Source organism: Actinomadura luteofluorescens (assembly GCF_013409365.1).
GTDB classification, from domain to species: domain Bacteria; phylum Actinomycetota; class Actinomycetes; order Streptosporangiales; family Streptosporangiaceae; genus Spirillospora; species Spirillospora luteofluorescens.
Window position 1 is genome coordinate 7,702,126 of the sequence record NZ_JACCBA010000001.1, and the last position, 56,284, is coordinate 7,758,409.

At 75.2% G+C, this 56,284-nt stretch carries 49 protein-coding genes (2 of these 49 running past the window's edge); 17 read left to right on the top strand and 32 right to left on the bottom strand.

What is annotated here, in order from left to right; translation table 11 throughout:
* On the bottom strand, positions 1-450 hold the beginning of the coding sequence (locus BJY14_RS35710; RefSeq protein WP_179847635.1) for a FecR/PupR family sigma factor regulator. It extends 624 nt beyond the left edge of the window; only the first 450 of its 1,074 coding nucleotides appear in the window; it begins with the start codon at positions 448-450; the stop codon falls past the left edge of the window.
* 101 nt (positions 451-551) lie between these two features.
* Here BJY14_RS35710 and BJY14_RS46880 point away from each other — a divergent pair, with 101 nt between their 5' ends.
* Positions 552-2,072: a serine/threonine-protein kinase gene (locus BJY14_RS46880; RefSeq protein ID WP_281382162.1), complete on the top strand. Its 1,521-nt coding sequence runs from the start codon at positions 552-554 to the stop codon at positions 2,070-2,072.
* 5 nt (positions 2,073-2,077) lie between these two features.
* Here the strand turns inward: BJY14_RS46880 and BJY14_RS35720 are convergent, their stop codons facing one another.
* Genes BJY14_RS35720 through BJY14_RS35745 form a run of 7 tightly spaced genes read right to left on the bottom strand, consistent with a single transcriptional unit; the run spans position 2,078 to position 10,250 of the window.
* Positions 2,078-3,271 carry a VWA domain-containing protein gene (locus BJY14_RS35720; RefSeq protein WP_179847636.1) on the bottom strand — a complete coding sequence of 398 codons (1,194 nt, stop codon included), beginning with the start codon at positions 3,269-3,271 and terminating at the stop codon, positions 2,078-2,080.
* Positions 3,268-5,466, bottom strand: a complete 2,199-nt coding sequence (locus BJY14_RS35725) for a DUF5682 family protein (RefSeq protein ID WP_246396230.1) — start codon at positions 5,464-5,466, stop codon at positions 3,268-3,270. The genes BJY14_RS35720 and BJY14_RS35725 overlap by 4 nt, the downstream gene beginning before the upstream one ends.
* Positions 5,463-6,596, bottom strand: a complete 1,134-nt coding sequence (locus BJY14_RS35730; RefSeq protein ID WP_446678449.1) for an ATP-binding protein — start codon at positions 6,594-6,596, stop codon at positions 5,463-5,465. Before BJY14_RS35730 ends, BJY14_RS35725 begins: the two co-directional genes overlap by 4 nt.
* On the bottom strand, positions 6,593-8,113 hold the full coding sequence (locus BJY14_RS35735) for a DUF5691 domain-containing protein (RefSeq protein WP_179847637.1): 1,521 nt from the start codon (positions 8,111-8,113) through the stop codon (positions 6,593-6,595). The genes BJY14_RS35730 and BJY14_RS35735 overlap by 4 nt, the downstream gene beginning before the upstream one ends.
* Positions 8,110-9,135 carry an SWIM zinc finger family protein gene (locus tag BJY14_RS35740; protein ID WP_312879567.1) on the bottom strand — a complete coding sequence of 342 codons (1,026 nt, stop codon included), beginning with the start codon at positions 9,133-9,135 and terminating at the stop codon, positions 8,110-8,112. The genes BJY14_RS35735 and BJY14_RS35740 overlap by 4 nt, the downstream gene beginning before the upstream one ends.
* The gene (locus tag BJY14_RS47490) at positions 9,038-9,430 is read right to left on the bottom strand and encodes an SWIM zinc finger family protein (RefSeq protein ID WP_312879568.1); all 393 of its coding nucleotides are present in this window, start codon (positions 9,428-9,430) and stop codon (positions 9,038-9,040) included. Before BJY14_RS47490 ends, BJY14_RS35740 begins: the two co-directional genes overlap by 98 nt.
* 58 nt (positions 9,431-9,488) lie before the next feature.
* Positions 9,489-10,250, bottom strand: coding sequence for a M50 family metallopeptidase (locus BJY14_RS35745; RefSeq protein WP_179847638.1), 762 nt, complete (start codon positions 10,248-10,250; stop codon positions 9,489-9,491).
* A 273-nt stretch (positions 10,251-10,523) separates the two neighbouring features.
* On the opposite strand from BJY14_RS35745, the gene BJY14_RS35750 reads away from it, so the two are divergent.
* The 4 genes from BJY14_RS35750 to BJY14_RS35765 are packed head-to-tail and all read left to right on the top strand — an operon-like array spanning position 10,524 to position 16,984.
* Complete coding sequence (locus BJY14_RS35750) at positions 10,524-12,674, top strand: fibronectin type III domain-containing protein (RefSeq protein WP_179847639.1); 2,151 nt, start codon at positions 10,524-10,526, stop codon at positions 12,672-12,674.
* Positions 12,674-13,669 carry an AAA family ATPase gene (locus BJY14_RS35755; RefSeq protein WP_179847640.1) on the top strand — a complete coding sequence of 332 codons (996 nt, stop codon included), beginning with the start codon at positions 12,674-12,676 and terminating at the stop codon, positions 13,667-13,669. Before BJY14_RS35750 ends, BJY14_RS35755 begins: the two co-directional genes overlap by 1 nt.
* A 1-nt stretch (position 13,670) precedes the next feature.
* The gene (locus BJY14_RS35760) at positions 13,671-14,801 is read left to right on the top strand and encodes a DUF58 domain-containing protein (protein ID WP_179847641.1); all 1,131 of its coding nucleotides are present in this window, start codon (positions 13,671-13,673) and stop codon (positions 14,799-14,801) included.
* The gene (locus BJY14_RS35765) at positions 14,774-16,984 is read left to right on the top strand and encodes a transglutaminase TgpA family protein (protein ID WP_218905736.1); all 2,211 of its coding nucleotides are present in this window, start codon (positions 14,774-14,776) and stop codon (positions 16,982-16,984) included. The genes BJY14_RS35760 and BJY14_RS35765 overlap by 28 nt, the downstream gene beginning before the upstream one ends.
* Here BJY14_RS35765 and BJY14_RS35770 read toward each other — a convergent pair.
* Positions 16,965-17,603, bottom strand: a complete 639-nt coding sequence (locus BJY14_RS35770; RefSeq protein ID WP_179847643.1) for a hypothetical protein — start codon at positions 17,601-17,603, stop codon at positions 16,965-16,967. The two genes, BJY14_RS35765 and BJY14_RS35770, sit on opposite strands and share 20 nt — an antisense overlap.
* An 18-nt stretch (positions 17,604-17,621) precedes the next feature.
* On the opposite strand from BJY14_RS35770, the gene BJY14_RS35775 reads away from it, so the two are divergent.
* From BJY14_RS35775 to BJY14_RS35785, 3 genes are all read left to right on the top strand, one after another.
* Entirely contained in the window at positions 17,622-17,819 is a 198-nt protein-coding gene (locus tag BJY14_RS35775; protein ID WP_179847644.1) for a hypothetical protein, read from the top strand.
* Positions 17,816-18,763, top strand: a complete 948-nt coding sequence (locus BJY14_RS35780) for a threonine ammonia-lyase (RefSeq protein WP_179847645.1) — start codon at positions 17,816-17,818, stop codon at positions 18,761-18,763. Before BJY14_RS35775 ends, BJY14_RS35780 begins: the two co-directional genes overlap by 4 nt.
* A gap of 134 nt (positions 18,764-18,897) precedes the next feature.
* Positions 18,898-20,934 carry a fibronectin type III domain-containing protein gene (locus tag BJY14_RS35785; protein ID WP_179847646.1) on the top strand — a complete coding sequence of 679 codons (2,037 nt, stop codon included), beginning with the start codon at positions 18,898-18,900 and terminating at the stop codon, positions 20,932-20,934.
* Between the two features lie 21 nt (positions 20,935-20,955).
* Here BJY14_RS35785 and BJY14_RS46885 read toward each other — a convergent pair whose 3' ends face one another.
* A complete protein-coding gene (locus BJY14_RS46885; protein WP_179847647.1) occupies positions 20,956-22,683 on the bottom strand; it encodes a serine/threonine-protein kinase in 1,728 nt (575 codons plus the stop codon).
* Between the two features lie 375 nt (positions 22,684-23,058).
* On the opposite strand from BJY14_RS46885, the gene BJY14_RS35795 reads away from it, so the two are divergent.
* Positions 23,059-24,546 (top strand): hypothetical protein, encoded by a 1,488-nt coding sequence (locus BJY14_RS35795; protein WP_218905737.1) that lies wholly within the window; start codon positions 23,059-23,061, stop codon positions 24,544-24,546.
* 74 nt (positions 24,547-24,620) lie between these two features.
* Positions 24,621-25,766: a CaiB/BaiF CoA transferase family protein gene (locus BJY14_RS35800; protein ID WP_179847649.1), complete on the top strand. Its 1,146-nt coding sequence runs from the start codon at positions 24,621-24,623 to the stop codon at positions 25,764-25,766.
* Between the two features lie 106 nt (positions 25,767-25,872).
* Here BJY14_RS35800 and BJY14_RS35805 read toward each other — a convergent pair whose 3' ends face one another.
* The 4 genes from BJY14_RS35805 to BJY14_RS35820 all read right to left on the bottom strand — a co-directional run bounded on the left by BJY14_RS35805 (position 25,873) and on the right by BJY14_RS35820 (position 28,417).
* Positions 25,873-26,013: a hypothetical protein gene (locus BJY14_RS35805; RefSeq protein ID WP_179847650.1), complete on the bottom strand. Its 141-nt coding sequence runs from the start codon at positions 26,011-26,013 to the stop codon at positions 25,873-25,875.
* Between the two features lie 305 nt (positions 26,014-26,318).
* Positions 26,319-26,480: a hypothetical protein gene (locus BJY14_RS35810; RefSeq protein ID WP_179847651.1), complete on the bottom strand. Its 162-nt coding sequence runs from the start codon at positions 26,478-26,480 to the stop codon at positions 26,319-26,321.
* 191 nt (positions 26,481-26,671) lie between these two features.
* Positions 26,672-27,505 (bottom strand): alpha/beta fold hydrolase, encoded by an 834-nt coding sequence (locus tag BJY14_RS35815; protein WP_179847652.1) that lies wholly within the window; start codon positions 27,503-27,505, stop codon positions 26,672-26,674.
* Positions 27,506-27,724: 219 nt separating this feature from the next.
* The gene (locus tag BJY14_RS35820) at positions 27,725-28,417 is read right to left on the bottom strand and encodes a hypothetical protein (protein WP_179847653.1); all 693 of its coding nucleotides are present in this window, start codon (positions 28,415-28,417) and stop codon (positions 27,725-27,727) included.
* A gap of 349 nt (positions 28,418-28,766) precedes the next feature.
* On the opposite strand from BJY14_RS35820, the gene BJY14_RS35825 reads away from it, so the two are divergent.
* Positions 28,767-29,624: an esterase/lipase family protein gene (locus BJY14_RS35825; RefSeq protein ID WP_179847654.1), complete on the top strand. Its 858-nt coding sequence runs from the start codon at positions 28,767-28,769 to the stop codon at positions 29,622-29,624.
* A 48-nt stretch (positions 29,625-29,672) separates the two neighbouring features.
* Here BJY14_RS35825 and BJY14_RS35830 read toward each other — a convergent pair whose 3' ends face one another.
* Both BJY14_RS35830 and BJY14_RS47495 read right to left on the bottom strand, forming a co-directional pair.
* Positions 29,673-30,812, bottom strand: a complete 1,140-nt coding sequence (locus tag BJY14_RS35830; RefSeq protein WP_179847655.1) for an acyl-CoA dehydrogenase family protein — start codon at positions 30,810-30,812, stop codon at positions 29,673-29,675.
* A gap of 47 nt (positions 30,813-30,859) precedes the next feature.
* Positions 30,860-31,528 (bottom strand): TetR/AcrR family transcriptional regulator, encoded by a 669-nt coding sequence (locus BJY14_RS47495; protein WP_179847656.1) that lies wholly within the window; start codon positions 31,526-31,528, stop codon positions 30,860-30,862.
* Between the two features lie 81 nt (positions 31,529-31,609).
* Here BJY14_RS47495 and BJY14_RS35840 point away from each other — a divergent pair, with 81 nt between their 5' ends.
* Positions 31,610-31,903 carry a hypothetical protein gene (locus BJY14_RS35840; RefSeq protein WP_179847657.1) on the top strand — a complete coding sequence of 98 codons (294 nt, stop codon included), beginning with the start codon at positions 31,610-31,612 and terminating at the stop codon, positions 31,901-31,903.
* Positions 31,900-32,049, top strand: coding sequence for a hypothetical protein (locus BJY14_RS35845; protein WP_179847658.1), 150 nt, complete (start codon positions 31,900-31,902; stop codon positions 32,047-32,049). Before BJY14_RS35840 ends, BJY14_RS35845 begins: the two co-directional genes overlap by 4 nt.
* 45 nt (positions 32,050-32,094) lie before the next feature.
* Here the strand turns inward: BJY14_RS35845 and BJY14_RS35850 are convergent, their stop codons facing one another.
* The 5 genes from BJY14_RS35850 to BJY14_RS35870 all read right to left on the bottom strand — a co-directional run bounded on the left by BJY14_RS35850 (position 32,095) and on the right by BJY14_RS35870 (position 36,192).
* The gene (locus BJY14_RS35850) at positions 32,095-33,348 is read right to left on the bottom strand and encodes an aspartate aminotransferase family protein (RefSeq protein WP_179847659.1); all 1,254 of its coding nucleotides are present in this window, start codon (positions 33,346-33,348) and stop codon (positions 32,095-32,097) included.
* A gap of 93 nt (positions 33,349-33,441) precedes the next feature.
* On the bottom strand, positions 33,442-34,101 hold the full coding sequence (locus tag BJY14_RS35855) for a GntR family transcriptional regulator (RefSeq protein WP_179847660.1): 660 nt from the start codon (positions 34,099-34,101) through the stop codon (positions 33,442-33,444).
* A 21-nt stretch (positions 34,102-34,122) separates the two neighbouring features.
* A complete protein-coding gene (locus tag BJY14_RS35860) occupies positions 34,123-34,896 on the bottom strand; it encodes a maleate cis-trans isomerase family protein (RefSeq protein WP_179847661.1) in 774 nt (257 codons plus the stop codon).
* Between the two features lie 35 nt (positions 34,897-34,931).
* Complete coding sequence (locus BJY14_RS35865) at positions 34,932-35,693, bottom strand: maleate cis-trans isomerase family protein (RefSeq protein WP_179847662.1); 762 nt, start codon at positions 35,691-35,693, stop codon at positions 34,932-34,934.
* A gap of 16 nt (positions 35,694-35,709) precedes the next feature.
* The gene (locus tag BJY14_RS35870; protein WP_218907397.1) at positions 35,710-36,192 is read right to left on the bottom strand and encodes a DUF3830 family protein; all 483 of its coding nucleotides are present in this window, start codon (positions 36,190-36,192) and stop codon (positions 35,710-35,712) included.
* 306 nt (positions 36,193-36,498) lie between these two features.
* Here BJY14_RS35870 and BJY14_RS35875 point away from each other — a divergent pair, with 306 nt between their 5' ends.
* Both BJY14_RS35875 and BJY14_RS35880 read left to right on the top strand, forming a co-directional pair.
* Positions 36,499-37,512 carry a D-2-hydroxyacid dehydrogenase gene (locus BJY14_RS35875; protein WP_179847664.1) on the top strand — a complete coding sequence of 338 codons (1,014 nt, stop codon included), beginning with the start codon at positions 36,499-36,501 and terminating at the stop codon, positions 37,510-37,512.
* Between the two features lie 2 nt (positions 37,513-37,514).
* On the top strand, positions 37,515-38,924 hold the full coding sequence (locus tag BJY14_RS35880) for an amidase (protein ID WP_179847665.1): 1,410 nt from the start codon (positions 37,515-37,517) through the stop codon (positions 38,922-38,924).
* Here BJY14_RS35880 and BJY14_RS35885 read toward each other — a convergent pair.
* Positions 38,911-39,924 (bottom strand): alcohol dehydrogenase catalytic domain-containing protein, encoded by a 1,014-nt coding sequence (locus BJY14_RS35885; protein ID WP_179847666.1) that lies wholly within the window; start codon positions 39,922-39,924, stop codon positions 38,911-38,913. The genes BJY14_RS35880 and BJY14_RS35885 overlap by 14 nt on opposite strands.
* A 125-nt stretch (positions 39,925-40,049) precedes the next feature.
* Between BJY14_RS35885 and BJY14_RS35890 the strand changes: the two genes are divergently transcribed.
* Positions 40,050-40,742 (top strand): TetR/AcrR family transcriptional regulator, encoded by a 693-nt coding sequence (locus tag BJY14_RS35890; protein ID WP_179847667.1) that lies wholly within the window; start codon positions 40,050-40,052, stop codon positions 40,740-40,742.
* Here BJY14_RS35890 and BJY14_RS35895 read toward each other — a convergent pair.
* The 4 genes from BJY14_RS35895 to BJY14_RS35910 form a co-directional block, all read right to left on the bottom strand.
* Positions 40,739-41,368, bottom strand: coding sequence for a DUF1707 SHOCT-like domain-containing protein (locus tag BJY14_RS35895; RefSeq protein ID WP_246396232.1), 630 nt, complete (start codon positions 41,366-41,368; stop codon positions 40,739-40,741). The genes BJY14_RS35890 and BJY14_RS35895 overlap by 4 nt on opposite strands.
* 53 nt (positions 41,369-41,421) lie before the next feature.
* Positions 41,422-43,704 carry an FdhF/YdeP family oxidoreductase gene (locus BJY14_RS35900; protein WP_179847668.1) on the bottom strand — a complete coding sequence of 761 codons (2,283 nt, stop codon included), beginning with the start codon at positions 43,702-43,704 and terminating at the stop codon, positions 41,422-41,424.
* A gap of 62 nt (positions 43,705-43,766) precedes the next feature.
* Positions 43,767-44,849: a S1C family serine protease gene (locus BJY14_RS35905; RefSeq protein WP_312879570.1), complete on the bottom strand. Its 1,083-nt coding sequence runs from the start codon at positions 44,847-44,849 to the stop codon at positions 43,767-43,769.
* A gap of 111 nt (positions 44,850-44,960) precedes the next feature.
* Entirely contained in the window at positions 44,961-45,941 is a 981-nt protein-coding gene (locus BJY14_RS35910) for a phosphotriesterase family protein (RefSeq protein ID WP_179847669.1), read from the bottom strand.
* 123 nt (positions 45,942-46,064) lie between these two features.
* Here BJY14_RS35910 and BJY14_RS35915 point away from each other — a divergent pair, with 123 nt between their 5' ends.
* On the top strand, positions 46,065-46,700 hold the full coding sequence (locus BJY14_RS35915; RefSeq protein WP_312879571.1) for a TetR/AcrR family transcriptional regulator: 636 nt from the start codon (positions 46,065-46,067) through the stop codon (positions 46,698-46,700).
* Positions 46,701-46,723: 23 nt separating this feature from the next.
* Here the strand turns inward: BJY14_RS35915 and BJY14_RS35920 are convergent, their stop codons facing one another.
* The 6 genes from BJY14_RS35920 to BJY14_RS35945 all read right to left on the bottom strand — a co-directional run.
* A complete protein-coding gene (locus BJY14_RS35920) occupies positions 46,724-47,968 on the bottom strand; it encodes a multidrug effflux MFS transporter (RefSeq protein ID WP_179847671.1) in 1,245 nt (414 codons plus the stop codon).
* 29 nt (positions 47,969-47,997) lie between these two features.
* Positions 47,998-48,609: a malonic semialdehyde reductase gene (locus BJY14_RS35925; protein WP_179847672.1), complete on the bottom strand. Its 612-nt coding sequence runs from the start codon at positions 48,607-48,609 to the stop codon at positions 47,998-48,000.
* A gap of 114 nt (positions 48,610-48,723) precedes the next feature.
* Complete coding sequence (locus BJY14_RS35930) at positions 48,724-50,445, bottom strand: TRAFAC clade GTPase domain-containing protein (RefSeq protein WP_179847673.1); 1,722 nt, start codon at positions 50,443-50,445, stop codon at positions 48,724-48,726.
* Entirely contained in the window at positions 50,442-52,664 is a 2,223-nt protein-coding gene (locus BJY14_RS35935; protein ID WP_179847674.1) for a GAP1-N2 domain-containing protein, read from the bottom strand. Before BJY14_RS35935 ends, BJY14_RS35930 begins: the two co-directional genes overlap by 4 nt.
* 2 nt (positions 52,665-52,666) lie before the next feature.
* Positions 52,667-53,938 (bottom strand): TRAFAC clade GTPase domain-containing protein, encoded by a 1,272-nt coding sequence (locus BJY14_RS35940; protein ID WP_179847675.1) that lies wholly within the window; start codon positions 53,936-53,938, stop codon positions 52,667-52,669.
* A protein-coding gene (locus BJY14_RS35945; protein WP_179847676.1) for a SaeA-related protein crosses the window boundary here: on the bottom strand, positions 53,938-56,284 show its 3' portion. The gene runs 335 nt beyond the window's last position; 2,347 of the gene's 2,682 nt are visible here — the last part of the coding sequence; its start codon lies beyond the right edge, outside the window; the stop codon is at positions 53,938-53,940. The genes BJY14_RS35940 and BJY14_RS35945 overlap by 1 nt, the downstream gene beginning before the upstream one ends.

The following is a 56,284-nucleotide window of genomic DNA, read 5'->3' on the forward strand; positions in this document are numbered from 1 at the left end:
CGGCCTCCCGTCCCGGTACCCGTGGTTGGTGACCAGCGTGTCGGTGCGCAGCAGGACCGGCGTCTGCCGCGACACGTACCGCGGGATGTCGTCCACCGGGATCCCCTGCACCCGCGCCCACGCCCGCGCCTTCTCGGGATGGGTCCGCAGGAAGGCGGCGAGCTTCTCCCTGTCGCAGGTCGAGGCCTGGCGCGTCCCGCCGTAGAGTCCCGGCGAATCCCCCTCCTTCGTGCCGCCCGCCTGCGGCCTCGCCTTCACGCCGGCCTTGTCGGTGCCGGACGCCAGCGTGTACGGGTCGGGCCCCGGCGATCCCACCGTCAGCCGCGTGATGGTCGCGCCGGCGTCCCCGCAGCCGGTCAGCGCTCCCGCCGCCACGATGGCCGCGACGGCCCCCGCCAGCGGCACGGCGCCGATCCCGGACCGCGCAATCGTCGAACGAATCTGCAGCATCTTCTTCTCCCGCTTCGGGCTCGCCGAACCTATACTCTTCGATGCCGGGCGGAGCGGTTTTGTGCCCGCGGGAATGCTCAATTTTTTTCGAGGGGGTACGAATGGCGGGTCCGGTTCCCCTCACCGCGGCCGATCCCACCAGCCTCGGCCGCTGGGAGCTTCTCGGCCGGCTCGGCGCCGGCGGCCAGGGCACGGTGTACCTCGGCCGGCCCACCGAGACGGGCCGGGGGCCGTCCCGCGTCGCCGTCAAGCTGCTGCACGCCCAGCTCGTCGGGGACGCCGACGCGCGGGAGCGGTTCGTGCGCGAGATGGCCGTCCTGGAGCGGGTCGCCGGGTTCTGCACCGCGCAGATGCTCGCCGCCGACGTCGCGGGCGACCGCCCCTACATCGTCAGCGAGTACGTGCCGGGGCCGTCGCTGCGCGCCCTGGTCCGCGAGGAGGGCCCGCGCACCGGCGCGGCGCTCGACCGGCTCGCGATCAGCTCGGTGACGGCGCTGTCGGCGATCCACCGCGCGAACATCGTGCACCGCGACCTCAAGCCGCAGAACGTGCTGATGGGCCCGGACGGGCCGCGCGTGATCGACTTCGGGATCGCCCGCGCGTTCGACGCGAGCGCGACGATGACGAGCCAGGTCGTCGGGACGCCCGCCTACATGGCCCCCGAGCAGTTCACCGGGCGGGTCGGGCCGTCGGCCGACCTGTTCGCCTGGGCGAGCACCCTGCTGTTCGCCGCCACCGGCCAGGACCCCTTCGCGGGCGGCCCGCTGCCCGCGGTGATGTACCGGATCCTGCACGAGACGCCCGCCCTCGGCGCCCTGCCCGCCCCGCTCGCCGAGGTCGCCGCCGCCTGCCTCGCCAAGGAACCGCAGGCCCGCCCCACCTCCGAGGACGTCCTGCTGTGGCTGCTCGGCGAGAGCGAGCGGCACGCCCGGCTGGAGATCCCCGCCGAGTACCTCACGGAGGACTTCGCCGGCTCGACGTCGCCGGTCCCGGGCCCCGCGCCCGAGGCCGCGCCGCAGCCGGCCGCCGACACGTTCGCCCAGACGTCCTGGGAGCAGACGCCGACCTGGCCCGGTCCGTCCACGTCGGCGCCCCCCGCACCCGCACCGCCATCGCCCGCACCGCCATCGCCCGGCCCCGCGCCCGCCCCCGGGCCTGCGGCCGGAGCCGCGGCCGCGCTCGGAACCGCGGCCGGCCCCGCGCCCGTGCCCGGCCCCGCGCCCGCTCGGCGGTTGCGGTCGCCCCGGACCCTGCGGCGCGGCCCGGCGGTCGTGGCGGGGCTGCTCCTCGCCGGGCTGCTCGCCGCCCTCGACGTCGCCGCCCTCGCGATCCTGATCGCCCGGCCGCCGCTCAGCGAGGGCCACCGGGGCGGCCTGCTGCCCGTGGTCGCCTCGTCCTTCGCCGTCGTCGCCGTCGTCACCCTGGTCGGGGTTATCCTGGCGTGGCGCGGCAGCCGGCCCGCCGCGGGGACGGTGATGGCCGCCCGCGTCGCCCGCGTCGCGATGTGGGCGGCCTGGGGCGCGCTCGTGGAGATCCAGCCGTCCGCCCTCGCCGGCCACGCCGTGCTGACCGCCCTGGTGGTGGTCCTCCTGGTCCGCGGCCTGTCCCGGTCACCCGTCTGAGGCGCTCACCGGTCTCCCGCGGCGCGCTCGGACCACTCCTTGAGGTCGCGGCGCTCGATGGCCGCGGCCATCAGGCCGGGGAAGGCGTCGGGGGTGCACGCGAAGGCCGGGACGCCCATCGCGGCCAGGGCGGCCGCGTTGTCGTGGTCGTAGGCGGGCGCCCCCTCGTCCGACAGGGCGAGCAGCACGACGACCTGCACGCCCGCCGCCGTGAGCGCCGCGACCCGCTGCAGCATCTCGTCGCGGATCCCGCCCTCGTACAGGTCGCTGATCAGCACGAGGGTCGTCTCGGCCGGGCGCGCGACCAGGCCCTGGCAGTACGCGACGGCGCGGTTGATGTCGGTGCCGCCGCCGAGCTGCGTGCCGAACAGCACCTCCACCGGGTCGTGGAGCTGGTCGGTGAGGTCCACGACGCTGGTGTCGAACACCACCAGCGACGTGCGCAGCGACCGCATCGACGCCAGCACCGCCCCGAAGACGCTCGCGTACACCACCGACGCCGCCATCGAGCCGCTCTGGTCGATCGCGAGCACCACGTCCCGCTTGACGGCCTGCCGCCGCCTGCCGTACCCGATCAGCCGCTCCGGCACGAGGGTGCCCTGGTCGGGCAGGTAGTGGCGCAGGTTCGCGCGGATCGTGCGGTCCCAGTCGACGTCGGCGAGCCGCCGCGGGCGCAGCACCCGCGCCGACCGGTCCAGGGCCCCGCCGACGGTCGAGCGCGTCCGCTGCGCGAGCCGCCGCTCCAGGTCGCGCACGACGGTGCGGACCACCGCGCGCGCCGACTCCCTGGCCTTGTCGGGCAGCACCCGGTTCAGTGACAGGAGCGTCCCGACGAGGTGGACGTCGGGCTCGACCGCGTCGAGCATCTCCGGCTCCAGCAGCAGCCGGGTGAGGTCGAGGCGGTCGATCGCGTCCTTCTGCATCACCCGCACGACGCTCGACGGGAAGTAGGCGCGGATGTCGCCGAGCCAGCGGGCCACGGAGGGCGCCGAGTCGCCGAGCCCGGCGCTGCGCCGCCCCGGCCGGGGCCGCCCCTCGCCGCCGCCGGCCCCGTAGAGCCGCTCCAGGGCGCCGTCCATGCGGACGTCGTCGCCGTCCAGCGCCACGCCCGTCCCGTCGGCCTGGTCACCGCCCAGTACCAGGCGCCAGCGCCGCAGCCGGTCGTCCGCGCCCTCGCCGGTCGGGCTCTCGTTCGTCATGCAGGCCTCTCCCATCCGAGGATCCGCAGGGCCGTGGCGGTGGCCGGCGCCGCCCGGGCCTCGTCGACGTCGTCCTCCAGGGGCCGGGCCCGCCCGGCGGGGGCGCGGTCGCGGCGGCGGAGCCGCTCGCCGATGGCGCGGCGCTCGGCGGCGGGGTAGGCGCCGAACGTCCGGCGCAGCAGGGGCAGGACGTCGGTGAACGAGTCGGCGGGCAGTCCGGCGATCCACCCGTCGACGAGCCGCAGGAGCGCCTCGTCGTGCATGAGCAGCAGGCCGCCGCCCGCGAGGAAGCCCTCGACCCAGGCGGCGGCGCGGTCGGGCGCCTCCCCGACGGACACGGCGCGCGCCATCCGGTCGGGGACGTCGTGCAGCCGCCCGGCGTCGAGCAGAAGGCGGGTGAGGCGGCCCTCGATGAGGCCGTGCAGGGAGCCGGGGCGGCCGAGCAGGCCCTCCAGGGTGCGGCGCCAGCGCTCGATGTGGCCCTCGTCGTCGAGCAGGGCCAGGGCGCCGTGGACGGCGTCGACGTGCCCGAGGAACTCGCGGGCGGCGTCGTCGTCCAGCCCGGTGATCGCGGGCGGGAGCCCGACGCAGACGCGGACGACGAGGCCGTCGACCACCGCGGCGAGCGGGCCGGTGGAGGTGCCGCGGACGTCGCCGTAGCGCAGCGCGCGGACCAGCGCAGGCATGGCCGCCATCAGGTGCGCGACGTCGGCGTCGACCGCGGCGCGGTCGGCGAGCGCGCGCATGACCGCGGGGAGCGCCTCGCCGAGGTCGGCGAGCAGGCAGCGCTCGGCCACGGCGGTGAGGTCGGCGAGGGCCGTGGCGCTCTCGGCCGCCTCCCGCGCGCGGGCGGTGCTCGCGCCGCGCACGGTGGTGCCCCACGCGCTCGCCTCGATCAGCTCCACGTCGAACTCGGGCCGCCAGAGCAGCGTCCACGTCTCGCGGAACGTGCCCTTGGAGCGGCTCTCCGATGGGACGCCCCAGTGCACGTCCAGCATGCGGAGCCGGTGCAGCAGGCGGCTGCGCTCCAGGTCGGTGGGCTTGCGCAGGTCGAGGTCCTGCTCCTTCTCGAGCGCGGACGGCCTGAGCCTGAGCCGCCGCTGCTCGGCCTGCAGGTCGCGCTGCAGCGGCACCATCGGGGTCCGCTCCGGGACGGCGCCGAGCCGCTCGCCGACGACCATCCGGTCCTGGATGAGCCGGACGGGCAGGTCGGCGCCCTCGCACAGCACGGCCCGCGTCGCCTCGGTGACCTCGTCCAGCCCGGCGAGGGGGCGCCCGCGCAGCGCGGCCAGGGCTTCGGCGAGCCGGACGGCCTCGATCACATGCGCGGAGGAGACGTGCAGGTCCTCCTCGCGCAGGACGCGGGCGGCGGCGGTCAGCCACCGCTCGATCGGGCGGTCGCGGGCCGCGAACAGGTGGTGGTACCAGCCGGGGGAGCGCACGCCGGCGCCGTACCCGGACCGCCCGGCGAGCCGCCCGTGCGTCCACGGCACCCACGTCATCGCGACCTTGGTCTTCGGCAGGCCGCGCAGCGTCTGGTCGTCGCGGCTCGCCGGGACCTTGGCGCGCAGCGCCGGGACGTGCCACGCCCCGCAGACCACGGCGACCCGCTCGTGGCCCTCCTTGAGCGCGCGGCGGACCGTCCGGCGCATGTGGGCCTCGCGCCGCTCCTCCCTCGGGGCCGGTTCGAGCTCGCCGCGCAGCTCCGCCATGGCCTCGGCGATGGCGGGGAACGGGGACGGGCCGCCGTGGCGGTGCTCGACCACGTCGTCCCACCACCGCTCGGCGTCGTCGTACCCGGCGGCCTTCGCCAGCCAGCCGAGCGGGTCGAGCCTGATCCCCTCCTCGGGCGGCTCCTCCTCGGCGGGCGCGAGCTGGTTCGCGGCGGGAAGGTCGCAGAACCGGACGGGCACGCCCGCCGACAGCGCGTACCTGACCGCCTGCCATTCCGGACTGAACTCGGCGAACGGCCAGAACGCGGCCCTGCGGTCGCCGTCGGCGGGCGCGGCGGAGTAGGCGAGCAGCGCGACCGGCGGCACCATCGCCGGATCGCCGGCCAGCTCCACGATCGCGTCGGCCTCGGGCGGCCCCTCGACCAGCACCGCGTCCGGCTTGAAGTCCTCCAGCGCACCCCGCAGCGCGCGGGCCGACCCCGGCCCGTGGTGCCGGATGCCGAAGACTTCGACCTGGCTCAAGAGACCTCCCGGCAGGCGCGGTAGAAGTCCCGCCACTCGGTGCGGTCGCGGACGACCGCCTCCAGGTACTCCTGCCACACGACGCGGTCCGACACCGGGTCCTGGACGACGGCGCCGACGATCCCGCCCGCCACGTCGGCGGCGCGCAGCACCCCGTCGCCGAAGTGCGCGGCCAGGGCCAGCCCGCTGGTGATCACCGAGATGGCCTCGGCGGTGCTGAGGGTCCCGCTGGGCGACTTCAGCTTGGTGCGCCCGTCGGCGGTGGCCCCGGACCGCAGCTCCCGGAACACCGTGACGACGCGCCGGATCTCCTCCAGGCCGGCCGGGCTCTCGGGCAGCTCCAGCCCGGCGCCGATCTGGTCGACGCGGCGCGCGACGATCGCGACCTCGTCCTCGGCGGACTCCGGCAGCGGCAGCACGACCGTGTTGAACCGGCGGCGCAGCGCGCTGGACAGCTCGTTCACGCCCCGGTCGCGGTCGTTGGCGGTCGCGATGACCGTGAAGCCCTTGCGCGCCTGCACCTCGGTGTTCAGCTCGGGCACGGGCAGCGTCTTCTCCGACAGGACGGTGATGAGGGCGTCCTGGACGTCGGAGGGCATCCGGGTCAGCTCCTCGATGCGGGCGACGGCGCCGCGCCGCATCGCGCGCATCAGCGGGCTCTCCACCAGCGCCCGCTCCGAGGGGCCCTCGGCGAGCAGCCGCGCGTAGTTCCAGCCGTAGCGGATCGCCTCCTCCGCCGTGCCCGCCGTGCCCTGCACGAGCAGCGTGGAGTCGCCGCTGATCGCGGCGGCGAGGTGCTCCGACACCCAGGTCTTCGCCGTGCCGGGGACGCCGAGGAGCAGCAGCGCCCGGTCGGTCGCGAGCGTCGCCACCGCGACCTCCATCAGCCGGCGCGGCCCCACGTACTTCGGGCTGATCGCCGTGCCGTCCGGCAGTTCCCCGCCGAGCAGGTACGTGGTGACCGCCCAGGGCGACAGGCGCCAGCCGGGCGGGCGGGGCCGGTCGTCGTGCTCGGCCAGCCGCGCCAGCTCGCCGGCGTGCTCCTGCTCGGCGTGCGGCCGCAGCACGGCGCCCGCGGTCGGCGCGGGGGAGCCGTTGTCGAGGCCCCCCGGGCGTGCCTGTTCGGTCACTGGTCAAGCTCCTTCAGCATCTCGTCGCGGAAGCGCAGGGTCGCGATCAGATCGGTGACGGCCCGCGGGGCGGCCGGCCCGAGGGCCGCCAGGCGGGCCGCGGCGCCAGGGTCGAGCCGCTGGTCGGCGAGGCGGCACAGCTGCGTGATCAGGTGCTCGTCGCGGCGGGTGGGGCTTTCGGCGGACGCGCTGAGCGTCCCGACCACCGCCTCCGCGAGCGGCCCGGCCCACGGGCCGGGCACCCGTTCCAGGACCCGCAGCAGATCGGGCCGCCCCTCCACCCAGCGGATCAGGTCGGCCGCCGCCGGGTCGCGCTCCGGGCCGGGCAGGACCGACAGCAGGTCGGCGAGGGCCTCCGGCTCGTCCACCATGACGCCGCCCCGGAGCAGCGCCCGCGCCCATGCGGTGTCGCGCTGGCCGAGGGCCGCGCGGGCCCAGCCGATGTGGACGTCGCGGCCCTCGGAGTCGGAGACGGGCAGGCACACGATCTCGACGGGCGGCAGCCCGAACAGCTCCGTCCAGGTGGACAGCGGGGTGCGGGCCAGGATCTCGCGCAGCCACGCGGCCCGCGTCCCCACCGGCGCGCCCCCGCCGCGCGGCGCGAACGACCCGGTCGGATGGAACGGGACGCCGTCGCGCGCCATGTCCTCGTCGTGGGCGCGGGGCGGCTCCACCCGGATCCACGTCTGCCTGCGGCCCCGGACCGTGCGCTCCTCCGTCGACAGGCAGGCCCGGGCACGCGCCGCCATGCGCTCCCCGTACGCCGAGCCCGGCATGCGGGCCAGCAGGTCGGACGCGAGCTGCCGGACGTCCTTCCCCCGGTCGCCCAAGGCCGCTTCGAGGAATTCCTCGTCGTCCAGGGAGAGCCCGTGCGCGAACGTGGCGACGAACGCCGCACGGTCGGGCGCCGGCTCCTTGGCCCAGGTCTCCTGGAGGAGTTCGCGCGCGCGCCGCGGCTCGGTCTCGCGCAGCATGGTCAGGTAGGCCACGCGCCGGTTGCGGGTGCCGGTCTCCCACACTTCGGGGCCGCCGCCGGGGTCGTCGCCCGAACCCACCAGGTAGGCCCAGTCGGTGTTCTGCAGGGCCAGCCACACGCCGCGCCGCCCGCACGCCCGAGCGATCGACGGCCGCAGCATCCGGTCGCTCCGCCCCCGCTCCAGCAGGTCGGGCAGCGACTGGGCGGGCACCCGCAGGCCACGGGCGGCCGCCGCGTCCAGCCATTCGGGCAGCACCCGGATCTGCTCGCCGCCGAGGATCCTTCGCAGCCGGGCCGCCGCCGCCCTCGCGACCGCCGGGACGTCCTCCACCGGGGCCAGCGCCACCGGCTCGGCGGGCGTGCCCGGCGGGACCTGCCCCGCCCGCCGCCGGACGGCCAGCAGCGCCGCCTGGTCGAGCAGCCGCCCCGCCTTGTCGCCGTCACCGTCCCCGTCGCCGCCGGGCGCCTCCGCCAGGACGGGCGGGTCGCGGCGCTCGGTGCCGAGCAGCGCGGCGGTGACGTGCTCGTCCCACGTCGTCACAGGATCACCGTCCCCTCGTCGTCGTGCCACGCGGCCAGCGGGCGCAGGCCGCGCGGGCGCCACTCACCGGCCAGGGTGACCGGCCCGCCGCCCGACAGCGCGAGCAGCCGCCACGGATCGCCCATCCGGAGCGGCAGCGAGTCACCGGCGCCGTCGACGACGTGCAGGTCTCCTCCTTCGGTGCGCGCGACGCGGACGTCCTCCAGCGTCGCGGGCCAGCGGTCCAGCCACGGGTCGAGCGCGAGGGCCGCCGCGTGCTCGTCCAGGAAGCCCCGGACGGACGTCCCCGCGGGCGCGCCCCGCATGGGCGACCCGTACCGGTCGGCGACCAGGGCCCGCAGCGGCTGCCCTCCCGGGTAGAAGGCCAGCTCCGCATCGACCTGCGTACCCACGACGAGCGAGCCGTCCAGGGACGTGCCCGGCGCGGCGAAGGACAGCACGAGCGCGGGGCGCCCCGTCCGGTTCCCGCGGAGCCACACCCGCCGCGTGGTGAGAAGGTCTTGCGCGGTGTCGCGCGACCCCGTCACCGACCACAGGTCCCGGACGCGCTCCCCGCCGGACAGCACCTCCTCCTGCGGGACGGTGAACCCGACCCGGGAGCGGACGGTCTCGCGCAGCCCTTCGGGCAACTCCTCCTGCCGCTGGTAGGCCCGGACGAGCAGCCGCAGCAACGCGTACTCCTCCAGCAGCCGGCCCGGCCAGCCGGGCCGGCGCGGGATCGCGGCCAGGCCCCTGACCAGCCCCGCGAGCGCCCCCGCCTGCGCGTCGACGAGCCGCCGCGCCGCGTCGTCCCACAGCCGGTAGGGGGCCTTCTCCGCCTGCGCGAGCCCGTGCGCGACCTGGTCGCGGAGCCACTGGTCCAGCTCGGCGAGCCCGTCGTCGACCCGCCTGGCCCGCCGCTCCGCCGTCTTCGGATCACGGGTTCTAGCCGCCGATGAGGCCCGCCGCTCGGCCGCCCGGTCGGCCCGGCCCCCGCCGGTCCGCGACCCACTCGGCGACCCACCCCGGACGATTCCCCGCACCCCCCGGAGCGCCTTCGGCTTGTACGAGGCCGTCCGACCAGAGGAACAAGAGCGCCAGAGCGTGCTTGCACGGGAACTTGCGGCTCGGGCACGTGCACCGGAACGCCGGGCCCGTCAGGTCGGCGCACGTCCGGTAGGCGGACTTGCCGCTGCCCCGGCACTCGCCCCACACGGCCTCGTCGTCGCACCCCGTCGCCGCCCACTTGGCGGGCTTGGCGACGCCGCCCGCCGCCCTGGCGGACGACGCGTCGGGCGCGAGCCCGAGCACCTGCTCACGAGACCACCGATCCGTCACACCCCCGAAACTATCGGCGACCTCGGACAGTCGGCGGCATCGCGGCCCCGGTCCGGCGTCAGCCCACCCCGCCGAAGCCCGGCGGGGTCGGGAAGTCGGGCAGCGAGACGTCCGGGATGAGGAGCGCGCCGCCCGCCAGCAGGGCCACCAGGGCGGTGAGCGCGAACAGGCCCACCCAGGCGAGCCCGGGGACGCCGGTGAGGTGGTGGAGCTGGTCGGCGTCGGAGCTCGGCGCCATGTGCCGGGCCCGCATCCGCTGCAGCTCGATCACCGGGCGGGTGCCGGCCAGCAGCAGGAACCACGCGGCCAGGTAGGCGAACCCGGCCTGCACCGTGGCGCTGCCCAGCCACGACACCGCGAAGACGATCGCGCCCGTGACGATCACCGACAGCGCCCCGTAGGCGTTGCGGATCATGATGAGCATCGCGGCGAGCAGGGCCAGCGTGAACCACAGCATCAGCGTGATGCGGCCGTCCTCCAGCAGCAGCGCGAACAGCAGCCCGAGCAGCGGCGGCGTGACGTACCCCGCCAGCGCCGTGAAGATCATGCCGGGGCCGTGCGGCTTGCCGCGCGACACGGTCACGCCCGAGGTGTCGGAGTGCAGCTTGATGCCGTCCAGCTTGCGGCCGAAGATCAGCGCGACCAGCGCGTGCCCGCCCTCGTGCGCGATCGTGACGGTGTTGCGCGCCATCCGCCAGGTCGGGCCGTGGACCACCGAGGCGAGCGCCACGAGGCCGACGAGGGCCACCAGCCACCATGGCGGATCCGGCTGCGTTCCGGTCACCCGGTGCCACAGGTCGGCGATGCTCACGTTTTCCACGTCCACCTCGGAGTCGTCGTCGCGATGCCCAACACTAGGACGTCCCGGATAACGTTCGCGTTCGGTTCTCTGGCAGACGGACGGGGCATGCCGCCTTCTGTCGCATATGTGATCAATGTCATAGCGAGTCACCCGTAACCCGCCGGACCGGCATCGATCCACCAGGCCGATCTCCGCAATCTCATTCCGGAGCGCCCCGTATAGCAGTTAAGGTGCCTTCGCGCCCCGGGCCAGCGGCCCCCGCTCCCGGCGCGCCGAGAGGGTGAGCGGGGATTGAACGGGGACCGATCCTCCGCGCGGGCCAGCAGCCAGCGCGGTCTTTTCCGATTCTTCCGGCGTGACAGGCTGACCGGCCAGATCGCCGCCGGGCTGGTCGGCGTGCTCGCCGTGGGCGCGCTCGTCTACGGCGTGGGCACCGCCAGCGCGCGGTACCGGCTCTCGGACGTGGGGGCCTGGCTGAGCGCGAGCGGGAAGGGCCTGGTCGTGCACGCCAACGGGCTGGCGGGCAAGGTCGACGGCAAGGCCCCGGTGGTGCCGCAGATGCGCGGCCACCGCATCAAGGTCGTCCAGGACGGCGCGACGGTGCTGCTGGTCGACGAGGACTCCGGCGTCGTCAGCCGGATCGACCCCTCCCAGCTCAAGATCACCAAGAGCCGGCAGGTCGGCGGGCCGGGCATGCAGGTGGTCTCCGGCGGCGGCGCCGCCTACACGGTCGACCTCGTCAAGGGCACGGTCCAGCAGATCGACCCGCTGACCCTGGCCCCGGTCGGCGCCCCCGCCACCCTCACCGCACCGCTCGGGCAGGCCGGGATCGACGCCGGCGGTGCGCTGTGGGTGCCCGTCCCGCAGACCGGCCAGGTGGTCCCGTTCACGTCCGGCCGCCAGGGCGAGCCCGTGGCGGCCGGGAAGGCCGGCGACCGCCTCGCGCTGACGATGGCCGCCGGAACGCCCGTGGTCATCGACAGCACGTCCGCGACGGCGCTGATCGTCCGCCCCGAGGGCACCCGGCGGATCAACCTGCCCGCGCCCGTCGCGCGGGCCGCGAACGGCGTCAAGGTCCCGGCGGTCGCCGACGGGCAGATCGTCCCGATGCTCGGCGAGGGCGGCGCCCTCTACCTGCTGGACACCGGCGTCGGACGGGTCGACTCGGTGGCCCTGCGCGTGCCCGGCCACGCCTTCGAGCCCCCGAACGTCCTCGGGCAGCGCGTCTACCTGCCCGACCGGACGTCCGGCCGGCTGCTGGTCTTCAACACCGAACGCAACGCCTGGGAGCGGCCCGTCGCGGCCACCCGCCCCGGCGGCGCGATCGAGGTCCTCGTCCGCGACCACATGCTGTGGGTGAACGACCCCGACGGCCCCACCGCCCTCGCCTTCGGCCCGGACGGCGGCGTCAAGCGCATCAAGAAGTACGAGGACAAGGTCCCCGGCGGAGCGCGGCGCCCGCTGCCCGTCCAGGCCAACCCGGGCGGCCAGGGCAACCGCAACGGCGGCGGCCGGGGCAACGGCGGCACCACCCCCGTCACGCCGCCGCCGTCCTCCAGGCCGCCGGTGAAGAAGGACCCCACCGCGCCCGATCCGCCCATGCCCGCCGCGTCCGGCGACAACGGCTCGATCAAGGTGCGGTTCACGGCGCCCGCGCAGCCGCAGGGCGTCTACCCGGTGACCCGGTTCGTCCTGCTCGGCCAGAACGGCAGGCCGGTCGCGGGCACGAGACCGGCGCAGTTCCCCGGGAACAGCCAGGGCGGGACGTTCAACGTCGGCGGCCTGACCTGCGACACGACCACCCACCTCTACAAGGTGGCCGCCGAGTACAAGGGGAAGGACGGCAAGCCCGCCTACAGCGAGTCCGGCGAGGTCGGCGCCACCGCCTGCACCGCCCCCGGCCCGCCGACCGGCCTCACAGCGACCCCCGTCAACCACGGAGCCGACCTCACCTGGGCCCCCTCGTCCGGCTTCGACGTCACCTACGAAATCACTTGGGACGGCGGATCGGCCTCGACCAAGGCCACCTCGCACCAGGTGCGGAACCTCGCCAACGCGAGGACGTACTCGCTGAGCGTGACCGCCCGCAACGGCGCGGGATCGTCCACGCCGGTGAGGGCGTCGGCGGATCTCAACCCGGACCCGCACGCCCAGTCCTATCCCGGCCACAACAACGACAACACCAACACGTACCTGCACAGCGGCCCGGGTACCGGCGCGCCGCGCAACGGCCAGTTCCCCAAGGGCTTCACGGGCCAGGTGACGGTGTACTGCCAGCAGAGATCCGACCTGGTCATCGACCAGAACAACCCCAGCCTCAGAAGCAACGTCTGGGACAAGATCCAGTACGACGGTCAGACGCGCTGGGTCAGCGACCTCTACGTGAACACCCCGGGCTCGAACTCGGGGACGTTCTCTTCGTCACTGTGGGAGTGCACCTGATGACCGAGAATCCCGGGACGACCGCGGCGGTGGACGCGGACGCGCTGGCCGGGCGGTTCGCGCAGATGTTCGCGGCGCTGGCGGGCAACATCGAGCGGGTCGTGCGCGGCAAGCGGGAGAAGGTCGAGCTGGCGCTGACCTGCCTGCTGGCGGAGGGGCACCTGCTGATCGAGGACGTCCCGGGCGTCGGCAAGACGACGCTGGCGCGGGCGCTGTCGGCGTCGGTGGAGGCCGAGTGGGCCCGCATCCAGTTCACGCCCGACCTGCTGCCCAGCGACATCACCGGCGTGTCGATCTTCAACCAGGGGACGAGCGCGTTCGAGTTCCACCCCGGACCGATCTTCGCGAACCTGGCCGTCGCGGACGAGATCAACCGCGGCTCGCCCAAGACGCAGTCGGCGCTGCTGGAGGTCATGGAGGAGCGCCGGGTCACCGTCGAGGGCGTCCCGCATCCGGTGCCGCGCCCGTTCATGGTGATCGCCACGCAGAACCCGGTCGACATGGACGGCACCTACCCGCTGCCGGAGGCGCAGCTCGACCGGTTCCTCATGCGGATCTCGATGGGCTACCCCGACCACCAGGCCGAGGTGGCGCTGCTGGCCGGGGCCCCGACCGGCGCGACGCTCGACCAGATGCCGCCGGTGATGAGCCGCGAGGACCTCGCCCGGATGATCGACTTCGCGCAGCGGCTGCACGTCGCGCCGCCCCTGTTCGACTACCTCGTGCGCGTCGTCGCCGCCACCCGCGAGCACCCCGACCTGCGGCTCGGCGCGAGCCCGCGGGCCAGCATCGCGCTGCTGCGCGCCGCGCGGGTGCGGGCCGCGGCGGCCGGCCGCTCCTACATCGTTCCCGAGGACGTGAAGGCGCTCGCGGTGCCGGTCATCGCGCACCGGCTGATCGTCACGCCGGAGGCGGAGCTGCGCGGGCGCTCGGGCGCCGACGTGGTCACCGAGGCGCTGGGCGGCGTCCCGACGCCGCAGGCCGCCGGGGTGTGACGTGCTGACGCCGCTCGGGTGGGGGACGGCGGCCGGGTCGGTCCTGCTGTACGCGGCCGGCTGGTGGCTCGGCTACCCCGAGCCCGCCGTGCTGGCCGTCGCGGGCCTCGCCGCGGTCGGGGCGGCGGCGCTGTGGACGCTGCCGCGCCCGAAGCTGGAGGTCGGCAGGGAGATCGCGCCGGCGCGGGTGGAGCGCGGCGAGCCCGCCGTCGGGGTCCTGCACGTGACGAACAGGGGGCGCGGCGTCCGCGGGCTCAGCGCCGAGGACGCTGCTGGCTCCACCCCGGTCGCGGTCGACATCCCGCGGCTGCGCCCGGGCGGCGGGCGCACCGTGACCTACCGGCTGCCGACGTCCCGGCGCGGCGAGATCCCGGTGGGGCCGCTGCGGCTGGTGCGCGCCGACCCGCTCAGGCTGGCGCGCCGGGTGCGGGAGTACGGGGCGCCGCGGGTCCTGCTCGTCCGGCCGAGGACGGTGCGGCTGGCGCTGCTGCCGTCCGGCCGCGCCCACCACCTGGAGGGCCCGACCAGCGACAGGTCCCCGGCGGGGACGGCGACGTTCCACGCGCTGCGCGAGTACGTGATCGGGGACGAGCTGCGCCACATCCACTGGAAGTCGTCGGCCCGCACCGGGACGCTGATGGTCCGCCAGCTCGTGGACGCCAGCCTGCCGACGACGACGGTCGTGCTGGAGGCGCGCCCCGGCTCGTGGCCGGAGCCCGACGACTTCGAGCTGGCCGTGGACGCGGCGGCGTCGGTGGCGTCCGGTGCCGCGTCGGCGAGCTTCCCCGTCCGGATCCTCACCGGCGACGGCCAGGTGGCCGACACGCGGGGCGGGCCGGACGACGTGGAGGTCCTGCTCGACCGGCTCACCTCCGTCCAGACGCGGGAGGGGCCGCGCTCGGCCGTCGACGCGGTGCGCCGCGTGCGCCCGGGCGGGTCCCTGGTCGTCATCACCCCGGACGCGGCCGAGCTCGGGCGCATCGCGGCCGTCCGCAGCCGCTTCGACCGGATCGTCGTGCTGCGGGTCCGCCCGCGGGAGCCCGCGGCGGCACCGCCCGGCGTCCAGATCGTCGACTTCACCGACCTGGAGGGGCTGGCGGAGGCATGGCGCCGGCTGGGCAGCGCCCGGTGACCAGGTACGCGTCGATCGCCGTGACGGCCTGCCTGGCCGCGGTCGCCGGGCTGGCGTTCCAGCGGGTCTTCGGGCTCGGGCCGGTCGTCCCCGTCGCCGCGGTCGCGGCGGTCGTGCCGACGCTGCTGTGCGGGCTGCTGTCGGGGCCGCGCAAGGACAAGGGCCCGTGGCCGCTGTGGATCTCGCTGGTGCTGACCGTCGTCGCCTGGGCGGGGACGGTCTCGGTCACCGTCCTGCGCCCCGCCCTCGGGGACGGGACGCTGCCGCAGACGCTGCGCGAGGGCGTGCTCGGCTCGTGGAAGTCGATCCTGACGACGCTGCTGCCCGCCCCCGCGAAACCGGAGTACCTCGTCCTGGTCCACCTGGTGGTGTGGCTGGGGGCGTTCGCCGCGGCGGAACTCGCGCTGCGCACGTCGCTGCGCGCCGTGCCGTGCGTGCCGGTGCTCGGCGTGTGGGCGGTCGCGCTGCTGCTCGGGGTGGACGGCCCCGGATCCAACCTGCCGGCGGCCGCCGCGACCGTCGTCCTCACCGCCGTGCTGGTCCTCGTCCGCGCGGACGGACCGGGCTCGGGCGTCGCCTGGCGGCCCCTTCTGATCGGTGTCCCAGCCGCGGCCGTCCTCGGGGCGCTGGCGTTCGCCGCCGGTCCCGTCGTCCCCGTCAGCGCCGACCCCTACAACCCGCGCGAGCAGGTGCAGGCGCCGCCGCCGCAGCAGCGCGACGGCGTCAGCCCGCTGGACCGCGTCGGTGGCTGGCTGCTCAGCCCCGACCAGGTGATGTTCACGGTCGAGTCGAAGCGGAACGAGATCGAGCGGCTCGCCGTCCTGGACCGGTTCGACGGCGTGACGTGGTCGTCCACGGCGCGGTTCGTCCCGACCGGGAGCCGCGTGCCGCAGGGGCCGGACCCCGATCGGGAGCACGAGGTCGCGCAGCGCATCACCATCCGCGACCTGCCAGGGGTGTGGGTGCCCGCCGCCGACCGGCCGCGGGAGGTCACCGGGCTCCCCGTCGTCGTCGACCCCGGCAGCGGCGCGCTGGCCGCCGCGCAGCCGCTGCGCCCCGGCCAGGCCTACCGCGTCGACTCCGTCGTCCCCGAATGGACGGCCGACGACCTCGCCGGTGCGGCCGTCGCGAACGACGCCGAGGCCAGGGCGGCGCGAGAGCTGCCGTGGGGGCCCGGCGCGAAGGAGCCGCCCGTCCAGATCGCCGAGTTCCGCAGGTTCGCCCAGGCCGCGACGCAGGGCGCCGTGTCGCCCATCCAGAAGGCCGCGATGCTCGCCCAGTACCTCAAGCGCTACGCCCGGTACGACGTCACCGCCCCGCCTGGGCACAGCTACCGGCAGCTCGACTACTTCCTCGGCGAGGGCAGGCGCGGCACGCCCGAGCACTTCGCGACCGCCTACGCCCTGCTCGCCCGGACGATCGGCCTGCCGTCCCGCGTCATCGTCGGCTTCGACGGCGGCGACCGCGCGGGCGACACCGTCCAGGTCCGGTCCGGGGACGTGATGGTGTGGCCCGAGGTCAAGTTCGACGGGCTCGGCTGGATCCGGTTCAACCCGCTCCCCGACAGCGCGCGCCGGTCCAAGAAGAACGACTCCGTCGCGGCGGGGGAGACCGAGCAGAAGCTGGAGCAGGCCCAGAAGAACGCGGCCTCCCAGCAGCGTGGCCAGGGGCCGGGCGACACGACGCAGAAGGCCCCGGAGAAGCCGGGCACCGCGGGCGACCGGCCCGCGCCGTGGTGGGTGTTCGCCTCAGTCGCGGTGGGCGTGCTCGTCATCGGCTACCTGGGCGCCGTCCTCCTCGCCCCCGCCCTGCGGACGCGGCGGCGCAGGGCCGGGACGCCCGCCGCCCGCATCACCGGCGCCTGGCACCAGGCCCTCGACCACCTCGCCGACGTCGGCCTGTCCACGGCCCGGACGCTGACCGCGCACGAGGTCGCCCGCTTCGGCGCGTCCGCCGTCGGCGACGACGCCCACGGCCACCTCGGGCCGCTCGCCGACCTCGTCAACCGCAGCCGCTTCGCCGCGTCCCACCCGGACCCCGGCGCCGCCGAGCGCGCGTGGCGGCACACCGACGAGCTCGGGCGCCTCGTCACCGCGCGGGCCGGGCGGCTGCGCCGGCTCCGGCGCCGCCTGCACCCGCGGTCGCTGCGGGACCGCCGGGCCGTCAGGACGCGGGGACGCTGACCGCGATCTCGCCGCCGAGCACCGCTCCCGTCTCCAGCTCCAGGTCGTCCCCGCTCCAGAACCGGCCCGGGTCGAACCAGTTCGGGCGGCGCCCCTTCGGTAGCAGCCCCATCGACTGGTACGTCACCGCGACGATCTCCGCGCAGAACGCCGTCTCCAGGTTCGCGTCCCGCTCGGCGGGCCGCCGGATCGGCACCCGCCCGCGCAGCCACCGCGTCGCCAGCTTCGACGTGGAGGGGAACGGCGTGCCGTCCAGCCGCGCCACCGCGCGGAGCGCCGCGTCCTCCGTCGCCCGGTCCGGCGGCGGGTCGAGCTGCCGCAGCCAGGCCCGCTGGCCGTAGCGGTTCCCCCAGGCCAGCACCGCCTCCCGCAGGTCGTGCAGCTGCGCGCCCCGGTGGTGCCCGCCCGTCCACATGTCACGCAGCGAGCGGCCGAGCTCGGCGTGCCACATCAGCGGCGGCAGATCGTCGATCACCACCGCCATGCCGACGTGGTTGACGGGGCTGTTGGTCGTCATCTGGATGGCGCGGTCGGCGACCGTCCGGCCGCGGAACAGCCACACGTCCCCGGTGCGGGTCAGCTCGACGGCCTCGGCGAGGGAGATGCTCGTGCCCGGCATGGTCGCTACCGTAGCCGTATGCGCACGTTGAGCGGGTCCGGCCTCTGGAAAGCAGCCAATCTCTGGAAGGCGCTGGGCGTCGCCGGGTTTCTCGGCGTCGCCGCGACCGGGGCCGTGATCGTGCGCGCCGAGCGCCGCCGCCGCTCCTACACCCCCGAGGAGATCCGGCAGCGCCTCCACGAGCGGCTGGACGGGTCGCCGGAGGAGCGGGCGTGACGGTGCGCCCCGTCCGGCCGCCCGGCCCGGACGACCTGGACCGCGCCTGGCGGACCGTGTCCGCCGAGCTCGCCCCCACGCCCCTCGTCCCGTCGGGCCTGGCGCCGGGCGCGCTGCTGAAGCTGGAGACGCTCCAGCCGACGGGCGCGTTCAAGGTGCGGGGCGCGCTCGCGGCGGTCGCCGCGCTCCCCGAGGGGGAGCCGGCCGTCACGGCGAGCGCGGGCAACCACGGTCTCGGCATGGGGTACGCCGCCGCGAAGGCGGGCGCGGACGTCACCGTCGTGGTCTCGACCCGGGCGTCGCAGGTCAAGGTCGACAGGATCCGCGCGTTCCCGGTGCGCCTCGTCCAGCACGGGACGACCTACGACAAGGCCGAGGCGCACGCGATGACGCTGCCCGGCCGCTTCGTCTCGCCCTACAACGACCCGGCGGTCATCGCGGGGCAGGGCACCATCGGGCGCGAACTCGACCGGCAGGCGGACGGCCCCCTCACGGTCGTCGCGCCGGTCGGGGGCGGCGGGCTCGTCGCCGGCCTGTGCCTGTGGGCGCGCGAGCGCGGCGACGTGCGGATCGTGGGCGTGGAGTCGGCGGTGTCGCGCGGCGTCTCGGCGTCGGTGGCGGCCGGGCGGGTCACCCGGGTCGAGGTGGGCGACACCTTCGCCGACGGGCTGCCCGGCAACCTCGAACCCGGCTGCGTCACCCCGGAGGTGATCGGGCGCACCGCCGAGCTGACGTCGGTCACCGACGGCCAGATCCGCGCCGCGCTGCGCCTGCTGTTCCACGCGCACGGCCTCGTCGCCGAGGGCGCGGGCGCCGCGGCGGTCGCTGCCGTCCTGGCCGGGAAGGTCGAGGCCGCCGGGCGCCTGGTGGTGGTCGTGTCCGGCCGCAACATCACCGTCCCGGCGTACACGGCCGCCATCGGCGGGGACACCGGCGGTCACTGAGCACCGCCGTTTCCGGGGATCTCCGGCGCCGGTGGGACGCGAGCGGCTACGGTGTCCCCGGCGAAACGGGTGGGAGATTTCAGGACATGGCGGGCCTGGGCGTTTTCTTTCGGCGTGATCGGCTGACGGGGCAGGTGGCCGTCGGGCTCACCGGCGTGCTCGTCATCGCCGCGGTCGTCTACGGGGTGGGCGTCGCGAGCGCCAAGTACCGGATCGCCGACGTCGGCGCCTGGCTCGCCGCGGGGAGCAGGGGCCTCGTCGTGCACGTCAACGGGCCCGCGGCCAAGGTGGACGGCAAGACCGGCGTGCCCCCGCAGATGCGCGGCCACGACATCAAGATCATTCAGGACGGCGCGACCGTGCTGATCGTCGACCAGGCCACCGGCGTCGTCAGCCGGCTCGACCCCTCCCAGCTGGACGTCGGCGCGAGCCGCCCGCTCGGCCGCGGCCTCCAGGTCCTCGCGGGCGCCGGGAGGGCCTACACGGTCGACTCCGTCAAGGGCGTCCTCCAGCAGATCGACCCGGTCGCCCTGACGCCGGTCGGCGCGCCCGCCTCCCTCTCGCCCGTCCTCGGGCAGGCGGGCATCGACGCGCGGGGCGCCCTGTGGGTGCCCGTGTCGCGGGACGGGCAGGTCACGGCGTTCGCCGACGGCCGCGCGCAGCCGCCGGTCCGCGTCGGCGGGCCGGGGGACGACCTCGCGCTCACCATGGCCGCGGGCGACCCGGTCGTCGTGAACTCCACGGCCGCCACCGCCACGGTCGTCAGGCCGTCCGGGACGCGCCTGACGGTCGCGCTGCCCGCGACCGTCCGGCAGGCGGGCCGCGGCGGCGTACTCGCCCCGCCCGCCACCGACGGCAAGACCGTCCCGCTGCTGGTGCCCGGCGCCGGGTCGCTGGTGACGGTCGACACCGACACCGGGCGGTACTCCAGCACGCGGCTCGCCGTGCCGAAGCACCGGTACCGGCCGCCGCAGATGCTCGGGCACAAGGTCTACATCCCCGACGAGACGGCCGGGGCCCTGCTCGTCTACGACTCGGCCGGCAACCGGTTCGAGGCGCCGGTCCCGGTCAGCGGGCGGCCCGCCAGGCTGGACGTCTTCGTCCGCGACGGCCTGCTGTGGGCGAACGACCCGGCCGGCCCGCACGCCGTCGTGATCGACGGGCAGGGCGCGCGCAAGGGCATCGACAAGTACCGGGACAAGGTCGCGGGCGGCCCCGTCCGCCGCGCCCTCCCGCAGCCCGGCGGCAGCGGCGCCCCGGCGCCGCGGACCGCCCCGCGCGACCCCCGCCGCCAGCCTCCGGACGCGCCGCCCGGCGCGCCGCTGAACGTGTCGGTCACGCCGGGGGCGGGCACGATGCGGATCGACTTCCAGCCCTCGGAGGGCGAAGGCGTCATCGGGTACGCGCTGAAGGACGTCCCGTCCGGCCTCGCGGCGAGCCCGCCCGCGATCGCGCCCGGCGCCGGGCCCTTCACGTTCACGATCACCGGCGGGGACTGCGCCCGCGAGTACCGCTTCCGCGTCGCCGTCCGCTACCGGGACGGCGGCGGACGGACTCGCGAGCAGGTGTCGGCGCCCAGCGATCCCGCCCGCCCCTGCGTGACGCCCGGCGCGCCGACCGGCCTCCAGGCGCAGGCCACCGCGTCCGGGACAAAGGTCTCATGGACGGCCCCGCCCGGCGCGTCCACCTACCGCATCGGCTGGGACGGCCCGGTCAGGGGGACCCGGACGGTGCCCGCCGCGACGGGCTCGGCCATGACCGCGACGCTCGGGGACGTGTGGACGAACGGGCCCTACACCTTCACCGTCGCCGCCGTGAACGGCGCCGGCACGGGCGCCGCCGCGACTCTCGACGCCAGGCTCACCGGCCCCGCGACCACGTACCCGGTGGAACGCAACGGGAACTCCAACGCCTACATCCGGGCCACCGCCGACGCCAACAGCGGCACGACCATCGCCACCATGACCGACAACAACGGCACGCTCGTCGTCGTGCACTGCCAGGTGAAGGGCGCCTACTACAAGCACCCGAAAGACTCCAACCTCGCCGGCGACATGTACGCCAAGATCACGTGGAGCGGCAAGACCGGCTACCTCATCGGGTACCTGGTCGACACGCCGGGCGACTGGAGGAGCCCCGCGGGGCCGGCGGTCTGGACGTGCGAGCCCTGACCGGCGGCCCGTCCGCGGGCGTCACGGCGTGGTGCGCTTCTTCGCCTTGCCGACGCAGGCGGGCGCCGACCACGCCACGTCCGGCGCCTGGCCCTGGTTGAGGCGCAGCACCGCGCCGACCTTGAAGCAGTGGGTCGTGTTCGGCCGCAGGCCCGGCATGGTCGCCGACTGCGATCCCGCCTTCACCGAAACGATCGGCTGGGTCCCGGCGGGCTGCTGCTGGACGAGGAGCGGCAGCCCGCGTGCGGCGGGCGGCAGCGTCCAGAGCAGCGCCGCCGTCCGGCCGACCTGCCGGGCGACCACCTTGCGCGGGCGGGTCGCCGCGAGCTGCGAGCCCGGGATCGGCTGCTGCGGGGTCTGGGTGGCCTGCCCCTGCGGGACGGTCTGGGACGGCGGCGTCGATGCCGCGGTCGTCCCGCCCTTGCCGTCGCCGCCGGACAGCGCGAGCGCGCCGACGCCGAGTGCCAGCCCGCCCGCGAGCACGATCCCGGCCACGACGATCAGGCCCCGGCGGGGCCCGTCCTGCGGCTGGTCCCAGGTGGTGTGGTGCGGGCTCTCGTGCGACGTCGTGTGCGGCGGCATGTGCGGTGCCGTGTGCGGTGTCGTGGAGGAGCCGCTCACCGGTCGGTCGCCCGCCTGGGGCGCCGGGACCGGGGGCCAGGCGGCCTCGGGGGCGGGCCGCGGGCCGTCCTGGGGGAGGAGCGCGTCCGGGGTCTGCGACGGCAGGGCGTTCGGCGCCCACGGCGACGGCGGCGGGTTGGGCAAGGCGACGGGCGCCGGAAGCGGAGCCGGAGCCGGCGGCGCGACGGTGGGCAGGGACTGCGCCTGAGTGGGCGCCGGCGGCGCGGCGGAGGTGTCGGGGAACGAGAGGCGGCCGGAGTCGGGCACCGCCGGAGCGCCGAGGCCGCTGTGCGCCACGTCCGTCACCGGCAGCCCCAGCTCGGACTGCACGCGCTGGAGCGCCTGCGCGAACTCCACGGCGCTGGCGAACCGCTCGTCGGGCGTCTTGGCCATCGACCGCACGATGAGGTCGGTGACCTGGCGCGGGACGTCGGGGCGGGGGAAGGGCGGCGGCGGGTCGTTCAGGATCCGCAGCATCAGCGGCGCGATGCCCTCGCGGGGCGGCCCCTTGAACGCGGGCCGCCCAGCCAGCAGCTGGTAGAGCGTCGAGCCGAGCGAGTAGAGGTCGGACCCGATGCCCGGCGGCCTGCCCTCCAGCACCTCGGGGGCGGCGTGGTGCGGGGTGAACGCCTGCGTGTGGGTGGCGTCGAAGCTGTCCACCAGGCGGGCGATGCCGAAGTCGGCGAGCGCGGGCTCCCCGTACCGCGAAAGCAGCACGTTCTGCGGCTTGACGTCCCGGTGCAGGACGTCGGTCTCGTGGGTGGCGGCGAGCGCGCCCGCCATCTTCACCCCGATCCGCAGCACCTCGGCGAGCGGCAGCGGCCCCTCCCGCTTGAGCCGGTCGGTGAGCGCGCCGTGCTCGAAGTACTCCATCACGATGTAGGGGCGCCCGGACCGGGTGGTGCCGGTGTCGAGCACGGTCACGATGTTCGGATGCCCGGAGAGCCGCCCGGTGATCTTGCACTCGCGCTGGAACCGCCGCATCGCCGCGTCGTCGACCGCGCTGATCGACAGGACCTTCAGCGCGACCATCCGGTCCAGGCGCTCCTGGTGGGCGCGGTAGACGACGCTGAAGCCGCCCTCGCCGACCTGCTCCAGCACCCGGTAGCCCGGAACGTCCTCGGTCATGGGTCGGGGGTTCCCTCTCGGTCGCTCGTCTCGTCCGGGGCGCGGCGGGGCGCGGTCATTCGATGCGGTGCGGCCCGGGCCGGTTCCCGGGGGCAACAGCGTAGTACGGGGAGGAAACGGGCGTGGCTGCTCTCGCCGGGAAAGCCCGGACCGAACGACCCCCGGCACCTCGTACGGAAATGAGATGACATTTCCATTCGCCCGGTTAATCGTTGTGCCAATTGCGCTCCAGTGCCGGCCCACTCCGTCCTAACCTCGGGTTTCGCGACGAAGGAACTGCCCCAGAGGGAGTGGCCGGCCGTGACGGACGATGTCATGACGAATCCGTACAACGAAACACCGCCGGCCGAATCGGCTTATGGCGAGCTCGTCCGGATGGCGTATTTCGTTCTGCCGGGACGGGGAAAGCGCGTCTACCGGCTGGCGATCGCCCGCCGGATCGTCGACTCCACCGCGCGCGGCACCCGCGACCGCTCCGCCGCCGGGCACGCCCGGCGCCGCACCCGCGTGCTGCGCCGGGCACTGCGCCCGTCCCGCCGCCTGCAGATCGGCCTCGGCCCGTGGCTGCGCGCGCTGCCCGCCCGGCTGCCCGACCCGGCGCTGACCGCGGCGCTGTCCAGGCTCGACCCCCACGTCCGCGTCGCCTACGTCCTGCGCAACGTGGAAGGGATGCCCCGCTACGCCGTCCGCGACCAGCTGATCGAGCTCCGGGTGCGCGACCCCTGGCCGGTGATCCGCGCCGCCGAGGCCGTCGAGGTGCCCGAGCCGCGCCGCGCCGACCGCTTCGAGCCTGAGCTGCTGCGCCCCGTCCGGACCCGCTCGGTGCTCCCGCTGGCGGCCGCGGTCTTCCTCACCGCCGCGCTGGTCGGTGCGCTGCTGCTGACCGAGCGGGAGGGCGCGCGCGAGGCGTCCGCCCGCGGTCTCGGCCTCGTCGCGGCCGCGCCGGACGCGTGGACCCGCGGCGCCCGCTCCCTCGACGTCTGGCCCGCGCGCGGCGAACTCGCCGGCGACCGGGCGTTCGGCCGCCGCGCCGCCGCCGCGTGGGCGGCCGCGCCCGAGGCACGCCGCCCCGAGAGCGGCGTCGCGCAGCTCCTGTACGCCGGCCAGGTGGACGGCGCGCCCCTCGCCGTGATGCGCAGCGGCGGGCGCCTGGCCCGCTACGCCTCCGGCCGCCTCGACGTCGCCGCGATCGGCGCCGATCCCTCCGCGCCGATCGCCCTCGGCGGCGGCCGCTACCTCCTCGCGCCCTGGGACGTCCGGCCGGAGACCTTCGCCGGGGGGCGGCTCGCCACGTCCGGCGGCGTGACGGCGCCCGTCCGCCCCGGCACCGGCTGCGGCCGCGGCCCGCTCTTCCACCTCGGCCCGCGGACGGTCGGCGACCTCGGCGGCCCGCGCGCCGCCGTCCTCGGCTACCGCGGGCCGGACCGCCGCCCCGGCGGCCCCGACCGTCCCGCCGTGCTCGGCCGGTCCGCCCGGTCGTTCTGGAAGAAACTGGCCTGCGCGGTGCCCGCGCCCTCCCGGCCCGTCTCCGCGGCGACGGCGTTCGACTTCTGGTCGGGGACGCTGCCGCACGGCGGGAAGCGCGCCGACTGGACCTGCACCCGGCTGGCGTACGCCGACGGCGGCGCCGCCGCCTTCGCGACCCTGCTCGGTGCGCAGAACCTGGCCACGGGCGCCTGCGACGTCGGGCGCCCGGTCAGCGGGACATGGTGGCGCGCCCCCTCGGACGGCTGGTACTACCTGGCCGCGGCGGGACGCGGTCTCGTCCCGCACGCCGAGGGGGTCCGGCGCCCGGTGACGCGCGACCGCCTCCTCGTCGCCGGCGGCACCCCCGGCGCGCCCGTGACCCTCACCGCCCGTTAGGGCGGGCCGGTCAGCATCCGCTTACTCGGATCGGGCACACTGGAGGGGACCGAACGAGATTCAGGGAGTCGCAGATGGGCAACGGGCCGCTCTCCGGAGTGCGGGTGATCGAGCTGGCCGGGATCGGGCCGGGGCCGTTCGCGGCGATGCTGCTGGCCGACCTCGGCGCCGACGTGATCCGCGTCGACCGCGCCTCCGCCGTCCGGGACGGCGAGAGCACCGGCGGCACCGACTTCACCAACCGCGGCAAGCGGTCGATCGCCATCGACCTCAAGAGCGAGCGCGGCAGGGAGGTCGTCCTGCGCCTGGTGGAGAGGTCCGACGTCCTGCTCGAGGGGTTCCGCCCCGGCGTCACCGAGCGCCTCGGCATCGGCCCGGACGACTGCCTGGCCCGCAACCCCCGCCTGGTCTACGGGCGGATGACCGGCTGGGGGCAGGAGGGGCCGCTGGCGCACACCGCGGGCCACGACGTCGGCTACATCGCGATCACCGGCGCCCTGCACGCGATCGGCCGCGCGGGCGGCCCGCCGCAGGTGCCGATGAACCTGCTCGGCGACTTCGCGGGCGGCAGCATGTACCTCGTCACCGGCGTCCTCGCGGCCCTGCTCGAATCGCGGGCGAGCGGGCGCGGCCAGGTCGTCGACGCCGCCATCGTGGACGGCACCGCCCACCTCTCCACCTTCATCCACGGCTTCCTCGCGGGCGGCATCTGGGAGGACCGCCGCGGCGTCAACATGCTCGACACCGGCGCCCCCTGGTACGACGTCTACGAGACCTCCGACGGCCGCCACATGGCCGTCGGCGCCATCGAGCCGCAGTTCTACGCCGAGTTCCTCCGCCGGCTCGGCCTCGACGGGGAGGACCTCCCCGCCCAGTACGACCGCGACCGGTGGCCCGCGATGCGCGACCGCTTCGCCGCCGCCTTCCGCACGAGGACGCGCGACGAGTGGGCGGAGGTCTTCGTCCCCAGCGACGCCTGCGTGGCCCCCGTCCTGTCGATGACCGAGGCCGCCGAGCACCCCTACAACACCTCCCGCGAGGTCTTCCCCGACCTCGCCGGCCACCGCCAGCCCGCCCCGGCCCCCCGCTTCTCCCGGACCCCGGCCGAGACCGACGGCGTCCCCGTCCTCCCCGGAGGCCAGACCAGGGCCGTCCTGGACGAGCTGGGCTTCGACGACGTCGAGGCCCTCCTGAAGGAAGGCGCCGTGGCCCAGGCCTGACCGGACCCCGGTGGCCGTGGTCGGCAGCACAGTTGTGGTTGCTGCCGCGAGAAACCAGCGGTGTGGTCCTGGCGCCGTCCGTCTCGCTGGGATCCGGCTCTCGCCATCAGCCGCCGTTCGAACTCTTGCTGCGCTCGCCCAGGACGAGCACCCCGATCCCGAGGAGGCCGGTCGCGATGCCGATGAACGGCTGGTACTCGTGCGCCCACTTCAGCAGGAACCCGAACTTCGCGTCGTCACTGAACATCGTGGCGATTGCCGAGCCAAAGCCCTGGATCATGACGATTACACCGAGGAATCCCCACATGAGACAAGTATGTCGGCCTCGGATGCCGGGGCGATATCAGCCAAGGTCTACAGCGATCACGACTTTGGTCGTCGCGGAGGCCAAGGTCACCGACGCCGCTGAGCCGGGCGCTCGCAACCGGGTTCGACGGTCCTCGGCTCCCAGGCTTTGGAAAGGGCCGGTCCGCAGATCGAGGGGGCCTCAACCTGCGGACCGGTGAATCATGAGTTCAAGCTCTAGGTGCGCTCACGGACCTGGAGTCGTTGTCAGTGCCCGGGGTCCAGGACCTCGGTCCCGCCGGTCCCGTCGGGATTGCGGGTGACGGCCGAGACGCGGCCGGAGTCCGTCGTGACGACCCGCACCGCGGGCTCTCCGGTCACCTTGGCCTCCAGCTCCGCAGCCTTGCGAGCATTGTCGAAATCCGACATATCGATCCTCCTTTGTTCCAACACTGGACCCACGGCTTTGGTGCCGCGGGCAAGGAAGACCGTAGCTCCCCCGGAGTCGGGAGGGACTTGTTCTGAGCAGGGAAGGGCCGATCATGATCGGCATCACACGCGCCCGCGCCGGAGAAGATGTCGCCGGGTGAGCGGGAACGCGTTCGCCGGGCTGACACCCGCTACGCCGCGAGGAACTCCAGCAGGGCGGCGGTGAGCTCGGCGGGGCGGTCCTCCGGCAGCAGGTGCCCGGCCCGGTCGATGACGCGCAGGTCCGCGCCGGGGACGAGGGCGGCGAGTTCGCGGCCGCGTTCGGCGGGCACCCAGCGGTCGTCGGCGCCCCAGCACACCAGCACGGGCACGTCGATGGCGGAGTAGCCACCCCGGATGCGGTCGACGTAGGTCTGGTCGGGGCGGCGCTGGGCGAGTTGCCGGTAGAAGGCCGCCTGCCCTTCGCCGCCGAGGCACGGAGCCGTCAGGGCGTCCAGGACGTCCCGGCGCAGGCCGGGAGAGCTCGCCGTGGCGACGTACTCGCGGAGCATGGCGCGGTGCAGCGGCCCCGGCAGCCGCCGGAACACGTCGGTGTGCTCGCCCACCAGCGCGAAGTACTCGCTGCCCCACGGCGGCAGCGAGACCGCGTCCACCAGGGCCAGGCTCCGGTACGGAACACCGCGGTCCACGAGCGCGCCCAACGCGACCGCGCCGCCCGAGTCGTGCGCGACCACGTCCGGGCGGGTCAGGGCCCAGTGGTCCAGGAGCTCGGTGAGGACTCCCGCCAGCGCGTCCAGAGACAGGTCCTGGTGCTCGGTCGCCGACGAGGCGCCGTAGCCGGGCATGTCGAAGACGTACACCGACCTGCGCACGGCCAGGGCGGGGGCGATGTCACGCCAGATGAAAGAGGAGAAGGGGGTGCCGTGCAGCAGGACGAGGGGCGGGGCGGCCGGGTCCCCCAGCCGGTCCCATCGCACCTCCCCGAGCGTGCTGCGACAGCCGTGCCGGAGGGGCCACACGTTCATCCATTTCCTCTTCCCCTGCTGGGCCACCTGAACCGGGACGCAGCACCAGGCATGGCAGCGCCTACGGCAACGACGGGCCGCGTGAACGCTGGGACATCGCCAACCAGCACCTCGCGCCACTGCGCGAACCCAGCGGCTGCGGCTGCCATCCCGGATGCGAGGCGGATGCGAAAGATCATCAGGCGTCCGGGGCCGCCCGGCACGTCCCAGGCGGGAGGGCTACTGAGGGAGGCGGCGGTGCGCGGCGAAGTGGTCGATGGCCGTCGCCAGGTCGTCGAGTGCGGGAGTGGCGAGTTCCAGGACGTAGCGCTTGCCGGTCAGACCCGGCGCGGCGGGTGGCGCGTCGATCACCCGGCCGCCGAGGTGGCCCTCGGCATGCGGGAGTGAGCTCTTCGGGGGTTTCCTGTCGCGAATCCGCTCGACGGGGAAGACCTCCACCAGCGGCGGGACCGCGGCCGTCGGCGGGATGGTGGTGGCTCCTCCGGGACCGACCAGGTTGACCGCGGCGATCTGGGCCCATTCCAAACCCTGCGCGATCCGTCCGCCGATCAGCAGCCATACACCCCGGGAGTCGATCGCGACCTTGGGCGTGCTCAGGCGCGCCCGGGCGGCCCGCCAGGTTAGGTAGGCCAGGATCGCCAGGAACGGGACGCCGTATGCCGCCGCCTGGAGGCGCTCCCCGACGGGGGCGGGCCCCTCGGCGTCCCCCTGGTTGATCAGGCCGGGCACCGACGGCCCGGAGATCGCGTAGACCAGCAGGTAGAAGGTGCCGCCGACCAGGACCACCGCCGCGAAGACCATCAATGGCACGCCGAGCAGCAACTCCAGCCCGCCCAGCCTGACCTTGCGGGGCGGTCGGCGTTCGAGGTCGGCGACCACGGCGTCGGCTCCCGGCCTGGTCTGCTCGGACATGAATCGGACCCTATCCGCATGACGAAACCCCTGTCCTCAGTTGCCCCGGTTGGGGAACCGGAGCGACTGCCGGGGCCGGTGGGAGGAGCTGACCGCGCGGGACACCTACCTCGACGGCCTGCGCGCGCTCGTCGGCGGGCTCACCCGCGCATGAGGCCGCAGGCCACGCCCCCGTCCGCCGGGGCGATTGTGAATCGGCTGACAATTCCCGCGCGGTAACCGGCGGTCATCCGACAAGACTGCGCCGGAACCCGGTCGTACTTTGTGGGCACTTCCACCCCGATCAACACGGCGACCGCGAAGGCCCGACGACGGCCTTTTTCGTCGTGCCCGCATTAGGGAGATGCCCATGCGTTTCAAACGACTCCGCTCGTGGGCGGTCGTCGCCGCCGCGGTCCCCGCCGCGCTCGGCCTGGCCGGGACGGTCGCGCCCGCCGCGCACGCCGAGACGAGTCCTCAGGGGGCGAACGACTGGAACTGCAAGCCCTCGTTCGTCCACCCCCGTCCCGTGGTGCTCGTGCACGGCACGTTCGAGAACATGGCGTTCAACTGGCAGAAGCTCTCCCCGGCGCTGAAGAAGGCCGGGTACTGCGTCTACGCCCTCAACTACGGCGGCCCGAAGGACGGCCCCATCCAGGGGATCGGCGACATCCCGACCTCGGCCGGTGAGCTGGCGGCGTTCGTCGACAGGGTCACGGCCTCCACCGGGGCGTCCAAGGTCGACATCGTCGGGCACTCGCAGGGTGGCATGATGCCGCGGTACTACATGAAGTTCCTCGGCGGCGCCGCGAAGGTGAACAGGCTGGTCGGCATCGTGCCGTCCAACCACGGGACCAACATGTCCGGGCTGGTGGAGCTGGGCACCCTGCTCGGCATCACCCAGGAGGTCGTGAAGGCCGCGCCGGCCGCGGGCCAGCAGATCGTCGGCTCGGACTTCCTGAAGAAGCTGAACGAGGGCGGCGACACCGTGCCCGGCCCGACCTACATCGTGCTGTCCACCAGGTACGACGAGGTCGTCACGCCCTACACCTCGGAGTTCCTCAACGGCTCCAACGCGCAGAACGTCCTGCTCCAGGACAAGTGCGCGAACGACACCAACGCGCACGTCGGCATCGCCTTCGACCCGGTGATGATCAAGTTCGTGCTGAACTCGCTCGACATCTGGGGCCCGTACTGGCCCATCGACTGCGCGAACCCCCTCGGCTGACCCGGAACGGCGGCGCCCGGCGGCCTTCACCGCCGGGCGCCGCCGGCCTCACAGTCCGAGGCGCTTGGCGGCGATCTCGTTCATGATCTCGTTGGTGCCGCCGCCGATGCCGAGGATGCGGGCGTCGCGGTAGTGGCGCTCCACCTCCGACTCGCGCATGTAGCCCATCCCGCCGTGCAGCTGGACGGCCTCGTGCACGACGTGCTCGCAGGCGAGGACGGCGGTGTTCTTGGCGTAGGCGGTCTCGGTGAGGACGTCCTCCCCGGCGGCGTGCCGTTCGGCGACCGCGCGGGTGTAGGCGCGGGCGACGTCGGTCCGCCGCGCCATCTCGACGATCTTGTGCCGGACGAGCTGCCGGGAGGCCAGCGGGCGCCCGAACGTCTCCCGGTCCCGGACCCAGGCCAGGGTGAGGTCCAGGCAGCGCTGCGCCGTCGCGTAGGCCTGGACGGCCAGGGAGAGCCGCTCGGTCACGAAGTTCTGGACGATCTGCACGAATCCGCTGTTCTCGGCGCCGACCAGGTTCTCCGCCGGGACGCGGACGCCGTCGAACGCCAGCTCGGCGGTGTCGGAGCAGAGCCAGCCCATCTTGCGCAGCGGCCGCGACACGGTGAACCCGGGGGCGCCCTTCTCCACGACCAGCAGGGAGATGCCGTCGAAGCCGGGCCCGCCCGTCCGCACCGCCGTGGTGACGAAGTCGGCCCGCACGCCCGAGGTGATGAACATCTTGGCGCCGTCGACGACGTAGTGCCCGCCGTCGCGGACGGCGGTGGTGCGGATGCCCGCGACGTCCGACCCGGTGCCGGGCTCGGTGACGCCGAGCGCGCCGATCAGCTCGCCGGCGAGCGCCGGCCGCGCGAACCGGTCGATCAGCGCCGCGTCCCCGGAGGCGATGATGTGGGGGAGCGCGATCCCGTGCGTGAACAGGGAGGCGACCACGCCGCCCGAACCGCCGGACTGGATGATCTCCTCGGCGACGATCAGCGCGTCGAACAGCTCCCCGCCGGACCCGCCGGCCTCCTCCGGGAACCCGGCCCCGAGCAGCCCCGCCTCGGCGGCCCGGACGTGCAGCGAGCGGGGCAGCTCGCCCGCGTCCTCCCAGCCGGCGAGGAACGGCGCGATCTCCCGCGCGGTGAAGTCGCGGACCAGGGCCCGCAGCGCCGCGCGCTCCGGGGTCTGCCAGGGGTCCAACGCGCCTCCTCGGGTAGAACGAGGTTCGGAATCTAGCAGGCGGCGCGTCACTCCCCGGCGCGCGGGACGGGCGGCGCGGGCAGGTCGGCCGCGGGGACGCCGGACAGCTCGCTGACGTGCCGGCGCAGCACGGCCCGCAGCTCCGCCGGGTCCGTGTCCTCGGGCCGCAGGACGGCGTGCGAGGTCAGACCGTCCACCAGCGCGTGCACCCGCGCGGCCTCCACCTCGATGTCCAGCTCCGGGCGCAGCGCCCCGGCGCTGCGGGCCGCCCGCAGGACCCGCGCCGCGATCGAGCGCAGGTCGTCGTGCATCTCCCGGGCCAGCGGGCGCAGCTCGGGCCGGGTGCGGGCGCCGACGGTGAAGGCCAGCCACACCTCGGCCTCCTCGCGGCGCTCGGCGTCCAGCGGCAGCAGCTCGGCGAACAGGGCCTCCATCGCCGCCGCGTGCTCGGCGGGCGGCGCGGCGGGGTCGGGCACCGCGAGGCGGCCGGCGCGCTGCCGCAGCCGCTCGCCGGCCCGCTCGGCGAGCGTGCGCATCGCGAAGATCATGATGTCGGCCTGGCCGCCGAAGTAGTGCCGGACGGACCCGATCGCCAGGCCCGCCTCGGCGGCGACGGTGCGCAGCGAGGCCTGCTCCAGGCCGTCCCGGAGCACGACGCGGAACACGGCCTCGGCCACCTCGCGGCGGCGGGCCTCGGGATCGACGATCTTCGGCACCGCTCTTTTATAGCACGTCCGTGCTACAGTCTTTTTTGGCACGACCGTGCCAAAGAAGCCCGACGGAGGGGGAAGGCCGACATGGACGAGGTGATGAACATCCTGCTGATCCGCTTCGCGATCATCGTCGCGGGGATCGCGCTGCTGGCCGTCGCGGTGTTCAGCGTGGCGATCACGCTGAGGCGCCGCGGCCGGCTCGGCCGGGCCCGCGGCCTGGTCGAACCGGCCCTGCGCGCCTGGGCCGACCGCCCGGCGCCCGGCCCGGGCGCGCGGCGGAGCGGCGGCCGGTCCGAACTCGGCCGGCTCGCCGCCCGCGGCGCCCTGCACTACCTGGACCACCGGACCGGGCCCCGCCGGGCGGGAGGGGACCGGTGACCCTCGCCGCCGACGACGCCGATGTGATCATCGACCTGCTGGTGGACCGGCTGATCAAGGGCGGGATCGTCCTGGCGGCCCTCATCGCGGTCGTGGTGACCCTCACGATCGTCTACCGCAGAACCGGCCCCAAAGACCCGCCCTGACCACGGGCCCAGGCGCGGTCACGTAGTGGGCCGGGACTGTGAGAACTAGCCGAGGGCGTCGGTGACGGCGTCCGCCCACAGGGCGAGCCCGTCGTCGATCTGCTCTCCGGTGACGACCAGCGGCGGGATCATGCGGACGACGTTGCCGTACGCGCCGCAGGTCAGCAGCAGGAGCCCGCGCTCGGCGGCGGCCCCGTGCGCCCGCGCCGCGGCGGCGGCGTCGGGTTCGCCGTCCGGCGTGGTGAACTCGCTGGCCTGCATCAGCCCGAGCCCCCGCACGTCGCCGATGGCCGGGTGGTCGGCGGCGACCTTGCGGAGCCCGTCGTTCAGCCGCGCGCCCTGCACCGCGGAGTTGCCGACCAGGTCCTCGTCGGCGATGACCTGCAGGGTGGCGAGCGCGGCGGCGCACGAGACGGCGTTGCCCCCGTACGTGCCGCCCTGCGATCCCGGGCGGGCCTTGGCCATCAGCGCCTCCGGCGCCGCGATCGCCGACAGCGGGAAGCCGCTCGCCAGTCCCTTGGCCGTGATCAGGACGTCGGGGCGCGCGTCGGAGTGCTCGTGGCCCCAGAACCGGCCGGTGCGCCCGAACCCGGTCTGCACCTCGTCCATGATCAGCAGGATGCCGTGCCGGTCGGCGCGCTCGCGCAGCCCCTCCAGGAACGCGGGCGGCGCGGGGATGTAGCCGCCCTCGCCGAGGACGGGCTCGACCACGAACGCGGCCGTGTCGGACGCCGGGCTCGCGGTGACGAGCAGGTAGTCGAGCTCGCGCAGCGCGAACCGCGTGGCCTCCTCCTCCGACCACCCGTACCTGTAGGCCTGCGGGAACGGCGCGATCGCGGCGCCCGGCATCAGCGGGCCGATCCCGGCGCGGAACTTCGTGCCCGCCGTGGTGAGCGCGGCGGCGCCCATCGTCCGGCCGTGGAAGGAGCCGTGGAAGACGACGATGTTCTGCCGGCCGGTGGCGTGCCGCGCCAGCCGGATGGCCGCCTCGACGGCCTCGCTGCCGCTGTTGAGGAAGAACAGCGAGTCCAGGCCCGCCGGCAGCACCTCGCCGAGCGCCTCGGTCAGCCGCAGCAGCGGCCGGTGCATGACGGTCGTGTACTGGCCGTGGATGAGCGTGCCCACCTGCCGCTGCGCGGCCTCGACCACGCGCGGGTGGCAGTGGCCGGTGTTGGTGACGCCGATGCCCGCGGTGAAGTCCAGGTGCCGGCGGCCCTCGGCGTCGTACAGGTAGACGCCCTCGCCGCGCTCGGCAAGGACGGGGGTGGCCTGCTTGAGCAGGGGAGACAGCGTCGCCATGGCGTCCCTCCGGTAGATTGTCGACAATCTGCAATGTAGGTGGCCCCGGGCCGGTTGTCCAGGGCGGCTCGCGCCGTGTGGCGGCGCCGGAAGTTACGACTCGCGGAGGCGGTGGATGGAGTCGGTCATGTGCTCCTCGATCAGGGTGAGCAGGTGCTCCTCCTCCCCGTCGCCGATCGCGTCGACGAGCCGCCGGTGCTCCTCGACGAGGTCGGCGGGCTCGGGATAGGTGTCCTGCAGCGCGTTCAGGCACATGCGCGTCTCCACCAGCAGCGTGTGCGCCATCCGCTCCAGCCGCGGGCTGCCCGACGAGCTGACCAGCACCTCGTGGAACGCCTGGTCGGCGTCGCTCATCGCGACCCGGTCGCGCTCGCGGGCGGCGGCCACGAGCGCCTCCAGCGCCTCGGTGAGCCGGGCCACCGCCTCGCCCCGGTTCCGGTCCATGATCAGGCGGCAGGCCTCGCGCTCGATCGCGAGCCGGGCGAGGTAGACGTCCTCGACGTCCCCCTCGTCCAGGGTGATCACGAACAGCCCGCGGTGCGGCTCGCTGACCAGCAGGCCCTCCTGGACGAGCCGCTGCATGGCCTCGCGCAGCGGTCCGCGGCTGATGCCGAGGCGCGCGGCGAGCTCGGCCTCGCCGAGCTGCGCGCCGGGCTCCAGCGACCCGTACATGATCGCCGAACGCAGCTCGTCCGACACGATCTCCACTGTGGACTTGCGGGGAACAGGCTCAAGCTCACCCAGTCGGCCCATCGGTTCCCTTTCGTCTTCTTGTCATGGCTGCCAGGCATGTCGCCCGTGCGGGAGGACGGCGGCGGGGACGGAGAACAGCCGGCCCAGCCCGGTGCGCGGCGGGAGCCCCTCGGGGCCGGACGCGAGCCGCAGCCCCTCCCAGACGCTCACCTGGTTGGCGGTCAGCACCGGCTTGCCGACCCGCGCCTCCAGCTTGTCGAGCCAGGACACCGTGTGCAGCGCGGTGTCGGGCACCAGCACCGCCTCGGCGTCCGGATGGTCGTTGGCCGCCACGAAGCTCAGCACCTCGTCGCGGCCGAGGGTGCCGACCTCGGCGGCGGTGACGATGCCCCGGCAGGACAGCGCCACCACCTCGATGCCGGCGTGGGCGAGGAACGCGACGAACCGCTCGGCGACGTCGGCCGGATAGGTCGCGGCGACCGCGACCCGGGTCACGCCGAGGGCCCGCGCCGCGTGCACGAACGCGAACGAGGTGCTGGAGGCGGGCACGCCCGCCGCCTCGCGGACGCTCGCGACCTGCTGCGCGGCGCCGTCCCAGCCGAACACGAAGCTGCCGCTGGTGCACGCCCACACTGCGGCCTTCACGCCGAGGTCGCGGAGGGCGCGGGCGCCGTCGCCGAGCACGTCGGCGCCGCCGATGTCCAGCAGCGCGTCGACGCGGTGGGCGTCCTCGCGCATCAGGGTGTGCACGACCGGGAGGCTGACCTCTCCCAGGGCGCGCTCGATGGCGGGGTAGTCGTCCTCGGCGCTGAAGCCGGGGTAGAGGAACCCCGCGCGCAACCCGTTCTGTGGCATGTGGTCGGCCATCCTACCTTTGGGGATCATGGCGGCTAGGCCGCGGTGAAGGGAGCGAGCCTGACCAGGGACTGCCCGGGACCGGACGCCGAACGGCCCATGGCGCGCAGCGCCGAGCACATCGTCACCTGGTTGGCGGTCAGCACCGGCTTGCCGATCATCTGCTCCAGCGGGGCGATGATGTCGTAGGTCGGGACGTTGGTGCAGCTGATGAAGACGGCCTCGGCCTCGGGGCAGTCCACCGTCGAGACGGCCGACACGATCTCGCCGTAGCCGACCTTCCAGATGTGGCTGAGCAGCCCCAGCCCGACCGAGGAGACCACCTCGATGCCGTGCTCGCCGAGGAACGACACGAGCCGCTCGGTGACGGCGTCGATGTAGGGCGTGACGACCGCGATGCGCCGGGCGCCGAGCAGCCCCAGCGACTCCACCAGGGCGCCGGAGGTCGTCGTCGAGACCGGCGCGCCGGCCCGCAGCATCGACTCGTGCAGTTGCAGCTCGCCCGCCTTGCCGCGGATGAAGCTGCCCGAAGCGCACGCGTAGGCGACCGCGAGCGGCTCGGGCGCCAGGACGTCGCGGGTCGCCTGCCGGACGATCGACTGGTCCGACAGGGCGGAGGCCATCTCCACCGTGACCGGGACCGGCACGTACGGCAGCCGGGTCATGAACAGCGACACGTCGTCGGGCGTCCAGCGCCACAGCTCCCGGTCGAGGGCGAAGTCGAACGGCGCGACCACCCCGATGCCGTGCTGGGCGAGCAGCTCGGGGCCGACGACCAGGGAGGGGTCGAATGTCATCTGCGCGGCCGTCACTCTAGGACTCTGCACGCGCGTAGACGAGGCGCTCGCCGACGCCGCCGGACCGCCACACGTCGTTGCACGCCTCGGCCATCCGGTCGAGGCCGTCGACGATCGTGGCGTAGACGTTGCCGGGGACCCAGCCGACGTCCCCGTTCAGCAGCAGGTTGTTGCGGCCGTAGAAGATCGCGAGGTCGATGACGCCGGGCAGCGCGTGGATGTTCTTCTCCTCCTTGAACTTCCGGTCGAGCATCCCGCCGGGGAAGGAGAAGTAGACGACGTCGCCCGGGATGGGGGTGACGGTGGGGTTCTCCAGGCCGACCTCCTCCTCGGAGAACCGCTGGACCATCGTGTAGACCTCGTTGCGGGCGTACTTGGCGTGGTACGCCTCGCCTCCGAGGGGTAGAGCGTTCCAGACGGCCTCGCAGGTCCGCGGCGCGTCCTTCTCAAGAAGTTCGGCGACGCACGACACGCCGCGGCGCTCCAGAGTGATGGTCATGAGCTTGGGCATGCTGACCTCCCCGTGGACAGGGGTGGGCGAGAGCGTCGCCACCCGAAGGACTCTCCATGTTCGTGGGGGGCGTCCCCCCACACCCCCGGACGGGGGCTGTTAGAGCGCTCTGGGATCCGTCCTGGCCCTGCTGGGCAGCGGTTGCGACGGTCTTGCAGCACATGTCCCATTGCGGTGCGCCGGGGCCGCGGTGCACCGCGTTGATTGTTGACAATCCTACGAACGCTTTCTAGCGTGTCAATGCCTCCCGCCGTTGCCTTCTCGTAAACTCCGCACACCCCGGAAGTGACGCCGATGGACCCTGCTCTGCCCGCATCCGGTGGCCCGCCTGACGTGGTGGTCCTGCTGGGCGACGTCGATCCGCGCGGCATGGAGGAGGCGGAGGGCCTCGCGCGCATCCGTTACGTGCGTGAAACAGAGCTGGCGAAGGCCCTTCCCGGCGCCGACGTCCTGTTCATGTGGGACTTCCTCTCGGACGCCCTGGCCGGCGCGTGGCCGGAGTCCGGCGGCCCGAGGTGGGTCCACATCGCCAGTGCCGGAGTCGACCGGCTCATGTTCCCCGGCCTCACTCACAGTGACACTATTGTCACCAACTCGCGCGGCGTCTTCGACGAGCCGATCGCCGAGTACGTCCTCGGCCTCGTGCTCGCCTTCGCCAAGGACCTGCACACCACCCTCCGCCTCCAGGGCGAGCGGCGCTGGCGGCACCGCGAGACCGAGCGGGTCACCGGCTCCCGCGCGCTGGTCGTCGGCACCGGCCCGATCGGCCGCGCGATCGGCCGCCGGCTGTCGGCGGCGGGCCTGGCCGTCTCCGGCGCCGGGCGCACCGCCCGCGACGCCGACCCGGACCTCGGCGTCGTGCACCCCATGGAGCGGCTGGGCGAGGCGCTGGCCGAGGCCGACTACGTCGTGCTCGCCGCGCCCCTCACCCCGCAGACCCGGAAGATGATCGACGCGGCGGCGCTGGAGCGGATGCGGCCGTCCGCGCGGCTCGTCAACGTCGGCCGCGGCGGCCTGGTGGCCGAGGACGACCTCGTCGAGGCGCTGCGCGCGGGGCGGATCGCGGGCGCCGCGCTCGACGTCTTCGAGGACGAGCCGCTCCCGGCGTCCTCGCCGCTGTGGGACCTGCCGAACGTCATCGTGTCCCCGCACATGTCCGGCGACGTCGTCGGCTGGCGGGACGAGCTGGTCCGGCTGTTCGCCGACAACCTCGGCCGCTACGTCTCCGGCCGCCCGCTGCGCAACGTCGTGGACAAGCGCCTCGGGTACGTGGGCTCGGAGCGGGCGGCAACACACCAGAGGGGGTAGCCATGGCCGATGCGGCCGATCTGACCGCGACCGAACTGCTCGCGGAGTACCGGGCGGGGACGCTGTCCCCGGCCGAGGCCGCCGGGGCCGTCCTCGCCCGGATCGAGCGGGACGACCCGGAGCTCAACGCGTTCTGCCTCCTCGACGAGGAGACCACCCTCGACATGGCGCGGGCCGCGACCGAGCGGTGGCGGCGCGGCGCGACGCTCGGGCCGCTGGACGGCGTGCCCGTCTCCATCAAGGACGTCCTGCTCACCCGCGGCTGGCCGACGCTGCGCGGCTCCAGGACGATCGACCCCGTCGGCCGGTGGGACGAGGACGCGCCGTCCGTCGCCCGCCTGCGCGAGCAGGGCGCGGTGTTCGTCGGCAAGACGACGACGCCGGAGTTCGCGTGGAAGGGCGTGACCGACAACCCGCTGACCGGCGTCACCCGCAACCCGTGGGATCCCTCCCGCACGCCGGGCGGGTCGAGCGGCGGCGCGGCGGCGGCGGTGGCGGCGGGCATGGCGCCGCTCGCGCTCGGCACCGACGGCGGCGGCTCGGTGCGCATCCCCGCCGCGTTCACCGGCACCTTCACGATCAAGCCGACGTACGGCCGCATCCCGCACTACCCGGCGAGCCCGTTCGGGACGCTCGCGCACACCGGTCCGATGACCAACACGGTGGCGGACGCGGCGCTGCTGCTCGACGCCGTCTGCGGCGCCGACGGCCGCGACTGGTCGTCGCTGCCGCCGCCGGACGTCGCGTTCGCCGAGGCCGGGGCCCCCGGCGACGGGCGCGACGACCTGACCGGCCTGCGCGTCGCGTTCAGCCCCGACCTCGGGTTCGCGGAGGTCGATCCCGAGGTCGCGGCGCCGGTCGCGGCCGCCGCCGGGGTCTTCGCCGAGCTCGGCGCGAAGGTCGAGCAGGTCGACCCCGGCTTCGGGGATCCGGTCGCGGATTTCGAGGTGCTGTGGTTCGCGGGCGCCGCCAAGGTCGTCGAGCACCTGTCGCCGCGGGAGCGCGAGCTGCTCGATCCCGGCCTGCGGGAGATCTGCGAGCAGGGCGCGCGGTACTCGGCGCTGGACTACCTGACGGCCACGGCCCGCCGCATGGAGCTCGGGCGGATGATGGGCGTGTTCCACGAGCGCTACGACCTGCTGCTCACCCCGACGACCCCGATCGCCGCGTTCGAGGCCGGCCTGGAGGTCCCGCCGGGCTCGCCGTCGCCGCGCTGGACGGGCTGGACCCCGTTCACCTACCCGTTCAACATGACCCAGCAGCCGGCGGCGAGCCTGCCGTGCGGCTTCACCTCCCGCGGCCTGCCCGTCGGCCTCCAGGTCGTCGGCGCCCGGCACGCCGACGCCCTGGTGATGGCCGCGTGCGCCGCCTACGAGCGGGCGCGGCCGTGGAGGCGGTTCACGGGAAGGTGATGACGGCGCGGCCCCGGTGGGTGCCCTCGTCCATCGCGGCGAGGACGCCCGGGGCCTCGTCCAGCGTGACCGGGGTGACCTCGGGGACGATCCCGTGCGCGACCGCGAACGCGAGGGTGTCGCGCAGGTCGTGCGGGGAGCCCGACGGCACGCCCAGCACCCGCAGCCGGCCGCTGACCAGGGCCATCGGCGGCACGCTCACGTTCTCGGCGCCCATGCCGAGGTAGAGCAGGGTGCCGTCCGGGCGCAGGCCGCCGAACGCGGCGAGCCCGGTCGCGGTGTCGGGCGCGGCGTTGACGACGAGGTCGGCGCCGCCCCACGCCCGCAGCGCCTCGGCAGGGTCCCGCTCGTCGGTCGCGACGAACAGTTCCGCGCCGAGCGCGAGCGCCTCCTTCTCGGCGCGGCGCGACCGCGACACCACGGCGACGCGGGCGCCCATCGCGGCGGCGAACCGCTGGGCCATCGTCCCGACGCCGCCGGTGCCGAGCACGGCCACCCTGGACCCGGCGGCGGCCCCGGCCTGCCGGAGACCGTTGAACGCGGTGAGCCCGGCGCACATCAGCGGCGCGCCGGCGACCGGGTCCAGGCCGTCCGGCAGCGGGGTGGCGAACCCGGCGCGGCCGACGAAGTACTCGGTGTACCCGCCGTCGCGGTTGACGCCGGTGACCTGCTTGGGCGCGCCCGTGCACAGGATCTGGTCGCCGCGGGCGCACTGGTCGCAGTGGCCGCAGGACCCGTACAGCCAGGCGGCGCCGACCGGGGTGCCGACCTCGGGCCAGTCGACGCCCTCGCCGAGCGCCGCGACGACGCCGCTGATCTCGTGCCCGGGGACGACGGGGAAGGTTCCGAACGGGTAGTGGCCCCGCAGGTGGTTGACCTCGGAGAAGCACATCCCGCAGGCGGTGACCCGCACCAGGATCTCGCCGGGGCCGGGCCTCGGCTCGTCGCGTTCGACGATCTCCAGCGGTCCGCCCGGGGCGGTGAGCACGGCGCTGCGCATGGCGGCGCCCCCTCTCGTGTCGTGACGGCCGGCGGGCCGTTCGTAGCATCGGTATATCAATGACTGTACTCACGCTATAGGTACGAGCATAGCGTTGCTCGGAAAATTTCTGTAACATCGTTGTTGTGACCGCTCAGAAGGACCCCGACACCCGCGACCGCATCCTGCGCGCCGCCTCGCGGCTGCTCACCGAGGCCGGCGGCGAGCCGGTCTCGACGCGGGCCGTGTGCACCGCCGCCGGCGTCGGGGCGCCGACGCTCTACCACCACTTCGGCGACAAGCGCGGCCTGTTCGACGCCGTCGCCGCCCGCGGTTTCGAGGAGTACCTGGCGAGCAAGCGGGCGCAGGGCGGCACCGGCGACCCGGTCGAGGACCTGCGCCGCGGCTGGGACCTGCACCTCGAGTACGCCGTCACCCATCCCGCGTTCTACACGCTGATGTACGGGACGCCGCGCACTCCGGCCGCCGCCGGCGAGGCGTACGGCATCCTGCTGGGCCTGGTCGAGGCCGTCGCCGGCGCGGGGCGGCTCCGCGTCCCGGTCGCCACCGCCGCCCGCATGATCCACGCCGCCGGGGTCGGGACGGCCCTCACGCTGATCGCGAGCCCGTCCGGCGCGGCCGCCGACCGGGAGGCGTCGGTCCGCACGCGGGAGGCCGTCCTCGCCGCCGTGACCTCGGAGGGCGGCGATCCGGCCGGCACGCCGCTCGCGGCCCGCGCGGTGGCGCTGAAGGCGGCCCTGGGCTCCGCCCCGCCGGCCGGGCTGACCGCCTCGGAGGCGGCGCTGCTCGGCGAGTGGCTGGACCGCCTGGCCGGCTAGGGCCGCGGGGTCCTGTTACCGGGGCGCCGGCGGCGCTTCACGCCGACGCCGCCCCAGAACGCCAGGCCCTTCACCACGACCGTGGGGGAGCCGGGCACGCCGGGCCCGCTGGCCCGCTGGTCGAACCCGCCCATGATCCCGAGCCCGTTGACGTGCACGGTGATGTCGTCCGGCACGATGATCTCGAACCCGCCCATGATCGCGAGCGCCCGGATCACGACCTGGCCCTCCTCGAACCGGGCCTCCCGCAGATCGATCCTTCCGCCGCCCCAGAAGGCGAACGCCCGGAACCGGCGGGGGACGTTCCACACGCCCGCGCGGCGGAACCCGCTCATGATCCCGATGCCGCTCCGCCAGGACGGCGCGCCGTGCACCGGCCGCCAGTCCGCCCCGGTCGCCGGGGGCGCCGCCCGGCCCGGCGAGGGCAGGTCGCGGGTGATCGGCTCGAGCTCCGCGTAGGTCTTGGCCGCGTACACCGCGTCCAGCCGCTCGTCGAGCTCGTCCAGCGTCAGCCGCCCCTCGCCGGCCGCGTCCCGCAGCACCTGCGCGACCCGCTCGCGGTCGGCGTCGCCGGCCCGCATCTCCGGCGCTCCGGGCGTCCCGGGATGCTCGGGGAGGTTCGTCATGCCCGAAGCCTAGACGGACGCCGCCCGCCCCGCATGCCCGATCCGCCGTGGAATCAGGGCCGGGGCGGCTCCAGGCGGACGACGACGGACTTGGACGTGGGGGTGTTGCTGATCTCGGCGGTGCTGTCGAGCGGGACCAGGACGTTGGTCTCCGGGAAGTAGGCCGCCGCGCAGCCGGGCGCGGTCGGGTAGGAGACGGCGCGGAAGGCGGTGGCGCGGCGCTCGGCGCCGTCCGGCCACTCCGAGACGAGGTCGACGGTCGCGCCGTCGGCGACGCCGAGGCGGGCCAGGTCGGCGGGGTTGACGAGCACGACGCGGCGTCCCGCCTTGATGCCCCGGTAGCGGTCGTCCAGGCCGTAGACGGTGGTGTTGTACTGGTCGTGGCTGCGGACGGTCTGCAGCAGCAGCCGCCCCTCGGGGACCCGCAGGACCTCCAGCTCGTTCACCGTGAGGTTGGCCTTGCCGGTCGCCGTCGGGAACCTGCGCTCGTCGCGGGGCGCGTGGGGGAGCGTGAAGCCGCCGGGCTCGCGGAGGCGGGCGTTGAAGTCCTCGAAGCCGGGGACGACCCGGGAGACGTGGTCGCGGATCACGTCGTAGTCGCGCTCCATCGCCTCCCAGTCGATGCCCGAGCCGGGCAGCGCGGCCCTGGCGAGCCGGCAGACGATCGACACCTCCGGCAGCAGGTGCTCCGACGCGGGGGCGAGGCGGCCGCGGGAGGCGTGCACCATGCCCATCGAGTCCTCGACGGAGACGATCTGCGGCCCCGTCTCCCGCACGTCCCGCTCGGTGCGGCCGAGCGTCGGGAGGATCAGCGCCACCTCCCCGGTCACCGCGTGCGACCGGTTGAGCTTGGTCGACACCTGCGCCGTCAGCCGGCAGCCGCGCAGGGCCGCCTCCGTCACGGCGGAGTCGGGGGTGGCGCGGACGAAGTTGCCGCCCATCCCGAGGAACACCCTGGCCCTTCCGTCGCGCATGGCGCGGATCGCCTCGACGGTGTCCAGGCCGTGCTCGCGGGGCGGCTCGAACCCGAACTCGGCGGCGAGGGCGTCCAGGAAGGCGGGCTTCGGCCGCTCCCAGATGCCCATCGTCCGGTCGCCCTGCACGTTGGAGTGGCCGCGGACGGGGCAGACGCCCGCGCCGGGCCGGCCGATGTTGCCGCGCAGCAGCAGGAAGTTGACGATCTCGCGGATCGTCGGCACGGAGTTGCGGTGCTGGGTGAGGCCCATCGCCCAGCAGACGACGATCCGCTCGGCGGCGAGGACGTCGCCCAGCGTCGCGGCGATCTCCGCGCGGGTGAGGCCGGTCGCCTCCAGGACGTCGTCCCAGTCCAGGCGCAGGGCGTGCTCGCGGAACGCCTCGAAGCCGTGCGCGTGGGCGTCGAGGAACTCCCGGTCGAGGGCGCCGGGCGCGTCCGACTCCAGCAGCATCCGGTTGAGCGCCTGGAACAGCGCGAGGTCGCCGTTCAGCCGGATCTGCAGGAACCGGTCGGCGAGCACCGTGCCCCGCCCGGCCATCCCGGAGGCGCGCTGCGGGTTCTTGAACCGCATCAGCCCCGCCTCGGGCAGTGGGTTGACGGCGATGACGCGGGCGCCCTCCCGCTTCGCCCGCTCCAGCGCCGACAGCATCCGGGGGTGGTTCGTCCCGGGGTTCTGGCCGACGACGAAGACGAGGTCGGCCTGGTAGAGGTCCTCCAGCAGCACCGAGCCCTTGCCGATGCCGATCGTCTCGCTCAGCGCGGAGCCGGAGGACTCGTGGCACATGTTGCTGCAGTCGGGCATGTTGTTCGTCCCGAACGCCCGCGCGAACAGCTGGTAGGCGAACGCGGCCTCGTTGCTCGTCCGCCCGGAGGTGTAGAAGACGGCCTCGTCCGGCGAGTCCAGGGCGTTCAGTTCGGTCGCCAGCAGGCCGAACGCCTCGTCCCACGACACCGGCTCGTAGTGCCCGGACCCGGCGCGCTTCACCATCGGCTCGGTCAGCCGCCCCTGCTGCCCGAGCCAGTGGTCGGACCTCCCGGCCAGCTCCTCGACGCCGTGCTCGGCGAAGAACTCCCGGGTGACGCGCCGCAGGGTCGCCTCCTCCGCGACGGCCTTCGCGCCGTTCTCGCAGAACTCGGCGGTGTGCCGGTGGTCGCCCTCCGGCCAGGCGCACCCCGGGCAGTCGAAGCCCTGCTTCTGGTTGACGCGCAGCAGCGTCAGCGCCGTCCGCCGCACGCCCATCTCCGCCTGGGAGTGACGCAGCGCGGCCGTCACCCCGGGAACGCCCGCCGCCCACTGCTTCGGCTTCGAGACCTCCAGACCGGAGTCGTCGAAGTCACCGGCGGGCGGCTTGCGCGTCATAGGGCACATCCTCGTGGTCGGCCGACAACCCCACTGTCGCACGGTAGCGGCGGTCCGGCGCGCTACTGGGGCGGGCCTTCGGTCAGGTGGACGGTCCCCGCCATGCGGTCGCCCCGGCTCGTCGTCCACTCGATCCGGACGGCGTCGCCCGGGTGGCGGGCCAGCATCAGGGTCGTGAGGGTGGACGGGGTGTCGACGGAGGCGTCGCCGAAGGCGACGATGACGCCCCCGACGGGGACCCCGGCGGCCTCGGCGGGGGAGCCGGGCACGAGCTCGGCGACCAGCGCGCCGGGGGAGCGGCCGTTCGGGCGGACCTTGACGCCGAGCATCGCGGTCGGGCCGATGTGCACGGTCGAGGACGCCTCGCCGCGCTGGATCTGCCGCGCGACCTCCAGCGCCCGGTCGGACGGGATGGCGTACCCCCGGTGGTCCTTGCGCTGCTCGGCGTCCTTCACCGAGAACCCGGCGGACGCCGCGGTGTTGATGCCGATGACCTTGCCGGAGGTGTCCAGCAGCGGCCCGCCGGAGTCGCCCGGCCGGATCGGCGCGTTCGTCTCGATCAGGCCGGCGAGCCGCTCGGAGGTGCCGTTGCTGTCGTCGCGCGCGGTGACCGACTGCTCCAGCGCGGTGACCCTGCCGGTGACGACGGTGGGCGTGCCGCCCTTGCCGCCCGCGTTGCCGACGGCGGTGACCGTGTCGCCGACCTCGACGCCCTCCGCGGAGGCGAACGCGGCGGCCTTCAGCCGGGTGGCCCCCGACAGCCGGATCACCGCGATGTCGCCGGCCCGGTCGTAGCCCACGACCTGCGCCGTGTAGCCGCGGCGGTTGTCGACGTCGGTCCCCTTGATCGCGGTGGCGCCCTGGATGACGTGGTTGTTGGTCAGCACGAGGCCGGACGCGGTGAGCACGATGCCCGTCCCGGCGGCGCGGGTGCCGTTCAGCGTCTGCTCGGTCTCGATGTTGACCACGCCCGGCCGCCGCCCGCTGGGCTTGGCGTGCTTGTTGCGGGTCGCCGCGGCGGAGGGCGGGGCGTCCTGCGGGGTCCCGCTCTCCACGACCCGGCAGCCGGGGGCGAGGAGGGCCAGGAGCGCCACCAGCAGCAACGGGATCGCGGCGCGGGCGCGGCGCCCGGAGTCCTCGCTCACCTGGATGCCTCCTCCCGCAGGTTCCTCCCATGATTCCCGATTCCGGGCAATTAGTCCGAAAGAAGGGAGGGCAACGCGGCGCGGGCCCCCGGCCGGGCCCGCGCCGGGGGCTCAGCGGGTGAAGTAGCGGCGGGGGTTCTCCACGAGCATCTGGTCGATCTGCCCGTCGGAGACGCCGGCGGCGCGCAGGGCGGGCAGGACGTCCTCGCTGATGTGCCGGTAGTTCCAGTTCGGCTGCATCGCGGGCACCGTCGCGGGGTCGGGGCCGAACCAGTCGATGAAGCAGGACGCGTCGTGGCTGAGGACCATCCGGTCGGCGTAGCCCCGCTCGCACAGGGCCGCGACGGTCGCGACCCGCTCGGAGGTCGGGTTGATGATGTCGAGGCCGAAGCGGTCCATGCCGAGGATCGCGCCCGTGTCGGCCAGCTCCATCAGGTAGTCGAGGTCGTTGCTGTCGCCCGCGTGCCCCACGACGACCTTGGCGAGGTCCACGCCCTCCTCGCCGAGCAGGCCCACGACCGTCCGGCCCGCGTGGATCGAGCTCTCGGTGTGCACGGTGACCGGCGCGCCCGTCTCGCGGTGCGCCGCGGCGACGGCCCGCAGCACCCGCTCGACGCCGGGCGTGAGGCCGGGGGCGTCCACGGCGCACTTGAGGAAGGCGGCCCTGACCCCCGTCCCGGCGATGCCCTCGGTCAGGTCGCGGGTGAAGTCGGCGATCATGGGGTCGGGGCCCTGGTCCACCAGCGTTCCGGGACCCCGGTGGTGGAACTGAAACGGCACGTCGTTGTAGGTGTAGATGCCCGTCGCCACGATGATGTTGAGCTCCGGCACCCGCTCGTTGACCCGCTGGATGCGCGGGAGGTAGCGGCCGAGCCCCCACACCGTGGGGTCGGCGATGGTGGTGACGCCGAGCCCGGCCAGCTCGCGCAGCTTGCCGGCCGCGTCGGCGACCTTCTCCTCCTCGTCCCACCAGTCGCCCGCGCCGTAGTTCTGGACGTTCTCGGCGCCGAGCACGAAGACGTGCTCGTGCATCAGCGTGCGCCCGAGGGCGGCGGCGTCGACGGGGCCGCGGACGGTCTCAACTGCGGGCATTCGATGGTTCCTCTGCGGGTGCGATATTGGCTCTGCGGGGGGCATACCGACCGGTCGGTTTCTGGCAAGCTAGGGCTCGGGGCGCGCCGGAGTCAATGCCGCCGCGCGGGAGGAGGTGAGCAGGTGACGCAGGCCGATCCGACACCCGGCCCGGTGCCGGAGTCCACGGCGCCCGTCCGGCAGAGCGCGGTCGAGCGGCGGATCCTGGACGCGGCGCTGCGGCTGTTCGCCGAGCGCGGCTTCGACGGGACGCCCGTGCAGAGCGTCGTGGAGGCCGCCGAGGTCACCAAGGGCGCGCTGTACCACTACTTCGACTCCAAGGACGACCTGCTCTACGAGATCTACCACTCGCTGATCGCCCGCCAGCTCGCCGACCTCGGCGCGGTGCTGGCGCGGGGGCTGCCGCCGCGCGAGGCCGTCCACGCGGTGCTGACCGGGCTGATCCGCAGCACCGCCGAGCACATCGACGAGGCGAAGGTGTTCGCCCGCGAGATGCACCGGCTGGACCACGCCCGGATGCGCTCGGTCCGCGCCGACCGCCGCCGCTACCACGTGACGTTCCGGGGCCTCATCGAGCAGGGCCAGCGGGACGGCGTGTTCGGCACCGGGACCCCCGCGGAGACGATCACGATCGTCGCGCTCGGCATGGTCAACCAGATGCCGTCCTGGTACCGGGCGGACGGCCCCAAGCCCGCCGCGCGGCTCGCCGACGAGGTCGCCGGGTTCATCCTCGACGCGCTGGACCGGCCCACGCCCTGACGGTACCGCGCGGGGCCGCGCCGTCAGGGCGGCGACGCGCCCCTCGGGGCCCGGGAGGCGACCGCGGTGACGGCCGCGGCGAGGACCGCGAGCGCGGCGATGGTCACGGCCATCGGGACGGCGGTGCCCGGCCCGGCGACGCCGGCCAGCGGTGCGGCGGCGCCGCCCAGCGCGAACTGGGCCACGCCGAGCAGCGCCGACGCGGTCCCGGCCACCCGCGGTGGGCGTCCGGCCAGCGCCAGGGCGGTGGCGTTGGGGCCGATCAGCCCCTGCCCGCTCGCGACCAGGAACAGGCCCGGCAGCACCCCGCCGAGCCCCCATCCGGCGAGGACGGCGGCCATGAGGACCGCCCCGCCCGCCGCGACGACGGCGAGCCCGGCCGCCAGCAGCCGGGTCAGCGCGACCCGCCCGGCGAGCAGCGCGCCCGCCTGGCCCGCCGCGACGATGCCGAGGGAGTTGACGCCGAAGGCGACGCTGAACCCCTGCGGCGACATCCCGTAGATGTCCTGGAGCACGAACGGCGATCCCGAGATGTAGGTGAACATCGCCGCGAACGACAGGCCGATCGCCAGTCCGTACCCCGTGAACGCCCGGTCCCGCACGAGCGCCCCGCAGACCGCGGCGGTCGCGCGCGGCCCGCCCGTCTCGCGCCGTTCGGGCGGCAGCGTCTCGGCCAGCCCGAGCAGCGACCCGAGGAACAGCGCGACGCCGATCGCGGCGAGGACCGCGAACACGCCCGGCCACGGGACGACCCGCAGCAGCTGGCCGCCGAGGACGGGCGCCAGGATCGGCGCCAGCCCGTTCACCAGCATCAGCACCGAGAAGAACCGGGCCGCCGCGACGCCGTCGTACAGGTCCTGGACGATCGCCCGCGCGATCACGATCCCGGCGGCCCCGGCGGCGCCCTGCACCAGCCGCAGCGCGATGAGGGTCTCCACGCTCGGCGCCGCGACGCACAGCAGCGACGCGACGGTGTAGGCGGCGAGGCCGGCCAGCAGCGGGCGGCGGCGGCCGAGCCTGTCGCTCAGCGGTCCCGCCACCGCCTGCCCGACGGCGAGGCCGACGACGCACGCGGTCAGCGTGAGCTGCGCCTGCACGGCGCCCGTGGACAGGTCCGCCGACATCCGGGGCAGCGCCGGCAGGTACATGTCGATCGACAGCGGCGCCACCGCCGTCAGCGCGCCCAGCACGAGGACCAGCACGGGCCTCCGGCCGGCCGGAGGGGACGCGGACAGCTCGGAGCCGGCGGAGGCGGCCGCCTGGGTCATGGGGGGTCTCCAGCGGGGGCGGGGGAGGCTCAGACGGTGGTGATGACCTGCGCGGCGTCCAGGCGCGGGTTGCGGGGGCGGAAGGCGTCCGGGGCGGGCCTGCCCGCGTTGATCACGGCGATGGGGCGGAGGTTGCCCTCCGGGAAGAACTCCTTCTCGACGGCGTCCGCGTCGAAGCCGGACATCGGCCCCGCGGCGAGACCGGCGGCGCGGATCCCGAGGATCAGGTAGCCGAGCTGGAGGGAGGCGTTGAACCGGGCCATCGCCGGGCGGCCGGGGCTGTCGCGCAGGGCCTCGCGGGCGCCCTCCCGGTGCGGGAACGTGACCGGCAGGTGCTCGTGGAAGTCCTCGTCGGCGGCGGCGATCAGGGTCAGCGGGGCCGTCGCCGTCTTGGCGCGGTTGCCCTCGCTCATCAGCGGGACCAGCCGCTCGCGCGCCTCCCGGCTGCGCACGTCCACGATCCGCAGCGGCTGGGCGTTCATGGCGGTCGGGGCCCACCTGACCAGGTCGTAGATCGCGCGGACCTGCTCCTCGCCGACCGGCTCGCCGGTGAAGGCGTTGGCGGTGCGCGCCCCGCGGAACAGCAGCTCCTGCGCGGCGGGGTCCAGGATCAGCGGGGTCTGGTTCGCGGTCGTCGTCATGGCGCGCCTTTCGGACGGGGAAGCTTTCCGAAGGGGTCAATGCGATGACGTTCAGTTATCTTCCACGTCAGGAAGTGGGGTGCGTCACACAGAGGCGGCCGGCGGGGCGGCCGGTCAGAACGGGATGCGTTCGGCCGCCGCGACGAGCGCCCCCGCGATCGTGGCGACGGTCAGGACCGACACGCCGGCCAGCACGGCCCAGCGCCCCACCTGATAGCCGGCGGGGACGCGGCCCGCGTCGCGGCCGCGCACCGGCCACGGGGCGCGCAGCGGCGCAGTCCCCGGAGGATCCGGCGGGACGTCGGCCGGCGGGCGCTCGCCGTCCGGCGGGCCCGCGGCGGGCAGCCCCGTCACCCAGCCGAGCAGGTCGGCGACGGCGGCGGGCTCGGTGCCGAGGCCGGAGGCGAAGTACCGCACCTGGGCGGCGACCTGGTCGAGCGTGCGCACGGTGTTGCCCAGCCCGACGCGGTCGAGCCAGTCGCGCGGGTCGCCGCCCGGGTCCAGACCGCGGCCGATCTCCGTGCGCAGCAGCAGGTCGGTCTTGGTGACGACGACGGCGACGCGTTTCTGCCGCCCCTGGTCGGGACGCGAGCGCAGCTCGTTCAGCACTCGCTGGAGGGTGTCGGCGGGATCCTCCTCCGACGATGCGGCCGCCTCGTCGACGAACTCCCTCTCGTCCCCGGTCAGCGACCGGCGGAGCTGGGGGAGCGCGAACGGGTCCACGACGAACAGCAGCGCCTCGCTGTGCTCCAGGTAGCGCAGCGACTCGACCTCCGTCGCGCCCGTGTAGTGCTCGCCCGCCGGGTCGAACAGGTAGAGGATGCGGCGCGCGCGGCCCGGCAGCTCCACGTCCACCATGGTGGCCAGGGGCAGCTCCGGGCCGGTCTTGGCCAGGCGCCCGCCGCGCTGGAACTCGCGGATCGCGCCCGCGTACGCCTGCGCGTGCCGCTGCTCGACGAACGACAGCCGCCCGTGGACGGCGCGGGCCCGCGCGTGCAGGGCCCTGATGCCGAGGACCATGAACGTGGTCTTGCCCGCGGCCGGTCCGCCCACGAACGGCAGGGGCTCCACGCGGACGCGCCCGATGCGCTCGGGCAGCCGCCCCCCGCAGTGCGGGCAGTACGCGGCCAGGCGGAAGCGCCCGAGCGGGACGGTCGTGGGAAGCCGCGCCCCGCACCGGCACACGTGCCGGAACGCGCCGCCCGCCCCCGGCGAGAGGCGCCGGTGCCGCGCGCCGCAGCTCGGGCACGCGTACTCCGGCAGCCCGATCCGCTCGTAGCAGAAGGGGTGCGGGCACGTCTGGAGGATGCGGGCGTACCCCATGAAGACGCGTTCGACCGCCGCCAGGACGAGCACGCACGCCAGCCACGACGCCAGCCCGACCGCGGCGACCAGCCCGTACAGGACCGTCAGCGCGAGGACGAACACCGACGCGGGAACGGCGGCGGCGGTGATGCCCGCGCACAGCGCCAGCCAGACCGGGAAGACGAAGAACCCCCACGGGCCGCCGAGGAGCGTCCGGGTCAGGCTCAGCACGACGCTCCGGGCCGTCCGGTACACCTGCGGGACGACCGTGCGGCTGATCGTCCACCAGTCGCGCCACACCTGGCCGAGCAGGTAGTGCCGGTAGGCGACGGCGGGCTCGGCGACCGGCGAGGGCCCCTCCAGCGTGGACGGCGCGAGCGTCCGGCACGCGTGCAGGCAGTACACGCCGAGCGCGGCGGCCCCGGCGACGACCAGCGTCGCGGCGAACACCACGGGGAACACGTACATGAACCCGAGCCACATGGCGCCCACCCACACGGCGATCAGCAGCAGCACGATGACGGGGTTCACGGCGCGCCCTCCAGGAGAAGGGCCCGCAGTTCGTCCCGCAGTTCGGGGCGGCGCGCCAGATGGGAGTCGAGCTGCCTGGCCGCGAGCCACCGCCGGGCCGCCGCCCGCGCCCACGCCTCCAGGGACGGCTCGGCCGCGCCGCGCCTGCGCAGCAGCAGCACCACCTCGACCAGCTCGTTGCGCCGCTCGACCTCGCCGCCGCGCAGCGGCGCGCGGCCGGCGCGGACCCGGCCGGGCAGCTCGGCCGTCCACCGCTGCGCGACCCGCGCCCGCACCGGGGCGGGCACGGCCGCCAGCAGTTCCGCCCGGAAGCCGGGCGGCCGGGGCGACAGCCGCCGCGCCGCGTCGGAGAACGCCTCGCGGGCGAGGCTTTCGGTGGCGCCGCCAGCGTCGGCGAGGCGCTCCAGCGCCCGCGCGGCCCGCGGCGGGCCCGCGGTGATGGCCATCCCGTACGCCTGGACGAGGGCGGCGTCGCGCCCGGCGGGCCCGTCCGGCATGAGCGCGCGGACCCGCTCGGCGAGCCGCAGCGTCGCGGGGTCGGTGAGGCCGTCGCCGCCGGTGGAGGCGAGCCGCGCGAAGGTCCGGGACGGCAGCTCCGCCAGCGCCGGGGGCGGCGGCGCGGACCCGCAGGCGTCCAGCAGGTCGAGGCACGCGGCGGCGGACGGTGGCGTCGCCCAGATCTCCCGGAGCGCCCCGTCGACGTCGGCGGTGCCGCCGCCGTCCAGACGCAGCAGCCGGCCCGTCACCGCGATCCGGCGGCCCGGACGCCTCCGCCCGACCGACGCCAGCACGGCGACCGCGACACCGGGCGCGGCGCGCAGCCGCCCGGCGTGCTCGTAGAGCAGGTCGCAGGTCTCGGGGGTGAGGGCGGCCGCCCGGTCCCCGGATCCGGCGAGACCGGCGACGACCCCGTCCAGCAGCGCGTCCCGCAGCCCGGCCGGGCAGCCGGCGAGCGCGCCCTCCAGCCCGGCGAGGCCGCGCCGGGCGCAGCGCGCCGCCGACGCCGCCACCTCGCCGGGATCGGCCGGGACTCCGGTCCGCTCCGCCACACCGGCCGCCTCCGCGACCTCCGCCAGCCGGGACGCCCCGGCGAGCCTCTCGGAGACCAGCTCGCCGACGCGGAGCGCGCAGCGGGGGGCGAGGTCCGCCGCTCCCGCCGCCCGCGCCCGCTCGTGCACGGCGAGCGCCAGATCGAGCCCCATGGACGGGACGCCCGGTGCGAGGTCGCGCCACACCCAGGCGGGGACGGCGGTCCCGCGCCGCGCCAGCAGCTCCGCCGCCGCGGCCTCCTCGTCCGGCGTCATGCCCGCTTCGCCCCGGCACAGCGCGAGCAGCGCGGCGGCGCCCTCCCGCGCGGGGTCGTCCAGCGGCGCCAGTTCGGCCAGGGCGTCCAGGCCGCCGAAGTCGCGGGCGCGCCAGCAGCCGGCGACGGTCCTGGCGAAGCGGCTGGCCCGGCCCTCGGAGACACCGTCGCGCAGGTCGAACACGGACGCGTGGGAGGCGTGGCTCTGGGCGGTCGCCCAGACGGCGGGCGTCGTGCCGACCAGGCGCTGCGCGGCGCCGTCCGGGTCGGCGGTGTAGGTGACGAACGACAACCGGGCCGCCGCCGCGACCGGCAGCGAGTACGACACGACCGCGATCCAGCGGGCGATCGCCTCCACGTCGTCGGCGACGAGGACGACCCGCCCGTGGCCCCGCCCCAGCACGCCCGCGACGGCGTCCACCAGACGGGCGAGCAGCGCGTACGGGTCGCCGGGCCCGGCGGCGGCGAGCCACCCGGCGAGGGCCTCCGGGTCGAGCGCGGAGCCCGGCGTCAGCTCCTCCAGCGGGTCGAGTACGGCCCCCGGCGCGGGCAGCGGCGTCCAGTGCGCGGCCTGCCACAGCTCGGCGGGTCGCAGCCCCTCCAGCTCCTCGGGCTCGGCCACCACCGCGTGCGCGAAGAAGTTGCCGTAGCGGCCCGAGTAGTCGCGGCCGAGGTAGCGGCACCGCAGCAGCAGGGGCCGGCCGTCCACCTCGTCATACAGCAGCGAGACGGGGAACAGGTCCAGCTCGGCGTCGCCCGGCGACAGCGGCGCGTCGGGCGGCGGACGGTACGACAGGTACGGCGTGACCGCGGCCCGCGTCCCGTCCGGCAGGCCGGGCGTCTCGGCGACGAACTGGAACCCGGCCCGGCCGGTGGGCCCGCTCCGGGCGGAGGTGTAGTGCAGCTGCCAGGCCACCGCTACGTCCCTTCCGGACGGACGCCGTCGAGCATGCCGAACCGGTACAGCAGCCACAGCAGCGGGTCCTCCGCCCGGTACGGCCGGACGCCGCCCGCGCCGACGCGCCCCTCCTCCGGGACGCCGCCGAGCGCCGACAGGCCGAACAGCGCGTGGTCGGCGTACTGCTGCCCGAGGTAGGTGTCGAGCTGCCCCGCCTGCCAGTCGTGCAGGAGCGCGCGGACCTGCGCGTTCACCGCGTCCCTGTCGTCGAGGTCGAGGACCCCCTGCCCCGACCGCGACCGGTGCAGCGCCGACTGGCGCAGCAGCCCCGGCCGCAGCACGTCGATCTTGGTGAGCGCGACCGCGACCGGGACGGGGAGCGGCGCGCCCGGACGGGTGCCGTGCCGCAGCCGCAGCACCTCGGTGACGCGCGCGATGACGTCCAGCGGATCGCCCGCCGGATCGCCCCCCGGAAGGCCCGCCCCCGGATCGTCTCCGCCCGCGCGCGGGCCCGGCACCGCGTCCAGCACGCCCGGCCGCGCGCCGGGCAGCTCCAGCGGATCGACCAGGAAGATGACCGCGTCGGCGGCCTCCAGGTACCGCAGGTGCAGGTCGGTGGCCTCGCGGCTGCGCAGGTCCTCGCCCGCGGTGTCGAACAGCACCAGCGCCAGCGAGTCGTTGCGGGGCCGGGAGAAGCGCCCCTTGCGGGACCGGGTCCGGGTGAGCAGGTACACCAGCGGCTCGCGCGGGCCGGTCGCGGCGCTCGGCGTCGTCGGCAGCAGCCGCCGCTCCTCCAGCAGCGGCCGGGCGAAGTCGCGCTTGTACCGCTCGATCGTCCGGTCGTCGCACGCGACCAGCGACGCGTCCAGCTCCGTCCCGACCCGGTTCATCAGCTCGTGCAGCAGGACGGCGATGTAGGTGCTCTTCCCGGCGTTCTTCGCCCCGACGAGCGCGACGATCCGCCCGGGGGAGTCGCAGTACGCCGACGGCAGCGGGTTGTGGCACTCGGGGCAGGCGCGGTTCCCGGTCGGCTGCCCGCACCCGGGGCAGTCGGCCCGTCCCTTGCGCCCGGGCGCGGCGAACGCCGGCGGCAGCGACGCCCCCGCCGTCGACCCGGTGTACCCGGCCAGCCGCTCGTCCAGGACGGGGATGCAGCCCTGCCGCCGCCCGGACTGCCCCCGGCACCGGAACAGGATCCGCTGCGGCGCCACCGAGGCGAAGCAGTAGGGGCAGGTGATGCCCTGCCGGGGCGGCACGCCGGGGATTCCCACCCGGGCCAGGGGTCTCGTCATCAGGGGACCTGGAGTCGGCGGACGGGGGGATCGCTCAGCTCGACGGCGTCGTCGTCGGCGAAGCAGCGCAGCCAGTACGGACCGGACGCCGCCGGCGCGCCGAGCGTCAGCTCGCCCGGCACGGGCACCCGCTCCCACGCGCCGAGGGTCTCGCCGTCGGCGGCGCGCTGCGGCATGACCCGCCCGGCGCGCAGCACCAGCGACAACCGCGCCACCCGCAGCGGCCGGGACGAGGTGAGCCGGAGGGTCAGCGTCCGCCGCCACGGCGGGCCCGAACGCAGCACGTCGTAATGGACGATCGTGCGCGCCGCGACCTCGGCGGTCACCGGCGGGCCGGTCATCCGCGCGCCGCCGACCGTCCCGGCCGCGGCGACTGACAGCTCGACCGGCTCGTCCTCGGGGACGGGCAGCCGGATCCCGCCCTGGGTGTCGTAGGCGGCCCTGGTGACGCTCTGCGCGGCCCGGACCGGGACGCGGGCGGAATCGCCCGGCGGCGCGGGCTCCGCTCCGCCGTCGCGCCCGATCCGGTAGGCGACGTCGACCTCCGCGACGTCCGGCGGCCAGTCGAACCCGACGTGCACGTACGCGCCCCGTCGCTCGGCGACCAGCCGTCGCGGCGGCGGCAGGTTCACGTGCCGGTGGTAGGCGCCGATCGCGGCGGTGCCCTCGGCGACCGTCACCGCCAGCAGCCACCCGCCGGCGCCCGGCCGCACCGCGAGCCCTCCCTCCGCCTGCGCGCACGCCAGCCGCCGCGTCTCCCGCCGCACCTCCTCCAGCGGGACGAGCGCGCTGCGCGGCCACGGCGGCGGCCCCTGGCAGAGCACCAGCTCCACCGTCCCGTGCGCGGGCGGCGCGAACCGGGCCCGCACCAGCCCGGGGTCGGACGCGTCGGTCTCGGCGGCCAGCTCGAACACCGGCTCGGGAGGCGCGCTCGGCGTGGCCGACGCCCGCACCCCGGCCGTCTCGACCTCGCGCCCGGCCGCGTCGAGGTAGACGGCGGCGATCCGGTAGTGGTGCGTCCGCCCGTTCGGGACGCGCTCGCGGAACCCGTCCCGGCCCGCCGCGACGGTCCGGCCGTCCCGGGCCACGACGACCCGCACCGCCTCCGCCGGGCACCGCCAGCGTCCGGTGACCTGCCCGTCCCCGGCGGTCAGCTCGACCTCGCCCGGATCGGGCCGCACGACCACCGGCCCCGCCACCGCCGGCGCCGCCGCGGCCTCGCCCCGCACCGCGACGACCCCGTAGTACAGCGGCACGTTGACCGGGGGACGGGTGTCCAGCGCCCCGCCGACGGCCGTGCCGTCGCGCATGTCGCGCGGCGCCCTGCCCTCCCGCCGCACGACGTGGTGGACCACCTCGCCCCCCGTGGACGGCGAATCCTCCCAGGACAGCCGGACCGACGCGCCGTCCACGTCGAGGTGCACCTCCGGGACCGGGCGCGGCGGCAGGCGCCGCTGGTGGGCGGCGGCGCCCGGCAGGTCCCGGACGAGGCGCAGCGCGTCGGCGAGCAGGCGGTGGGCGCGGTCGGGGTCGGGCTCGGCGGCCGCGGCCTCGCGCAGGCGCAGCGCGGTGCCGAGGCGGTGCCGGGCCTCGGCGGCGAGCACCTGCTCCTCGGGCGGCTCGGCGCCGGGGGAGGGGTGCGGGACCCGCGCGGCGTCGGCCAGCCCGGCCGCCGCGTGCACGTCGCCGGCGTCCAGCAGCGCCCGGAGCCGCCCCGGCAGGCCGCCGCCCGGGTCGGTCTCGCGCACGACGGCGAACACCAGGCGGCGGGCGTCGCCCTGCTCGACGCCCAGCTCCTCGGCGGCGTACCGGAGCAGGGCGCGCTCGGACGCCCGCTGCCGCAGCCGCTCGCGGAGCCGGTCGGCGATGTCGAACAGCAGCAGCGCGGGCAGGTCGGCGCCCGAACGCAGCGCGGCCAGCACGGTGTCGGCGTGCGTGGTGGTGGTGTCGCGGCTGCGGCGCGCCCACTCGGCGCTCGCGGCCGCGACCGCGTCCCCGTCCGGGCGCGGGCCGCCGCCCGGCACGGCGAAGCCGTCCAGGACGCGGATCGGACCGGTGAGGCGGGCGCCGAACAGGAAGTCGGCGAGGTGGCGCCTGCCGAGGACCTCCAGCGACTCGCGCACCTTCCGGTACGCCGGGTAGGGCGCGGCGGACGGCAGCGGGTCGGGCTCGCGGATCTCGATGCCGTCGGCGGCGGCCGGCTCCGCCAGCTCGGCGGCCCGCACCCCGGTGGTGCGGGCGATGGCCTCGACCTCGGCGGGCGTGGCCATCCGCAGCGCCCCGGCCGCGTCGGCGAGGCGGGCGCGGGCCTCGCCGAGGCGGCGCTCGGCGCGCTCGCGCCCGCCG

What these genes read in the sequence shown, in the direction of transcription:
- BJY14_RS35765 (WP_218905736.1), top strand. Translation starts at nt 14,774, where the DNA reads ATGGCGCCGGCTGGGCAGCGCCCGGTGACCAGGTACGCGTCGATCGCC.
- BJY14_RS35910 (WP_179847669.1), bottom strand. Translation starts at nt 45,941, where the DNA reads ATGCCCGCAGTTGAGACCGTCCGCGGCCCCGTCGACGCCGCCGCCCTC.
- BJY14_RS35770 (WP_179847643.1), bottom strand. Translation starts at nt 17,603, where the DNA reads ATGCCGGGCACGAGCATCTCCCTCGCCGAGGCCGTCGAGCTGACCCGC.
- BJY14_RS35720 (WP_179847636.1), bottom strand. Translation starts at nt 3,271, where the DNA reads ATGACGAACGAGAGCCCGACCGGCGAGGGCGCGGACGACCGGCTGCGG.
- BJY14_RS35795 (WP_218905737.1), top strand. Translation starts at nt 23,059, where the DNA reads ATGGCGTATTTCGTTCTGCCGGGACGGGGAAAGCGCGTCTACCGGCTG.
- BJY14_RS35900 (WP_179847668.1), bottom strand. Translation starts at nt 43,704, where the DNA reads ATGACGCGCAAGCCGCCCGCCGGTGACTTCGACGACTCCGGTCTGGAG.
- BJY14_RS35840 (WP_179847657.1), top strand. Translation starts at nt 31,610, where the DNA reads ATGGACGAGGTGATGAACATCCTGCTGATCCGCTTCGCGATCATCGTC.
- BJY14_RS35820 (WP_179847653.1), bottom strand. Translation starts at nt 28,417, where the DNA reads ATGTCCGAGCAGACCAGGCCGGGAGCCGACGCCGTGGTCGCCGACCTC.
- BJY14_RS35870 (WP_218907397.1), bottom strand. Translation starts at nt 36,192, where the DNA reads ATGACCATCACTCTGGAGCGCCGCGGCGTGTCGTGCGTCGCCGAACTT.
- BJY14_RS35865 (WP_179847662.1), bottom strand. Translation starts at nt 35,693, where the DNA reads ATGACATTCGACCCCTCCCTGGTCGTCGGCCCCGAGCTGCTCGCCCAG.
- BJY14_RS35860 (WP_179847661.1), bottom strand. Translation starts at nt 34,896, where the DNA reads ATGCCACAGAACGGGTTGCGCGCGGGGTTCCTCTACCCCGGCTTCAGC.
- BJY14_RS35855 (WP_179847660.1), bottom strand. Translation starts at nt 34,101, where the DNA reads ATGGGCCGACTGGGTGAGCTTGAGCCTGTTCCCCGCAAGTCCACAGTG.
- BJY14_RS35885 (WP_179847666.1), bottom strand. Translation starts at nt 39,924, where the DNA reads ATGCGCAGCGCCGTGCTCACCGCCCCGGGCGGACCGCTGGAGATCGTC.
- BJY14_RS35815 (WP_179847652.1), bottom strand. Translation starts at nt 27,505, where the DNA reads ATGAACGTGTGGCCCCTCCGGCACGGCTGTCGCAGCACGCTCGGGGAG.
- BJY14_RS46885 (WP_179847647.1), bottom strand. Translation starts at nt 22,683, where the DNA reads ATGACCGAGGACGTTCCGGGCTACCGGGTGCTGGAGCAGGTCGGCGAG.
- BJY14_RS35850 (WP_179847659.1), bottom strand. Translation starts at nt 33,348, where the DNA reads ATGGCGACGCTGTCTCCCCTGCTCAAGCAGGCCACCCCCGTCCTTGCC.
- BJY14_RS35940 (WP_179847675.1), bottom strand. Translation starts at nt 53,938, where the DNA reads ATGACGAGACCCCTGGCCCGGGTGGGAATCCCCGGCGTGCCGCCCCGG.
- BJY14_RS35825 (WP_179847654.1), top strand. Translation starts at nt 28,767, where the DNA reads ATGCGTTTCAAACGACTCCGCTCGTGGGCGGTCGTCGCCGCCGCGGTC.
- BJY14_RS35800 (WP_179847649.1), top strand. Translation starts at nt 24,621, where the DNA reads ATGGGCAACGGGCCGCTCTCCGGAGTGCGGGTGATCGAGCTGGCCGGG.
- BJY14_RS35805 (WP_179847650.1), bottom strand. Translation starts at nt 26,013, where the DNA reads ATGTTCAGTGACGACGCGAAGTTCGGGTTCCTGCTGAAGTGGGCGCAC.
- BJY14_RS35925 (WP_179847672.1), bottom strand. Translation starts at nt 48,609, where the DNA reads ATGACGACGACCGCGAACCAGACCCCGCTGATCCTGGACCCCGCCGCG.
- BJY14_RS35875 (WP_179847664.1), top strand. Translation starts at nt 36,499, where the DNA reads ATGGACCCTGCTCTGCCCGCATCCGGTGGCCCGCCTGACGTGGTGGTC.
- BJY14_RS35895 (WP_246396232.1), bottom strand. Translation starts at nt 41,368, where the DNA reads ATGACGAACCTCCCCGAGCATCCCGGGACGCCCGGAGCGCCGGAGATG.
- BJY14_RS35920 (WP_179847671.1), bottom strand. Translation starts at nt 47,968, where the DNA reads ATGACCCAGGCGGCCGCCTCCGCCGGCTCCGAGCTGTCCGCGTCCCCT.
- BJY14_RS35880 (WP_179847665.1), top strand. Translation starts at nt 37,515, where the DNA reads ATGGCCGATGCGGCCGATCTGACCGCGACCGAACTGCTCGCGGAGTAC.
- BJY14_RS35810 (WP_179847651.1), bottom strand. Translation starts at nt 26,480, where the DNA reads ATGTCGGATTTCGACAATGCTCGCAAGGCTGCGGAGCTGGAGGCCAAG.
- BJY14_RS35755 (WP_179847640.1), top strand. Translation starts at nt 12,674, where the DNA reads ATGACCGAGAATCCCGGGACGACCGCGGCGGTGGACGCGGACGCGCTG.
- BJY14_RS35775 (WP_179847644.1), top strand. Translation starts at nt 17,622, where the DNA reads ATGCGCACGTTGAGCGGGTCCGGCCTCTGGAAAGCAGCCAATCTCTGG.
- BJY14_RS46880 (WP_281382162.1), top strand. Translation starts at nt 552, where the DNA reads ATGGCGGGTCCGGTTCCCCTCACCGCGGCCGATCCCACCAGCCTCGGC.